Annotated in this window: 59 protein-coding genes and 1 pseudogene (2 of these 60 cut by a window edge); 36 read left to right on the top strand and 24 right to left on the bottom strand. The window is 46.9% G+C overall.

The features are described from left to right. The 7 genes from ACW5MY_RS18430 to licH form a co-directional block, all read left to right on the top strand. Positions 1–345 carry the 3' portion of a DNA-3-methyladenine glycosylase gene (locus ACW5MY_RS18430; protein ID WP_289394027.1) on the top strand. 195 nt of this gene lie to the left of the window's left edge, so only the last 345 of its 540 coding nucleotides appear in the window; its start codon lies beyond the left edge, outside the window; it ends in the stop codon at positions 343–345. 51 nt (positions 346–396) lie between these two features. Further along, on the top strand, positions 397–531 hold the full coding sequence (locus ACW5MY_RS18425; protein WP_369719122.1) for a hypothetical protein: 135 nt from the start codon (positions 397–399) through the stop codon (positions 529–531). Positions 532–678: 147 nt separating this feature from the next. Further along, complete coding sequence (gene licR, locus ACW5MY_RS18420) at positions 679–2634, top strand: transcriptional regulator LicR (RefSeq protein ID WP_013354069.1); 1956 nt, start codon at positions 679–681, stop codon at positions 2632–2634. 98 nt (positions 2635–2732) lie between these two features. Then, complete coding sequence (licB, locus tag ACW5MY_RS18415; protein ID WP_013354068.1) at positions 2733–3041, top strand: PTS lichenan transporter subunit IIB; 309 nt, start codon at positions 2733–2735, stop codon at positions 3039–3041. A 15-nt stretch (positions 3042–3056) separates the two neighbouring features. Further along, a complete protein-coding gene (gene licC / locus ACW5MY_RS18410) occupies positions 3057–4415 on the top strand; it encodes a PTS lichenan transporter subunit IIC (RefSeq protein WP_014471220.1) in 1359 nt (452 codons plus the stop codon). A gap of 18 nt (positions 4416–4433) precedes the next feature. Further along, positions 4434–4766, top strand: a complete 333-nt coding sequence (gene licA / locus ACW5MY_RS18405) for a PTS lichenan transporter subunit IIA (RefSeq protein ID WP_013354066.1) — start codon at positions 4434–4436, stop codon at positions 4764–4766. Further along, positions 4763–6091, top strand: a complete 1329-nt coding sequence (gene licH, locus ACW5MY_RS18400) for a 6-phospho-beta-glucosidase LicH (protein ID WP_462061638.1) — start codon at positions 4763–4765, stop codon at positions 6089–6091. Before licA ends, licH begins: the two co-directional genes overlap by 4 nt. Positions 6092–6131: 40 nt before the next feature. On the opposite strand, the gene ACW5MY_RS18395 is transcribed toward licH, so the two are convergent. The 6 genes from ACW5MY_RS18395 to ACW5MY_RS18370 form a co-directional block, all read right to left on the bottom strand. Next, entirely contained in the window at positions 6132–7223 is a 1092-nt protein-coding gene (locus ACW5MY_RS18395) for a branched-chain amino acid aminotransferase (protein ID WP_041481746.1), read from the bottom strand. A 183-nt stretch (positions 7224–7406) separates the two neighbouring features. After that, positions 7407–8591, bottom strand: a complete 1185-nt coding sequence (gene dltD / locus ACW5MY_RS18390) for a D-alanyl-lipoteichoic acid biosynthesis protein DltD (RefSeq protein ID WP_013354063.1) — start codon at positions 8589–8591, stop codon at positions 7407–7409. Beyond that, positions 8592–8828 (bottom strand): D-alanine--poly(phosphoribitol) ligase subunit 2, encoded by a 237-nt coding sequence (dltC, locus tag ACW5MY_RS18385; protein WP_013354062.1) that lies wholly within the window; start codon positions 8826–8828, stop codon positions 8592–8594. Positions 8829–8844: 16 nt separating this feature from the next. Continuing rightward, positions 8845–10029, bottom strand: coding sequence for a D-alanyl-lipoteichoic acid biosynthesis protein DltB (gene dltB, locus ACW5MY_RS18380; protein ID WP_013354061.1), 1185 nt, complete (start codon positions 10027–10029; stop codon positions 8845–8847). Next, entirely contained in the window at positions 10026–11537 is a 1512-nt protein-coding gene (dltA, locus tag ACW5MY_RS18375; RefSeq protein WP_014471218.1) for a D-alanine--poly(phosphoribitol) ligase subunit DltA, read from the bottom strand. The genes dltB and dltA overlap by 4 nt, the downstream gene beginning before the upstream one ends. A gap of 15 nt (positions 11538–11552) precedes the next feature. Continuing rightward, positions 11553–11702: a teichoic acid D-Ala incorporation-associated protein DltX gene (locus tag ACW5MY_RS18370; protein ID WP_013354059.1), complete on the bottom strand. Its 150-nt coding sequence runs from the start codon at positions 11700–11702 to the stop codon at positions 11553–11555. A gap of 440 nt (positions 11703–12142) precedes the next feature. Between ACW5MY_RS18370 and ACW5MY_RS18365 the strand changes: the two genes are divergently transcribed. The 3 genes from ACW5MY_RS18365 to ACW5MY_RS18355 all read left to right on the top strand — a co-directional run bounded on the left by ACW5MY_RS18365 (position 12143) and on the right by ACW5MY_RS18355 (position 15073). After that, positions 12143–13078 carry a 1,4-dihydroxy-2-naphthoate polyprenyltransferase gene (locus tag ACW5MY_RS18365; protein WP_013354058.1) on the top strand — a complete coding sequence of 312 codons (936 nt, stop codon included), beginning with the start codon at positions 12143–12145 and terminating at the stop codon, positions 13076–13078. A gap of 134 nt (positions 13079–13212) precedes the next feature. Further along, the gene (locus tag ACW5MY_RS18360) at positions 13213–13845 is read left to right on the top strand and encodes a GTP pyrophosphokinase (protein ID WP_013354057.1); all 633 of its coding nucleotides are present in this window, start codon (positions 13213–13215) and stop codon (positions 13843–13845) included. 367 nt (positions 13846–14212) lie between these two features. Then, the gene (locus ACW5MY_RS18355; protein ID WP_289394026.1) at positions 14213–15073 is read left to right on the top strand and encodes a glycosyltransferase family 8 protein; all 861 of its coding nucleotides are present in this window, start codon (positions 14213–14215) and stop codon (positions 15071–15073) included. A gap of 52 nt (positions 15074–15125) precedes the next feature. Here ACW5MY_RS18355 and ACW5MY_RS18350 read toward each other — a convergent pair whose 3' ends face one another. After that, a complete protein-coding gene (locus ACW5MY_RS18350; RefSeq protein WP_289394025.1) occupies positions 15126–16874 on the bottom strand; it encodes a S8 family serine peptidase in 1749 nt (582 codons plus the stop codon). A 163-nt stretch (positions 16875–17037) separates the two neighbouring features. Between ACW5MY_RS18350 and celB the strand changes: the two genes are divergently transcribed. After that, the gene (celB, locus tag ACW5MY_RS18345; protein WP_013354054.1) at positions 17038–18372 is read left to right on the top strand and encodes a PTS cellobiose transporter subunit IIC; all 1335 of its coding nucleotides are present in this window, start codon (positions 17038–17040) and stop codon (positions 18370–18372) included. A gap of 25 nt (positions 18373–18397) precedes the next feature. Here the strand turns inward: celB and ACW5MY_RS18340 are convergent, their stop codons facing one another. Beyond that, positions 18398–18781 (bottom strand): VOC family protein, encoded by a 384-nt coding sequence (locus ACW5MY_RS18340; protein ID WP_013354053.1) that lies wholly within the window; start codon positions 18779–18781, stop codon positions 18398–18400. Positions 18782–18865: 84 nt separating this feature from the next. Here ACW5MY_RS18340 and ACW5MY_RS18335 point away from each other — a divergent pair, with 84 nt between their 5' ends. Then, positions 18866–20053, top strand: coding sequence for a class I SAM-dependent rRNA methyltransferase (locus tag ACW5MY_RS18335; RefSeq protein ID WP_014471214.1), 1188 nt, complete (start codon positions 18866–18868; stop codon positions 20051–20053). Positions 20054–20152: 99 nt separating this feature from the next. Here the strand turns inward: ACW5MY_RS18335 and ACW5MY_RS18330 are convergent, their stop codons facing one another. The 5 genes from ACW5MY_RS18330 to ACW5MY_RS18310 form a co-directional block, all read right to left on the bottom strand. After that, positions 20153–21034 (bottom strand): DUF2268 domain-containing putative Zn-dependent protease, encoded by an 882-nt coding sequence (locus ACW5MY_RS18330; protein WP_013354051.1) that lies wholly within the window; start codon positions 21032–21034, stop codon positions 20153–20155. Positions 21035–21051: 17 nt separating this feature from the next. Next, positions 21052–21798: a MerR family transcriptional regulator gene (locus tag ACW5MY_RS18325; protein WP_038463304.1), complete on the bottom strand. Its 747-nt coding sequence runs from the start codon at positions 21796–21798 to the stop codon at positions 21052–21054. Between the two features lie 158 nt (positions 21799–21956). Next, a complete protein-coding gene (locus ACW5MY_RS18320; RefSeq protein WP_014471213.1) occupies positions 21957–22151 on the bottom strand; it encodes a YwbE family protein in 195 nt (64 codons plus the stop codon). Positions 22152–22277: 126 nt separating this feature from the next. Further along, the gene (locus ACW5MY_RS18315) at positions 22278–22958 is read right to left on the bottom strand and encodes a CidB/LrgB family autolysis modulator (protein WP_013354048.1); all 681 of its coding nucleotides are present in this window, start codon (positions 22956–22958) and stop codon (positions 22278–22280) included. After that, entirely contained in the window at positions 22940–23326 is a 387-nt protein-coding gene (locus ACW5MY_RS18310; RefSeq protein ID WP_007407725.1) for a CidA/LrgA family holin-like protein, read from the bottom strand. Before ACW5MY_RS18310 ends, ACW5MY_RS18315 begins: the two co-directional genes overlap by 19 nt. Positions 23327–23432: 106 nt before the next feature. On the opposite strand from ACW5MY_RS18310, the gene cidR reads away from it, so the two are divergent. The 7 genes and pseudogenes from cidR (at position 23433) to ACW5MY_RS18275 (ending at position 30527) form a co-directional block, all read left to right on the top strand. Next, a complete protein-coding gene (cidR, locus tag ACW5MY_RS18305) occupies positions 23433–24341 on the top strand; it encodes a cidABC operon transcriptional activator CidR (RefSeq protein WP_013354046.1) in 909 nt (302 codons plus the stop codon). Positions 24342–24344: 3 nt separating this feature from the next. Continuing rightward, positions 24345–25163, top strand: coding sequence for a hydroxyethylthiazole kinase (gene thiM, locus ACW5MY_RS18300; protein WP_462061637.1), 819 nt, complete (start codon positions 24345–24347; stop codon positions 25161–25163). Beyond that, on the top strand, positions 25160–25828 hold the full coding sequence (thiE, locus tag ACW5MY_RS18295; protein ID WP_013354044.1) for a thiamine phosphate synthase: 669 nt from the start codon (positions 25160–25162) through the stop codon (positions 25826–25828). Before thiM ends, thiE begins: the two co-directional genes overlap by 4 nt. Before the next feature lie 135 nt (positions 25829–25963). After that, complete coding sequence (locus tag ACW5MY_RS18290) at positions 25964–27412, top strand: FTR1 family protein (RefSeq protein ID WP_289394024.1); 1449 nt, start codon at positions 25964–25966, stop codon at positions 27410–27412. Next, on the top strand, positions 27409–28560 hold the full coding sequence (gene efeO, locus ACW5MY_RS18285; RefSeq protein ID WP_289394023.1) for an iron uptake system protein EfeO: 1152 nt from the start codon (positions 27409–27411) through the stop codon (positions 28558–28560). The genes ACW5MY_RS18290 and efeO overlap by 4 nt, the downstream gene beginning before the upstream one ends. A 19-nt stretch (positions 28561–28579) precedes the next feature. Next, complete coding sequence (gene efeB / locus ACW5MY_RS18280) at positions 28580–29836, top strand: iron uptake transporter deferrochelatase/peroxidase subunit (RefSeq protein WP_013354041.1); 1257 nt, start codon at positions 28580–28582, stop codon at positions 29834–29836. A gap of 87 nt (positions 29837–29923) precedes the next feature. Continuing rightward, positions 29924–30527, top strand: a pseudogene (locus ACW5MY_RS18275) (DsbA family oxidoreductase). A gap of 19 nt (positions 30528–30546) precedes the next feature. Here the strand turns inward: ACW5MY_RS18275 and ACW5MY_RS18270 are convergent. From ACW5MY_RS18270 to ACW5MY_RS18260, 3 genes are all read right to left on the bottom strand, one after another. After that, positions 30547–31221 carry a glycosyltransferase family protein gene (locus tag ACW5MY_RS18270; protein WP_013354039.1) on the bottom strand — a complete coding sequence of 225 codons (675 nt, stop codon included), beginning with the start codon at positions 31219–31221 and terminating at the stop codon, positions 30547–30549. Next, positions 31221–31901 carry a class I SAM-dependent methyltransferase gene (locus ACW5MY_RS18265; protein ID WP_013354038.1) on the bottom strand — a complete coding sequence of 227 codons (681 nt, stop codon included), beginning with the start codon at positions 31899–31901 and terminating at the stop codon, positions 31221–31223. The genes ACW5MY_RS18270 and ACW5MY_RS18265 overlap by 1 nt, the downstream gene beginning before the upstream one ends. A 217-nt stretch (positions 31902–32118) precedes the next feature. Further along, positions 32119–32280: an anti-repressor SinI family protein gene (locus tag ACW5MY_RS18260; RefSeq protein WP_013354037.1), complete on the bottom strand. Its 162-nt coding sequence runs from the start codon at positions 32278–32280 to the stop codon at positions 32119–32121. Between the two features lie 337 nt (positions 32281–32617). Here ACW5MY_RS18260 and ACW5MY_RS18255 point away from each other — a divergent pair, with 337 nt between their 5' ends. From ACW5MY_RS18255 to galT, 4 genes are all read left to right on the top strand, one after another. Then, the gene (locus tag ACW5MY_RS18255) at positions 32618–33220 is read left to right on the top strand and encodes a TetR/AcrR family transcriptional regulator (RefSeq protein WP_462061914.1); all 603 of its coding nucleotides are present in this window, start codon (positions 32618–32620) and stop codon (positions 33218–33220) included. A gap of 78 nt (positions 33221–33298) precedes the next feature. Next, positions 33299–33685 carry a GtrA family protein gene (locus ACW5MY_RS18250; protein ID WP_038463302.1) on the top strand — a complete coding sequence of 129 codons (387 nt, stop codon included), beginning with the start codon at positions 33299–33301 and terminating at the stop codon, positions 33683–33685. Between the two features lie 50 nt (positions 33686–33735). Further along, positions 33736–34920 carry a galactokinase gene (locus ACW5MY_RS18245; protein WP_013354034.1) on the top strand — a complete coding sequence of 395 codons (1185 nt, stop codon included), beginning with the start codon at positions 33736–33738 and terminating at the stop codon, positions 34918–34920. Beyond that, positions 34910–36451 (top strand): UDP-glucose--hexose-1-phosphate uridylyltransferase, encoded by a 1542-nt coding sequence (gene galT / locus ACW5MY_RS18240; RefSeq protein WP_013354033.1) that lies wholly within the window; start codon positions 34910–34912, stop codon positions 36449–36451. The genes ACW5MY_RS18245 and galT overlap by 11 nt, the downstream gene beginning before the upstream one ends. A gap of 15 nt (positions 36452–36466) precedes the next feature. On the opposite strand, the gene ACW5MY_RS18235 is transcribed toward galT, so the two are convergent. Next, entirely contained in the window at positions 36467–36712 is a 246-nt protein-coding gene (locus ACW5MY_RS18235; protein ID WP_003150926.1) for a GlsB/YeaQ/YmgE family stress response membrane protein, read from the bottom strand. A 502-nt stretch (positions 36713–37214) separates the two neighbouring features. Here ACW5MY_RS18235 and qoxA point away from each other — a divergent pair. From qoxA to qoxD, 4 genes are read left to right on the top strand one after another with little or no spacing between them, the layout of a single operon-like run. After that, positions 37215–38180 (top strand): cytochrome aa3 quinol oxidase subunit II, encoded by a 966-nt coding sequence (gene qoxA / locus ACW5MY_RS18230; protein WP_088030703.1) that lies wholly within the window; start codon positions 37215–37217, stop codon positions 38178–38180. Between the two features lie 27 nt (positions 38181–38207). Then, positions 38208–40157 carry a cytochrome aa3 quinol oxidase subunit I gene (gene qoxB / locus ACW5MY_RS18225; RefSeq protein WP_013354031.1) on the top strand — a complete coding sequence of 650 codons (1950 nt, stop codon included), beginning with the start codon at positions 38208–38210 and terminating at the stop codon, positions 40155–40157. Positions 40158–40171: 14 nt separating this feature from the next. Further along, on the top strand, positions 40172–40786 hold the full coding sequence (qoxC, locus tag ACW5MY_RS18220; RefSeq protein ID WP_013354030.1) for a cytochrome aa3 quinol oxidase subunit III: 615 nt from the start codon (positions 40172–40174) through the stop codon (positions 40784–40786). A gap of 1 nt (position 40787) precedes the next feature. Further along, complete coding sequence (qoxD, locus tag ACW5MY_RS18215) at positions 40788–41156, top strand: cytochrome aa3 quinol oxidase subunit IV (RefSeq protein WP_013354029.1); 369 nt, start codon at positions 40788–40790, stop codon at positions 41154–41156. Between the two features lie 43 nt (positions 41157–41199). Here the strand turns inward: qoxD and ywcE are convergent, their stop codons facing one another. After that, positions 41200–41460, bottom strand: a complete 261-nt coding sequence (ywcE, locus tag ACW5MY_RS18210; protein WP_003150937.1) for a spore morphogenesis/germination protein YwcE — start codon at positions 41458–41460, stop codon at positions 41200–41202. A gap of 294 nt (positions 41461–41754) precedes the next feature. On the opposite strand from ywcE, the gene ACW5MY_RS18205 reads away from it, so the two are divergent. The 3 genes from ACW5MY_RS18205 (at position 41755) to nfsA (ending at position 44488) form a co-directional block, all read left to right on the top strand. Beyond that, complete coding sequence (locus ACW5MY_RS18205; RefSeq protein ID WP_014471209.1) at positions 41755–42213, top strand: GNAT family N-acetyltransferase; 459 nt, start codon at positions 41755–41757, stop codon at positions 42211–42213. Between the two features lie 235 nt (positions 42214–42448). Further along, positions 42449–43636, top strand: coding sequence for an FtsW/RodA/SpoVE family cell cycle protein (locus ACW5MY_RS18200; RefSeq protein ID WP_013354027.1), 1188 nt, complete (start codon positions 42449–42451; stop codon positions 43634–43636). A 102-nt stretch (positions 43637–43738) separates the two neighbouring features. Further along, positions 43739–44488 carry an oxygen-insensitive NADPH nitroreductase gene (gene nfsA / locus ACW5MY_RS18195; protein ID WP_014471208.1) on the top strand — a complete coding sequence of 250 codons (750 nt, stop codon included), beginning with the start codon at positions 43739–43741 and terminating at the stop codon, positions 44486–44488. Positions 44489–44786: 298 nt separating this feature from the next. Here nfsA and ACW5MY_RS18190 read toward each other — a convergent pair whose 3' ends face one another. The 4 genes from ACW5MY_RS18190 to ACW5MY_RS18175 form a co-directional block, all read right to left on the bottom strand. Further along, a complete protein-coding gene (locus tag ACW5MY_RS18190; protein ID WP_013354025.1) occupies positions 44787–45074 on the bottom strand; it encodes a Dabb family protein in 288 nt (95 codons plus the stop codon). Then, a complete protein-coding gene (locus ACW5MY_RS18185) occupies positions 45061–45477 on the bottom strand; it encodes a YybH family protein (protein WP_013354024.1) in 417 nt (138 codons plus the stop codon). The genes ACW5MY_RS18190 and ACW5MY_RS18185 overlap by 14 nt, the downstream gene beginning before the upstream one ends. Before the next feature lie 24 nt (positions 45478–45501). Then, on the bottom strand, positions 45502–46302 hold the full coding sequence (locus ACW5MY_RS18180; protein WP_014471207.1) for an SDR family oxidoreductase: 801 nt from the start codon (positions 46300–46302) through the stop codon (positions 45502–45504). A 76-nt stretch (positions 46303–46378) separates the two neighbouring features. Then, a complete protein-coding gene (locus ACW5MY_RS18175) occupies positions 46379–47308 on the bottom strand; it encodes a helix-turn-helix transcriptional regulator (RefSeq protein ID WP_013354022.1) in 930 nt (309 codons plus the stop codon). A 350-nt stretch (positions 47309–47658) separates the two neighbouring features. Here ACW5MY_RS18175 and ACW5MY_RS18170 point away from each other — a divergent pair, with 350 nt between their 5' ends. Beyond that, entirely contained in the window at positions 47659–48660 is a 1002-nt protein-coding gene (locus ACW5MY_RS18170; protein ID WP_013354021.1) for an LLM class flavin-dependent oxidoreductase, read from the top strand. A gap of 41 nt (positions 48661–48701) precedes the next feature. Here the strand turns inward: ACW5MY_RS18170 and ACW5MY_RS18165 are convergent, their stop codons facing one another. Beyond that, entirely contained in the window at positions 48702–51113 is a 2412-nt protein-coding gene (locus ACW5MY_RS18165; RefSeq protein WP_013354020.1) for a S8 family peptidase, read from the bottom strand. 525 nt (positions 51114–51638) lie between these two features. Here ACW5MY_RS18165 and ACW5MY_RS18160 point away from each other — a divergent pair. The 5 genes from ACW5MY_RS18160 (at position 51639) to ACW5MY_RS18140 (ending at position 56183) form a co-directional block, all read left to right on the top strand. Further along, positions 51639–51953 (top strand): hypothetical protein, encoded by a 315-nt coding sequence (locus ACW5MY_RS18160; protein WP_013354019.1) that lies wholly within the window; start codon positions 51639–51641, stop codon positions 51951–51953. A 23-nt stretch (positions 51954–51976) separates the two neighbouring features. After that, complete coding sequence (locus ACW5MY_RS18155; RefSeq protein ID WP_013354018.1) at positions 51977–52807, top strand: PRD domain-containing protein; 831 nt, start codon at positions 51977–51979, stop codon at positions 52805–52807. 217 nt (positions 52808–53024) lie between these two features. After that, positions 53025–54407: a sucrose-specific PTS transporter subunit IIBC gene (locus ACW5MY_RS18150; RefSeq protein ID WP_013354017.1), complete on the top strand. Its 1383-nt coding sequence runs from the start codon at positions 53025–53027 to the stop codon at positions 54405–54407. Then, entirely contained in the window at positions 54404–55843 is a 1440-nt protein-coding gene (locus tag ACW5MY_RS18145) for a sucrose-6-phosphate hydrolase (RefSeq protein WP_013354016.1), read from the top strand. Before ACW5MY_RS18150 ends, ACW5MY_RS18145 begins: the two co-directional genes overlap by 4 nt. A 115-nt stretch (positions 55844–55958) precedes the next feature. Beyond that, positions 55959–56183, top strand: a complete 225-nt coding sequence (locus ACW5MY_RS18140; RefSeq protein ID WP_013354015.1) for a hypothetical protein — start codon at positions 55959–55961, stop codon at positions 56181–56183. A gap of 31 nt (positions 56184–56214) precedes the next feature. Here the strand turns inward: ACW5MY_RS18140 and ACW5MY_RS18135 are convergent, their stop codons facing one another. Continuing rightward, positions 56215–56851, bottom strand: the 3' portion of a protein-coding gene (locus tag ACW5MY_RS18135) for a bifunctional hydroxymethylpyrimidine kinase/phosphomethylpyrimidine kinase (protein WP_013354014.1). The gene runs 176 nt beyond the window's last position; only the last 637 of its 813 coding nucleotides appear in the window; its start codon lies off the right edge, out of view; its stop codon occupies positions 56215–56217.

Raw genomic sequence — 56851 nt, 5'->3', positions numbered from 1 at the left:
CACACCCATACATTAATGAATGTTGTCGCCGCTGACATCGGCATTCCGCAGGCCGTGTTAATCAGGGCGGCAGAACCTCATGAAGGACAGTTCCTGATGGAGCGCAGGAGACCGGGCAGACGCCCTAGAGAGTGGACAAACGGCCCGGGAAAACTCACAAAGGCGATGGGCATTTCAATGAGTGACTATGGCGGCATGATCACGGAACCGCCGCTGTTTATTACGGAAGGCTTTACGCCGGAGCATATATCAACAGGCCCGAGAATCGGGATTGAAAACAGCGGAGAAGCCCGGGATTATCCGTGGCGCTATTGGGTGACGGGAAATCGGTATGTCTCACGCTGACCATGTTTACAGCTGCTGATAACAGGGGAAAGACAAGGTAAAAGAAAGGGGATTCAGACATTGAAAAAATTTTTCAAAACAATTATCAAATGGGCGCCCGTCATCTATCCGATCATTAGAAAAATTATAAAAGAACGGAAGGCATCTAAGCGAAACCGCATGTCCGCATCCCGAACAGCCGGCTGATCCGGCTGTTTTTTTACGGGCTTTCTATCGGGCTGCCTCATTGACTTGAAATCCTCCCCATTATAGAATTTACATTACATTTACCCCTTCCTCATCCTTTTTGCCCATTTTTTACAACTGCATTTGATCTGATAGGAGGTTTTTCTCATGCTTCATGGGCGGCTTCGTGAACTTCTGCGCTTGCTTTTAGCTGCTGAAACACCGATTACAAGCTCAGTCATCGCTGCAAATGTAAAGGTAACGACGCGGACGGTCCGCAATGACATAAAGGAACTGCAAACCGTTGTAGAAAAAAACGGCGCTTCCATTCAATCTGTCAGAGGGAGCGGCTATAAGCTGCTGATCCGCAATGAGCAGCAATTTAAAAACTGGCTTCAGGACAATTTCCAGCAGAACAGCGCCGTGCCGATTTTTCCCGATGAACGGATTCATTATCTTATGAAAAGACTGCTTCTGACCGACGGCTGCCTCAAGCTGGATGACTTGGCAGAAGAACTGTTCATCAGTAAATCGACTCTTCAATCTGATCTGAAAGAAGTAAAAAAACGGCTCCGCCCTTATGACATCGTTTTGGAAACAAGGCCGAACTGCGGATTTAAGCTGCGCGGCGAAGAGCTCCGCCTCCGTTATTGTATGGCGGAATACTTAGTGGACGACCGCGAGCCTGAGCCTGATCTCCTGAATGAGAAGGCCGGTATTTTGCCGAAAGAAGACATTCATGTGATCCGCACAGCCATTATGAAGCAGGTTCGAAACCACAAGATCCCGCTTTCTTTCTTCGGCCTGAACAATCTCATCATCCATATCGCCATTGCCTGCAAACGAATCCGGACGGAAAACTATGTATCTCTCATCCCGGAGGATCTTCATGACATTAAGCTTGAAACAGAATATCAGTCAGCGGAAGCCATCGTAAATGAGCTTGAATCGGCGCTTTCCGTCACCTTTCCCGAACAGGAAACCGCCTATATCGCCATTCACCTGCTGGGGACAAAGCGCATGACCCAGTCACAAATTGAAGGAAAAGAGTTTACAAGGCTGATAGACGGGGAAACCAGCCGTTTAACGGAGGCCATGATTGAAGCCATTGAGAGGGAGCTGGAGCTCGGAATAACGGACGACAATGAGCTGAAAACGGGTCTTGCGCTCCATATCAAGCCGGCGATTAACCGAAACCGCTACGGAATGAACCTGAGAAACCCGATGCTTTCCGCTATAAAAGAAAATTATCCACTCGCATTTGAAGCGGGAGTGATTGCGGGAATCGTGATCAAGGAGCAAACCGGCATTGATATTCATGAAAATGAGATCGGATATTTGGCGCTGCATTTCGGAGCCGCCATCGAAAGGAGAAAGACGGAACGGCCGCCTAAACGCTGTTTGATTGTCTGTGCGTCCGGCGCCGGCAGTGCGCAGCTTTTAAGAGAAAAGCTGCGTTCCCGGTTCGGAAAGCGCCTTGAAATCGTCGGAACGGCTGATTACTACAGTCTTGACCAGCTTTCTTTTGAGTCGATTGATTTTGTGGTCAGCACCGTGCCGATCAAAATAGACTTGCCCGTTCCCGTATTAAAGGTTCATACGCTGTTGGGCGGCGGGGACTTTACCAAAATTGATGCCATGCTGGAAGAAAAGCGGGAACAATTGAACTTTCTGAAACCGGAGCTGATATTTTTGCAGCAGGATCTGGAGACGAAGGAGGACGTCATCCGTTTTCTCGGACAGAAGGTTGCAGAAGCCGGCCTCGCCTCTGATTCCCTGACCGATTCTATTTTTGAAAGGGAAGCGATTTCTCCTACGAGCTTCGGCAATCTCACGGCGATTCCGCATCCCCTCGTTCCCCAGACAGACACGACGTTTTGGGCGGTATGCACGCTGAAGAAGCCGATTGACTGGGCAAATAAGCGTGTCCAATTTGTCTGCCTGCTCTGCGTCGAGAAAGAAAACAAAGCCGACCTCCAGCATATGTACAAATGGCTCGGCGGCATGCTAGATGATCAGGCCGCGGTGAGCCGTCTTTTAAAATGCACAACCTATCAGGAGGTTTTACAAGTATTCAGAGACAAACGATCTGAGAAAGACCGGGATACACCTTTTTTCCGTTAGCAGCGGAAAAAGCCTGAGTAGTTATGAAAGCGATTTCATAATATGATGGTACTAACATCGAGACATACAAAATATCAAACTTTCAGGAGGTCTTTCACATGAATATATTACTCGTTTGTGCAGCAGGGATGTCTACAAGCTTACTCGTTACCAAGATGGAAAAAAGCGCGCAGGAACAAGGGAAAGAATATAAAATCTGGGCGGTGTCAGGCGATTCAGTCAAGCAGCATATTGATAAAGCGGACGTATTGCTGCTTGGGCCTCAAGTCCGTTATTTGCTTCCGCAGCTGAAAAAACTTGGTGAATCAAAAGGAGTGCCGGTTGAAGTCATCAATACCGTCCATTACGGCACATGCAACGGGGCGGAAGTTCTGAAATCAGCAGAACAGCTCGGAAACGCATCATAGAAAGGGGCGGGCCGTGTGAATAAGGTGAATCAGTTTTTAGAAGAGAAAGTCATGCCCATTGCCGGAAAAATTGCCTCTCAGCGGCATCTGCAAGCATTGCGGGACGGGATCATCCTCACCATGCCTCTTATTATCATCGGTTCATTTTTTCTGATCATCGGCAACCTGCCGATTCCGGGATATGCGGATTTCATGGCTAATACGTTCGGAAGCTCGTGGTCTCAAAAACTGCAATATCCGGTTGATGCGACCTTTGAAATCATGGGTCTTGTCGCCGCTTTCGGGATCGCCTATCGCCTGGCCGAAAAATATGGGGTAGACGCTTTATCGGCCGGTGCGATATCTCTGGCGGCGTTTCTTTTGGCAACGCCGTACAAAGTGCCGTTTCTGCCTGCAGGCGCTAAGGAGGAAATCATGGTGGGCGGCGGCATTCCGCTTTCTCTCATGGGAAGCAAAGGGCTGTTTGTCGCGATGATCATCGCCATGCTGTCAACGGAGATTTACCGCCTGATCATACAGCGGAATTTCGTATTTAAAATGCCGGACGGCGTGCCTCCGGCGGTCAGCAAATCGTTTGTCGCTTTAATTCCCGGCTTTGCCGTTATCTTTCTGATCTGGGGCGCGCGTTTAATTGTCGAAGCGACGCCATTTGAGAGTCTTCATAATATTGTAAGCGTTTTACTGGGGACGCCGCTCTCGATTCTCGGCGGAAGTCTCGGCGGAAGCCTGATAGCTGAAGCGGTTCAAATGCTCTTGTGGGCGTGCGGGTTACACGGAGCAAATATTGTCGGCGGCGTTATGGCGCCGATCTGGTACGGAGCGATGGATGCGAACCGGGTTGCTTTTCAGGCGGGCGATGCGCTTCCGAATATTTTTACCCAGCAGTTCTTTGAAATCTGGATTAACATCGGCGGAAGCGGCGCGACACTGGCGCTCGTGGTCACCATGTTTCTCCGCGCCCGAAGCAAACAGATGAAGCAGCTTGGGAAACTCGCCATCGGGCCGGCCATCTTTAATATTAATGAGCCGATTATTTTCGGAATGCCGATCGTCATGAACCCGATGCTTCTCATCCCGTTCATCATCACACCGCTCGTCACACTGACACTGACCTATATCGGCATGAGCACCGGCCTCGTCGCCAAACCTGCCGGCATTGCCGTCCCATGGACGATGCCGCCGATTTTTTCCGGATATCTTGCCACAGGCGGAAAAATATCAGGGGCTGTCATGCAGGCGATTAATATCATCACAGCCTTTATCGTGTACTACCCGTTCTTCAGAATGTGGGATTCACAAAAGCTGAAAGAAGAAAACGAACTTGAACAATCGCAGGCGTCAGCCGTACAGGGAGACGAAACAGCCGTGCTGTAGAGAAAGGGAGTGAAACACATGAATGAGAAAATGGAACAGACCATTTTTCAGATCATCCTGCATGGCGGAAACGGCAGAAGCGCCTCAATGGAAGCCATAGCCGCCGCAAAGCAGGGAGACAGAGCCCTGGCGGAAAAAAAGCTTCAGGAAGCCGCAAGGGAACTGACAGAAGCCCATCATTATCAGACAGAATTGATCCAAAACGAAGCCGGCGGAGAAAAAACAGACATGACGCTTTTGATGGTACATGCGCAAGATCACTTAATGAATGCCATGACCGTGAAAGATTTGGCCGCAGAGTTAGTCGCGATTTATGAAAAAGTGAGTCTGCAAGGGGGAGCAACAATATGACAAAAGGAATTAAAATCGTAACGATCGGCGGAGGTTCAAGTTATACGCCGGAGCTTGTAGAGGGCATAATCAAACGCTATGATGAACTGCCTGTCAGAGAATTATGGCTCGTCGACATTCCCGAAGGCGAGAAAAAACTCAATATCGTCGGCACGCTTGCAAAACGCATGGTCGAAAAAGCGGGGCTTCCGATAGAAATCCACCTGACGCTTGACCGCAGAGAAGCCTTGAAGGATGCAGACTTCGTGACGATTCAATTCCGCGTCGGCCTTCTTGAGGCCCGCGCCAAAGATGAACGGATTCCGTTAAAATACGGCGTAATCGGCCAGGAGACAAACGGTCCGGGCGGTTTATTCAAAGGGCTGCGCACCATTCCGGTCATTCTGGACATCGCGAAAGACATCGAAGAGCTTTGTCCGAATGCATGGCTTGTGAACTTTACAAACCCTGCCGGCATGGTCACCGAAGCTCTGCTCCGCTACTCGAATCTGACAAAAGTCGTCGGTCTCTGCAATGTGCCGATCGGCATTAAAATGGGCGTCGCAAAAGCATTGGATGTGGATGTCAGCCGGATTGAAGTGCAATTTGCCGGGCTGAATCACATGGTCTTCGGATTAGATGTTTTCTTAGACGGCATCAGCGTGAAGGATAAAGTCATTGAAGCCATGGGAGATCCGGAAAACGCCATGACGATGAAAAACATTTCCGGGGCGGAATGGGAGCCTGAGTTCCTGAAGGCGCTTGATCTGATTCCTTGCGGCTACCACCGCTATTATTTCAAAACGAAAGAAATGCTCGAGCACGAAATAGAAGCGTCTCAAACGGAGGGCACACGCGCCGAGGTCGTGCAGAAGGTTGAGAAAGAACTGTTCGAACTGTATAAAGACCCGAATCTCGCCATCAAACCGCCGCAGCTTGAAAAACGAGGCGGGGCGTACTACAGTGACGCGGCCTGCAACCTGATCAGCTCCATCTATAACGACAAACATGATATCCAGCCCGTCAATACAATAAACAGCGGCGCAATCGCCAGCATCCCGAGTGATTCAGCGGTCGAAGTGAACTGTGTCATAACGAAAGACGGTCCGAAACCGATCGCCGTCGGTGATCTGCCGGTGTCTGTCCGCGGCCTCGTCCAGCAAATCAAGTCCTTTGAGCGTGTCGCCGCTGAAGCAGCCGTCACGGGAGATTATCAAACGGCGCTTCTCGCGATGACGATCAACCCTCTCGTCCCGTCAGACACTGTGGCAAAGGCCATTCTGGATGAAATGATTGAGGCGCACAAAGAACATCTGCCTCATTTCTTTAAGTCGATTGAAGCATAAAAGCACCAAAAAAACCCGGATTCATTTCCGGGTTTTTTGTTTATTTTGATTTGCTTAATGAGGCGACTTCCGTCGTCCAGCCGAACACGTCGGCCTCCGCGCCTTTTTGAATGCCTGTAATGGTATCATACAATTTCTTCGAGATCTCTCCGGTTTCACCGCTGCCGATGACAAGACTTTCATCATTCCAGATCAATTCGCCGACCGGTGAAATGACTGCCGCCGTACCGGTTCCGAATGTTTCTTCCAAGCGGCCGTCACGATGCGCCTGAATGACTTCGTCGATAGAAATTTTCCGCTCAGACACAGTCAGTCCCCAATGTTTGAGAAGGGCGATGACGGAATTTCTCGTAATTCCTTCAAGAATGCTTCCGTTCAGCTCCGGCGTCACGATCTCGCCGCTGATTTTGAAAAAGATGTTCATGCTGCCGACTTCTTCAATGTATTTTTTTTCAATGCCGTCGAGCCATAACACCTGAGAAAAGCCTTTCTCTTCCGCAACCTGCTGCGCCTTCAGGCTTGATGCGTAGTTGCCGGCCGTTTTCGCGTTTCCCGTACCGCCTTTGACGGCGCGCACGAATTCATTTTCTACGGCGATTTTCACCGGTTTAATGCCTTCTTTGTAATAAGAGCCGACCGGCGAAAGAATGATAAAAAGCTTGTACGTATGGGATGCCGCTACACCGAGGAAAGGCTCGGTCGCAATGATAAACGGACGGATGTAAAGGGAAGTGCCTTCCGCTTTCGGAATCCAGTCTTTGTCGATGGCTACGAGCTGCTTCAGGCCTTCAAGAACAAGCTCTTCATCAATGAGCGGGATGCAAAGGCGGTCATTTGACTGATTCAGGCGCTCCATATTTTTCTCTGGTCTGAACAGAAGCACCTCCTGATCCTTCGTTACGTACGCTTTAAGCCCTTCGAAAACGGTTTGCCCGTAATGATAAACCATAGCCGCAGGATCCATTGAGACGGGCTGATAAGGGATAATTCTCGGATCGTACCAGCCTTGATCGGCGTCGTAATCCATGACAAACATATGGTCTGTGAAAATTCTGCCGAACGCGAGGTCATGGGGGTCCGGTTTCGGTTTTTTGGCTGAAGTCAATTCAACACGAATGTCTTGTTTCATAATGTTCTGTCTCCCTATTGGTGTTATTGTCAAACTTATTTGAAAATAATTTATATTCTATTGTATACCTTCAACAAATATTCGCAATAGTTTTCCTCAAATTTGTGAAAAAATCAAATCACATAAAAAGCAGGGGAGAAATGCCCCCTGCGTGTTCGTTTTTTCCGTATTCGATCATCACCATGCTCAGTGAACCGTCACCTTGCCGGTTTTGTAAAACTGCTCCATCGCTTTATCGACGTACACCCAGCCCTTCCAGGCGATATGGATGGTGTCTTTCATAAAGTACGGATCATATTCGTGACCGGATAAGTCGGCAACCTGAAAGCCCTTCGCTTTAATTTGCTTTGTGACTTTCTTGTAGTAATCAGTCCGGCCTTTTTTCGGGAAATCGGTGTAATCGTAAAACTTCCCATTTACGGGAATGACGACGAACATCGGCTTAGCCCCGGCATCCTTCAGAATATTAAGCATATCTTCAAAATCGCTGAACTCCAGTGACTTTTTATAGGCGTATGTTCTGCCTTTGTTTGAACCTTTGGCTTTAGGCACTTTGTTCTTGATCGTTTTATAAACAGAATCGTCTATGAAAAACGGATTAGAACGGGAGTGATCTTTACCATATTGAGCAGCAAGTTTTTCAAGCTGAGACCAGGATTTTCCCTTTAAATTGTTATTAATGTAACGCTTTGGTCCTTGCGGCTCTTCTATCGAATAATAAAGATCCTTCTTTTCTAAGATATTATAATAAAGCTTCGCAGCCGGTGTTAATGCGTTTACTTTCCAAGTCTGACCTTTGACAGATGCTTTATACAGTTCAGACAGGACTGCATCGTTCTTGACAACTTTGTAGTGCAGCATACGCTTCATCATTTGTTTTTTCAGTTTTGGCTCAATGCTGTGATTAAAAGCCAAGTCAAGAGCTTGTAATGATGAGAAATTAGGAGCAAAATGCTGCTCATTTGAACCGTGTTTTGTAAACCATTGCGGTGATACAATAAATACCATCTTTCTGCCTTTAAGCTGGTCAGCATGAGCGGCAAAATTTATGGCATGAATTAAAGATTGCGAACCGCCTTTTCCGACAAGATAAGGCGTAAAGCCTTGGTTGTTCACTTGAAAATAGTTGGACGGATGAAACTCATCCAGTCTTGAAAGCTCGGAAGAACCGAAAATCGGCAGATACTTCGAGTCTTCGAACATTTTGTTTTGCAGATAGAGCCCTTGGAACATATTCGGGTTTAGGGCCGCTGCCGACTCTTCGACACGTTTTTCAGGTATGAAGCGCGTAAGCCATGAAGCCGGAACTGCGATAGCTCCGACAAACAGGACAAACGCTAAAATAATAGGTCCAAAGAAACGCTTTTTCATTTACTTCAACTCAGTCAGTTTGTTTACAATGTTGTTTGGCGTGTTCCATTCGTCACGGTCAAATTCAGTGATGGGCACTGTAATGCCGAAACGGTTTTCAATGGCAACAAGCAGCTCTACAGTTCCGAAAGAATCAAGCAGTCCTTCTTCAAAGATTTCAATATCAGGATTTTCTTTAACAACGTCCTCCTGACAAACTTCCGCTAATACGTCCAATACTTCTTGTTTAAATTCCATGTGTTTTCAATCTCCTTTAGTGATGATGAAATGGTTTTCCTGAGAAAATATAAAATCCGAAACATACGAAATGGAATGTGATGACAATGGCTAAAAAGGCCGTAAAACGGTTGGCAGGCAGCCACTTGTATTTCTTATTCCACTTCTCAAAAAAGTTATACCCTGTCATTAACACGGCGTGGTACAGTCCGTACACAATATATTGCAGGGCAAGTCCATGCCAGACGCCCATCAGCATGAACAGCAGGAAATACCCGATGTTCGAGACGGCCATCCGGTTCTTTATCCATTTTTTCTTTGTCATCCAGAATACAAAGCGCATAAATACGTAGTCTCTGAACCAAAAGGATAAGGACATGTGCCAGCGGTTCCAGAAGTCTTTAATGTTTCTGCTGATAAACGGCTTATTAAAGTTTTCCGGAGATTTGATACCCATAATGTAGCTGACACCGACGGCAAACATCGTGTAACCCGCAAAATCAAAAAACAGGTACAAGCTGTATCCGTACATGTACAGCACATTACCCCACAGTTTGCTGTGGGTGATATGAGACAGATTCATAATGAAGTACGTGTTAATCGCATATCCGATAATGAATTTGTACAAGAAACCGATAAAAATTTTATGAATGCCGGTATACAATAAATCAGCGTATTCTTCCTTTGACCATACTTTCTGTTCGTCCTTGGCAAATCTGCGGTATCTGTCGATCGGACCGGAAGAAATGGTCGGGAAAAACATAATAAAGTACAAAAGACGGTGTATAGGCATTTTTTCTTTAATCAGCCCGTCTCTCGTTTCCATGATCAGCTGGACGCCTTTAAATGTCAAATAAGAAATCCCTAAGAAACTGATCAGGTTTTGAACCGGATGATGAGGCGCCGGCGGAAAGAAAAACGGCCATAATTTAGATAAAAACAGGGGTAAAATGGACGCGATCACGGCCATGCTGAAGACAAAGCCGCTGTTGGCTTTCAGTCTGTAAGCGAGATACCCCCTGATTAAAAGCACCTGCCAGAGCGTAAAGATACATAATGCGATTACGCCGTGCAGATCATGCGAGAAAATCAAAGCCAATACGATGATGGATATAAACATGTTGTATCCTTGGAATCTCTTGCCGTTCAGCCCTAAAATAATCGTCGGCAAGAGAAGGATTCCAAGTAAGATAAAGAAGAAAAACGAGCTGTAAGGCGTCATACAAGAACCTCTTCGCCAATGCGTTTACGGTCGATTTTTCCGTTCGCAGTCATTTGAATGTGATCCTGATAAATGAATTTTCTCGGAATCATGTAGGCCGGAAGCGAAGCGGCCAGTTCTTTCTTAATGGCGCTTGTCAGCTGGAATTCTTTTTCAAAATCATGTTTTTCAGGCACGATGGCGGCAATTAGATATTCCACAGTTCCGTTAGGCTGATACGGGATGACAACCGCTGAGCGTACATATTGAGACTGCCTTACATGGACTTCGATTTCTTCAAGTTCCATGCGGTAGCCGTGAAGCTTAATCTGGAAATCAAGGCGTCCTTGGCAGAAAATCTGACCTTCTTGAGCATAACCGGCATCACCCGTATGATATGCCCACTGTCCGTCAACAGAGAAAAACGCTTTTTCCGTCAGAGACGGCTCTCCGAGATAGCCTTTGCTCACGCTCGGGCCGGCGATGATGATTTCCCCTTTTTCTCCGTCCGGAAGCTTATTCCCGTTTTCATCCATGATGAAGATATTCATATCGGGTTTTGCAAAACCGACGGGCAGAGATTCGTTTTCATCGATGACCTGCTGCGTAATCTCAACAGAGGTGACGGCAACCGTTGTTTCAGTCGGGCCGTATGTATTGAATACGCGGGCCTTCGGAAAACGGTTTAACAGTTCCTGCGCCACGGCAGCCGGAAGGGCTTCTCCGCAAAACATAAATACTTCTGCGTCAGGCAGGAGCTCCTGCGTAAAGCCGGGGTCCATCAGGCACATTTGGACGAAAGACGGAGTCGATGTCCAGACGTTCAGTTTGGATTTCTCCAGCTCTTCGAATAATACTTTCGGCTTATTGATTTTGTCTTTCGTTACGCAGTGCAGCGTACCGCCCGTTTGAAGTGACGGGAAAATATCCATGACAGACAAATCAAAAGAAAACGGAGCTTGGTTTAAGAATGTCTTGCCTTCGCCCACAGGAAAATCCCTGCAGATCCAGTCAGTGAAGCTTTGCAGGTTATCAGCTGATATTTGCACGCCCTTCGGATTTCCCGTGCTGCCGGACGTGTAGATAATGTAAAAAGTGTCCAGCTCTTTTACCCAGTTCTCACGGCTGAGGTCTGCATCTCCGTCAGCTGCAAGTTCTTCGGGTGTAACGGTTTTAATCAGATTGCTTCCCGTATCGACTGCATCGCCCGATACGCTGATGAGCAGCTCTGCGCCTGAGCTTTCAATGATTTTGACGATCCGCTCCGCCGGAATGGATACATCGACAGGGATGTAAGGGCGGCCCGCTTTGACGCTTCCTAAGAAAGAAACGATCATATTCGGCTCCATATGTCCGTAAACCAGAACAGGCGTTTTCGAACCGTCAGCCGTATGTTTTTGAATGCCGGACGCGACCCGCTCCGACAAATCCCATAATTCCCCGTAAGTGAGGGAATGATCTAAGGAACGAAACGCTTCGGCCTGAGGCTTGACGTCTGCGTATGTTTTTATAGCATCAAGTAGTTTCATAGTTATCCTCCCCGATTAGAAATCGTTGTAAATATAAGTGCCGGTATTTGCTGTATGAAAACCATACATCCAAAAGAGCAATACTAATATCAGAAAATAAAATCCTGTATGAAACGTCCATTTGACCAATGTATTTTCATAAGCACGTTTTAATTTTTGCATCATGTTAAATTCCTTCCCGCGTATTCAATAATTACACCAGTATATGACGATTAGATTAACAAAAAGTTTCAAAATATGTCTAATATCCTAAGCTTAAAATTTCCTTAAAAATGAATGAGAAACAAAAGGCTGGAAAACACGCATGTAAAAATTGGCGAAAGATCATACTAAAAAAGCGCTGTGCAGGCGGGATTTTTAACTTATCGAAAATATAAATGAGGTAAAAAAAATTTGCCGGCTTTTTCTTGCGCCGGCTTGTGCCGAATCCCAATGGAGAAGGGCGAAAAGCCGTTTCCGGCAGGAAAGCTGATAAAGCGCCGCATCTTGTGAAATGAGGAAGAAATTATTATGATAGATAAGGTAGCAGAAAACATGAAAACCCCAATTCAACACTACTGTTATCGGCTGACTGTGAAAGCCTTTTAATAGAAAGGAAGAGGAAAATGAATCAAAACAATATGGGAGGCAGCCAAAAGACGCCTGAAAAAGAAAGCATGGGCCGTATTTTGTGGCAGTTAACCCGCCCTCATACATTGACGGCATCGTTTGTGCCCGTACTTCTCGGCACCGTATTGGCGATGTTTTACGTAAAGGTTGATTTCCTGCTGTTTTTGGCCATGCTGTTTTCCTGCCTTTGGATTCAGATCGCCACGAACTTATTCAATGAATATTACGATTTTAAACGCGGTTTAGATACGGAGGATTCCGTCGGTATCGGCGGAGCGATCGTCCGCCACGGCATGAAGCCGAAAACAATTCTGCAGCTGGCGCTCGGCTCTTATGCGATCGCCCTCGTGCTCGGTGTTTATATCTGCATGAGCAGCAGCTGGTGGCTTGCGGCAATCGGTCTTGCCGGCATGCTGATCGGCTACCTGTATACGGGCGGCCCGCTGCCGATTGCGTATACACCGTTCGGGGAACTGTTCTCCGGCATTTGCATGGGATCTGTATTTGTCCTTATTTCTTTCTTTATTCAGACAGGCGAAGTTAATGAACAGAGCATTTTGATTTCCATTCCGATCGCCATATTGGTCGGAGCGATTAACCTGTCCAACAATATCCGTGATATTGAAGAAGATAAAAAGGGCGGACGTAAAACGCTGGCGATTTTGATGGGGCATAGAGGAGCCGTCATAATACTGGCCGCATCCTTTGCCATTGCTTACATTTGGATCGTCGGTCTTGTCATCATGGGGTACACAAGTCCGTGGCTGTTCCTGGTCTTTTTGAGCGTGCCGAAACCGATTCAGGCCGTGAAAGGCTTTGTGAAAAACGAAATGCCGATGAACATGATTATTGCGATGAAATCAACAGCGCAAACCAATACATTCTTCGGATTCCTGCTTTCAATCGGACTCCTGATCAGTTATTTCCGCTGATCAATTAAAAAAGCAAGTGCCATAACCGGCATTTGCTTTTTTTTTTTATGAAATAATCTTCACGATTTTGTAAAGAACCTCACTGCGGACCGACCCGTCTAATACGTGGACAGCAAAGCAAGGAGATGAAAAAAATGGACTTGTCAACAGCCCATATGGATGATTTAAAAACAGTTATGGAAGATTGGAAAAATGAATTATTAGTTTATAAATTTGCTTTAGATGAGCTGGATACGAAGTTTTCTATCATCAGCCAGGAATATAATCTGATTCACGGGCATAACCCGATCGAGCATACAAAATCACGCGTGAAAAGTTTTGAGAGCATCGTCAACAAACTGATGCGCAAAGGCTGCGATGTGACGACGCAGGAAATGAAAGAGCATATTCATGATATCGCGGGTGTCAGGATTATCTGTTCCTTTATTTCCGATATTTATAATGTCGCTGAGGTTTTGAAGCAGCATAAGGACCTGAAAATTGTGAAGGTGAAGGATTATATCAAACATCCGAAGCCGAACGGCTACCGCAGCCTGCATTTGATTATTGAAATTCCCGTTTATTTGACGAATCGTGTGGAATATGTGAAGGCGGAAATCCAAATCCGCACCATCGCCATGGATTTTTGGGCGAGTCTTGAGCATAAAATTTATTATAAATTGAATAACGAAGTCCCGAAGCATCTGACCGACGAGCTGAAGGAAGCGGCGGAAATCGCCCATTATTTAGACGAAAAAATGCTTGGGATTAAGAAAGAAGTCGATTAGCATTACAAACAGCCGGACCGCTTTTATGAGCAGTCCGGCTGTTGTTTATCCGTTTACGTGCATCGCTTGCCTCCCCGGATTGTTACGCCGTTTCCTGCGGTAATAACGGTATGAAGGGCTCCCGTTTTCTCCCCGTTCGCTTTGACTCCGCCGCACCCGCCGATTTCCTGCCGTGGTACATTCTGACGATTGTTTTCGCTAAAATCATTTCCCCTTTCCTGATTTCAAATCAGAAATAAATTGTACAGAGAAAGCGAATATCAAATCGTAAACAGCACATTCCCGCGCAAAAAAATGTGTGAGATCAAGGTTTACTTTTTAAAAAAAGGGAAAGACATTTGTACAACAAAAAGGGAGATGAATATCAGTGGGAAAGAATGAAACAATGCATATCGTATCATGTGCCGATGATCATTATGCTCGTCATTTGGGTGGGATGTTCGCTTCTTTATTGATGAATATGGACAAAACAAGGGATGCGAAATTATATGTAATCGACGGCGGAATTACTGCCGAAAACAAGGACAAGCTTGAACAGACTGCGACGTCATTCGGAGCGCCGCTTGAATTTTTAGAAGTGGACGCTGATCAATACAAGCATGCCGTCGAAAGCAGCCACATTACAAAAGCGGCTTATTACCGCATTTCCATTCCTGATTTAATTAAAGATGAATCTGTGAAGCGGATGATCTACATTGATTGCGATGCAATTGTGATGGAAGATATTTCAGCTCTATGGGATTTGAATATTTCCCCGGCAATTGTTGCGGCGGTAGAGGACGCCGGACAGCATGACAGACTGAAAAAAATGAATATCAGCGATACTGCCAAATATTTTAATTCCGGCATTATGATTATAGATTTCGAACCTTGGAGAAAACAAAATATTTCCGAAAAGGTGATTGATTTTATCAATGAAAACAGTTCGGAGGATTTTCTCGTATTTCATGATCAGGACGCGCTTAACGCGATCTTATATGATCAATGGCATGAACTGCATCCGCGCTGGAATGCGCAGACGCATATTATCATGAATGAGAAAACGCCTCCTGAACTGATTGACCGTATACGATACAGAGAAACACGTGCCGAGCCGGCCATCGTCCATTTCTGCGGTGGAGACAAGCCTTGGAATACAGGTACCGCGCATCCGTACCGTGATCATTATTTCCGTTATATGTCCTTTACGAAATGGAACACGATCGACCGCTCGGCTATGAACCAATAGGCAGGTGTGATGAAAACGCTTGTGAAGCCGTTATCCGGCTCATAAGCGTTTTTTAATGTTTTACCCGGATCGCGCGCACGCGTTTTTGCAGACCGGTCTTTTCGGCAGACGGCTTCAGCCGGCTGACCGCCGTTTGTGCCGCTGATTTTGCCTTTTTCGTTTTGGTTTTTTCGGCCGTTTTCACTTTGTCTCTTGCTTGTTTCCGGTTGATTTTCTCTTTTATCCGCTCAAGCCGTTTTTCCAGGGCGGTTTTTTCTTTTCCCGGCTGGAGCTCGCTGACTGCTTTTTTGGCTTTGGCGGCGTTGGCCTCAGAGGTCTTTTTTTCCGCCTGCTTGACGCTGGCTTCGGCTGTTTTCAAAAGGCCTGAGTTGACAGTATCAAGCCGCTTTTGCAGCCCTTTTTTCTCTGAGCCGGCCGCTAATTTGCGGATGGCGCTTTGGGCGGCATTGACGGCGGTTTTTTTCTTTTGTTTTTCGGCAGTCCGGACTTTGTCTCTTGCATCCGTCACATTTCTTGCGGCTTGAACTTTATTGATTCGCGTCTCAAGTGCGGTTTTTCCCTTTGACTTGGGAAGTTTGCTGACCGACGTTTTTGCTTGATTGATATCTGCCTGCTTTTTCGTTTTTTCCGCTTTTATGACGGCCCGTTCGGCAAAACTCTTTTGGTTCGTATAATATTGCACCAGCCCGTAACCGAATTGGCTGTCACGTCCGGGAGCGCCCAGGTCTTTGACGTTTTGCTGCATCTGCTGTCGGAGCTGCGTATTTGTTTCCTCCGGATATTTCTGCTTGAGCAGCGCGAACATGCCGGTGACGTGCGGCGCGGCTTGAGATGTCCCGTCCGCCGTTGCATACATTTGATTCAGGTAAGTGCTTGTTATATTGGTGCCGGGTGCGGCGAATTCAATTTGTTTTCCGGTCGTGGAAAACGCCGCAAGCCCGTTTGTTTTGGTTGACGCTGAGACTGCCGTTACGCTGCTGTAAGCACCCGGATAATTGACGGGTTTTTTGTTGCCGTCATTTCCTGCGGCGGCTACGATCACGATTCCTTTTTTGTATGCTTTGTCGACGGCGTCGTGAAGAATTTTGCTGTCTGCGTTTGTTCCGAGGCTCATATTGATGATGTCCATTTTATTGGCGATTGACCAGTCGATCGCTTTAAGAAGGCTTTTAAGATCTCCCGCACCTTTTCGATCCAAAGCTTTAACCGCATATAACCGGACATCCGGCGCGATTCCGTCAATGCCGAATCCGTCATGCTTGGCCGCAATGATCCCGGCGACATGTGTACCGTGTCCGTTGTCATCTTTGTATGAGGATGTATAGCTGACTGCGGAATAGCCTCCCGCAATGGAAAGGTCATCATGAGGATAAATCCCGCTGTCAATGACAGCCACTTTCACCTTTTTTCCCGTCAAGCCTTCTTTCCAGGCCTGCTTGACCTGAGTCGGTTCTATATCCCATTGCGGCAGCACAAAATCGCCGCTTGGAGCCGCTGATAACAGGTGTACATCAGAGCCGCCTGCTGCCTGAAAGGATACATTGTCTTCTACATATAAGATGTCAGGATCTTGCTTCAGGTCTTTCACCGTTTGTGAATCGGCCGACACGGCGACTGCCGGGAGATGCTGATAGGTCTGTTCCACATCCGCTCCGCTGTCTATGGCGGATTCCTTGCCGTTTTGATTTTTGTACACTACGATAACGTCCCGGTCATGCGTCTCGGCGTGCGCTGGCGCCGCGGCGGAGAACAGGCTGACGCACAAGGCAGCGGCCGTTATCGGTTTTAGGATGTGATGCATTGTGGTTCCCCCTTTTTTCTTTATATATCGGCAGTGCGGAATTCTTTTTTTCCTAAGGGGAAAGGAAAATTTCTGTATGCAAATGTAAACGCTTTCAAAATATGATGAAGAAAATGCTTTAAGATAGCTGCGCAATGAACTCAAAAAGGGGGTTTTTTGATAAATGAGTACGTTCAATCGGGTAATGGAAGAAAAAATCATGCCTGTCGCCGGAAAAGTCGCCGGTCAAAGGCACTTAAGAGCTTTGCGTGACGGCATTATTCTGTCTATGCCGCTTATTATTATCGGATCGGTTTTTCTGATTCTGACGAGTCTCCCGATTCCCGGTTACGCCGATTTTATGGCGGGTCTTTTCGGTGAACATTGGGTTGAAAAGCTCGGGTATCCGGTGAATGCGTCCTTTGACATTATGGCGCTCGTCGCCGCCTTTGGAATAGCTTACCGGCTTGCGGAAAGCTATGAGGTGGATGCCCTGTCGTCGGGAGCCATTGCCCTTGCTGCCTTTTTATTGGCGACGCCGTATCAGATTCCGTTTATTCCTGACGGCTCGGCAACAGAGATTATGGTGGGAGGCGGCATCCCGATTTCGCTGCTCGGAAGCAAAGGTCTGTTTGTCGCGATGATCATTGCAATGCTGTCTACGGAAGTGTACCGATTTATCATCCAAAGAAATATCGTCATTAAGATGCCTGACGGAGTGCCGCCTGCGGTCAGCAAATCGTTCGTCGCGCTCATTCCCGGTTTCTTTATTATTACGCTTGTTTGGTTGGCCCGTCTGTTTATTGAAATGACTCCATTTAAAAGCCTCCACAATGTCGTAGGCGACCTGCTGGGCACCCCGCTGTCTATTTTAGGCGGGAGTCTCGGCGGAAGCCTCGTCGCCGAATTCGTGCAAATGCTGCTTTGGTCCTGCGGCATACACGGCGCATCCATTATCGGCGGGGTCATGTCACCGATCTGGTACGGGGCGATGGACGCCAACCGTTTGGCTTTTCAAGCGGGAGAAGCGCTGCCGAGCATTTTTACGACACAGTTCTTTCAAATATGGATTAATGTCGGCGGAAGCGGAGCGACGCTGGCCCTTGTGCTGACCATGCTTGTGCGCTCCAGAAGCAAACAGATGAAACAGCTCGGCCGTCTCGGTATCGGGCCTGCGATATTTAACATTAACGAACCGATTATTTTCGGAATGCCGCTCGTCATGAATCCGCTGTTAATCGTGCCTTTTATCATCGCGCCGCTCTTGACCATTACGGCGACGTACATTGGGATGAGCACGGGGATGGTGGCAAAACCGGCGGGAATCGCCGTGCCATGGACGATGCCGCCGCTGATTTCAGGTTATCTGGCGACAGGCGGGAAAATTTCCGGTTCGGTGATGCAGCTGATCAACCTCCTGATTACATTTATCATTTATTATCCGTTTTTCAGAATTTGGGATCTTCAAAAATGGAGAGAGGAACGGGAAGCGGCGCAAAACGGCACAGAAGAAACATAAAAAACGGGCGCTTCCGCCCGTTTTTTTAACGCTGGAAAAATTCAATCCATTCGCCGTCAGGTCCTTCAATGTAAAAGTAGCGGTATCCGTTGGGAAGCGTCGTGATTTCTTCATCAATAAATACGGCGCCCTGACGTTTCGCATGCGTGAATTCCGCTGCGATATCTTCAGTTAATAAAGCGATATGATGCACTTTTCCTTCTGCGGGAAGCTCGCTGCTGTAACCTTGGATCAATTCAATCTCTGTCTCGGGCCCTTCCTGAAATCCGAGAAAGGCGAGTTCAATAATGCCGTTTGTATGGGTGATCCGGTCCTTTAACGTCATACCGAGAACGTCTTGATAAAAGGCGATGGATGTTTCAATATCTTTGACCATAATGCCTGTATGGTCGATTCTTTTGGCTGTCATGGTTTTCCCCCTGTTTTGAATTTTTCGGGACAATGCATGTTTTATGGTACGATAAGAGAAAGCAAAACGAAAGAGGAATGCACAATGAAGCTACTTACAGTGAAAGATACATTTGCCGGAAAGCTGAAAAAAGGATTCCCCCTGATTGAAAAAGACGCTCTGTCCGGAAGCTCGGCTCACTTAACAGAGGGCGATCTTTTTGATGTGACATCCGAGAAGGGCGAATTTATCGGGAAAGGCTATTACGGTTTGCAGAATAAAGGAGTCGGCTGGGTGCTGTCCCGTGCGAGAGATGAACGGATCGACGGACGTTTCTTTCTGGACAAGCTGAAAAAAGCGGCTGAAGCAAGGGCCCATCTGTTTAAGGCGTCTGATACAACGGCGTTCCGTCTTTTCAACGGTGAGGGCGACGGCATCGGCGGCGTCACGATTGACTTCTATGACGGTTATCTGCTGATTCAATGGTACAGCAAAGGCATTTACGCATATAAGGACAGTTTGATTGAGGCGATTGACGGGCTGGAGCTGTCTTATAAGGCGATCTACGAAAAGAAACGGTTTGATACCGCCGGACAATATGTGGAAGACGACGATTTTGTCAAAGGCGAAAGAGGAGATTTTCCGGTCATTGTTCAAGAAAACGGGATACAGTACGCTGTGGATTTAAACGACGGGGCGATGACGGGCATTTTCTTAGACCAGCGTCATGTGCGCAAAGCGATTCGGGACAAGTATGCAAACGGCAGACGGGTGCTGAATACGTTCTCTTATACGGGAGCATTTTCCGTTGCGGCGGCGCTTGGAGGAGCAGAGAAAACGACAAGCGTCGATGTCGCCAACCGCAGCCTGGCAAAAACGATTGAACAGTTCAGCGCCAACGGAATTGATTATGAGGCGCATGACATTAAGGTTATGGATGTATTCAAATACTTCGGCTATGCGGAGAAAAAAGGGCTGGCATTTGACCTCATCATCCTTGATCCGCCTTCTTTCGCCCGCACAAAAAAACGGACGTTCAGCGCGGCGAAAGATTATAAAAACCTGCTGAAGGAAACGATCGCCATCACCGCGAAAAACGGCATCATCGTTGCATCGACAAACAGCAGCGCCTTCAACATGAAGAAATTTAAAGGCTTTATAGAGGCTGCCTTTAAAGAAACAAACGAGAGTTACGACATTTTGGAAGAATATACGCTTCCGGAGGATTTTAAAACGATACCCGCGTTTAAAGAAGGGAACTATTTGAAGGTCGTTTTCTTGCGGAAAAAATAGGATTATCGTTTATAGCGTGGAGAGAGGGAAAAGAAACCCCTCCTCCGTCGCTTTAAATTGGGCCAAAATAATAATGACTTTCTTACTGTCCAAACGTTATTAAAGAAACAGTCCGCTATTACTTAGTATCTCATCCGTATCAAGTAAGGTGGCCTCTCTTATCCCCACATTGTTGGCTTTCATGAAGGATTGCACAGCCTGGTAGCCTACCGCATAGCCTGCAAATGGTGATAAGCCAACAGGCTGATAACCTTGTTGAGCTGCAAAAGTGTCACCAAACATGTAACTGCTGACCTCATCAAATCCTTTAATATGTAATGAGTCTTTGAAGATTTCTTTTGAGTATTCTAGGTCTTCTTTTTCAAAGGAAGTAACCCAAGGACCTAAAAGCGTTTCTCCGTAAAGTTCTTTGGCAAATGATTCTGCTAACCCCTCTATAATTAAGTAATCACCGACCGTTACGTTCCCATAATCCCAATTGAAATATGAAAAACGAATATTATGATGAAATTCATGAGCAATGACAGCGGGCAGTCTTGGTATATTATATGAATTGGGAAATATACAAATTTGAATAAACCCTGGAATTCCTCCAAATCCACAATATCCTTTATGTAATTCAAGCTTTTTTTGATTAGCTAGATACATCCCAAATCTTATTTCATCAGCATTTATTTTTAAGTTGTTTTGTTCGATAAATTCAACACAATGAGTTAAAGTGTCAAATGCAATCTGATGAGCTTGAATTTCTTTTAGGTTCTCTAATGCTTTTCTGCCGGTTTCCGTTTCCGTTACGCTCAGATAGCCCATCATATTTGTCGCTACTATTACATCATATCCGTTAGGGTGCTTTGCCTTTAAGGGAACATTAATCTGTTTCCACATGTCTTCAAAAGGTTTCATCATTGAATATCGATAGTAATCTTCTCTATTTTCAGTCATTGAAAATAACTTTTCGTATTGCCTAATTGTATCCTCCATAATGATTTTAATTGGTATCACCCTTTTTTTTGACTGTCTATAAAAAATTTAATGGCATCACTCATAAGCTTCGCCAACCCTTCACCATACTGATCGATGTTTTTAGTGAAGCGTGTATCTTCAATATAGAGTTGACCTAATCCATAAAAGGCATCAAAAGAATATTCACCAAAATTCTCATTTAGAAAATCAAACCATTCTTTGATAGCTGTTTGTACTTCTGGAGACTTCGGGGATTGATTAATAAGAAGTGCAAATGTATTGAACATTGCAGTCCACTTATCAGATAAATCTTTTTGCTCGTCATCAGTCATATTTTTCAATCTTATATTTACCTCATCGACGGGTTGATCGCCCCACCGTTTGCGAGCTTCTTGTTCATAAAGATTATGCTTAAAGTGAATACCTTCAAACCTCTCTTTGTTTGTCATGGAGATTTCTCCCTTGATATGTTTGATTGATTTATCTATGGTTTCAATCATCTTGTCTACTCTATTTCGTTTCTCAATCAACATTTTCTTTTGTAATAGTAATGCCTCCCTTCGGTTAAATGAAGGACTATTAATGATTTCTTTAATCTCTTTTAAGGAAAAATCGAGCTCCTTGAAAAATAATATCTGTTGCAGCTGTTCAAGATTCTCATCAGAATAAAGCCGATAACCGGAATCAGTGGTTTCTTTAGGAGTCAATAATCCAATTTGATCGTAATGATGGAGAGTACGGATGCTTACTCCAATCAGTTCAGCTACTTCTTTTACTTTCATACCCGTCACTTTTTCCACCTCCTCAATTGCTACTCTAAAGTATTACGCAACGTAAGAGTCAATAGTTAGCTGTACATTTTTTGTAAAAGGGGAGAATAATTATTGATTTTAGTTATGAAAACAAAAAAAAAAGCCGGGCGTGAACCCCGGCCTTTTTTCTATTCAATAATTTGCTGCACCCGGCCGATTCGTCCGTCTTCTAGGCGAACCTTAATGCCGCGCGGGTGGAAGCTTGAGTTTGTCAAAATATCTTTCACGATTCCTCTCGTCAGCTTCCCTGAACGCTGGTCGGCTTTCAGGACGATATCGACTTCAAGTCCTTTTCTGATGCTGCTTCGCTGCTGGCCGTTCATATGACACATCCGTTCTTCAGTCTTTTCACTTCATGTCTTATCATATCGTGTTTTCGTCTTTTTATGAAGGACGGACAAAACAATTCTTACGGCCAAAAAAAAGACCGCTCTGTAAGGAGCAGTCTTTTATGACATAAACGAAAGCAAAATCGGGGCCGCGCACAGCGTCATAATCGCGGCGAGAATCATGGACACGCTTGAGATCGTTCCTGATACGGAGCTGAGCTCAAATGCTTTAGATGTTCCCGCTCCGTGCGCGCTTGTTCCGAGCAGCACGCCCCGGGCAATTTCGTTATCAATGCGGAAATAGCGGATGACCATCGGCCCGATGATCGTTCCCAGTAAAGCCGTTAAAATGACAAAAACCGCTGTAACGGCCGGCATGCCGCCGATCATTTCTGATACGTTCATGGCAATCGGCGTCGTCACGGATCTCGGTACGAGACTGTCGACTAAGCTGCTGCCGAGATGGAACCATTTCGCGATAAAGGCCGTTGACAGAATGGCGATACATGAACCGACCGCCACGTTCAAAATAATTTCCACGGCGTATTTCTTTAAAATCGGGAAATATTTATAAAGCGGGATCGCGAACGCCACTGTGGCCGGCTGAAGCATATCGGTCAGCACTCCGCCGCCGAGATTGTATGTCTGATACGGGACATTGACAAGCAGCAGCAGTCCGACCAAAACGGCGGGCGTAACCAGAAGCGGCGAGGTATACACCCGCGGAAATCGAATGTAGAGTTTTTTCGCTCCTAAATACACCAAAACAGTTAAGAATAAACTTAAGATTCCGATGAACACGTTTGTTTTTTCTCCTTTCTTTTTGCTATAAGCTGTGTAAGCGTACCTGTTGAAACCATCACAACAAATGTGCTGATGACGACGACAAGTAAAATGCTTACGCCGAATTTAGACATAATATCTCCGTATTCAATCACTCCGACGGCAGACGGGATGAAAAACAACAGCAGCTCGCCAAGGAGCCATGCTGCGCCAAGCTCAATCCATTCAAGCTTGATAATCTTGAAATGCAATAATGTGAAAAGAATCACAATCCCGATTATACTGCCGGGAATATTTATATGAAGAGCCGCCGTGACCCAATTGATCAGACGCGCAAATATAAACAGCAGAGCGATTTGAATAACGGTAAGCAGCAATTTTTTCATCATGATGCCTCCCTTATATTTATATTGTACATAAGGTTTTGCTATAGGTAAAATATATATAAAGAATAATATCTATTCCTTTTGTCTATAGAAAGGATGAAATGAAATGGACATCCGGCACTTAACGTATTTCTTAGAGGTGGCCCGTTTGAAAAGCTTTACGAAGGCTTCGCAGTCGCTGTATGTTTCGCAGCCGACCATCTCAAAAATGATTAAAAACCTGGAGACGGAGCTCGGCATCAAGCTCTTTTACCGCAATGGCCGGCAGGTTGAACTGACGGACGCCGGACAGAGCATGTATGTGCAGGCGCAGGAAATCACAAAGTCATTCCAAAACCTGACGTCAGAGCTGAATGATATTATGGAAGTGAAGAAAGGGCATGTCCGCATCGGACTTCCGCCGATGATCGGGTCCGGCTTTTTCCCGAGGGTGCTCGGTGACTTCCGCGTCACATATCCCGATGTGACGTTTCAGCTTGTAGAAGACGGCTCTATTAAAGTGCAGCAAGGGGTGGAGGACGGCTCGCTTGATATCGGCGTTGTCGTGCTTCCCGCGAATGAAGAGATTTTTCATACATTTACAATTGTAAAGGAAACCCTTATGCTCGTCGTCCATCCGTCACATCGGCTTGCTGACGAGAAAGAATGCAGTCTGCACGAATTGAAAGACGAGCCTTTCATATTTTTCAGGGAGGATTTTGTCCTTCATAATCGAATTATGACGGAATGTGTGAAAGCCGGATTCAGACCGCACGTCATTTATGAAACGTCACAGTGGGACTTTATCAGTGAAATGGTATCGGCCAATCTTGGCATCGGCCTGCTGCCGGAAAGAATCTGCCGCGGTCTTGATCCTGAGAAAGTCAGCACCATTCCGCTCGTACATCCGGTCATTCCGTGGCATTTAGCCATTATTTGGCGGAAGGACCGCTATATGTCCTTTGCCGCCAGAGCCTGGCTGGAACATACGAAATCGTATTTATGGAATCCGAAAAAGAGAAAAAAGGATGATTAAACCATGGACGCACAAACCGCAGCTCAAAACTTGAGTAAAGTGCGGGAGCAAAGCCCGCTCGTTCACAGTATCACGAATAATGTCGTCACGAACTTCACCGCTAACGGCCTGCTCGCGCTCGGCGCATCGCCCGTCATGGCATATGCAATCGAGGAAGCAGCCGACATGGCGAAAATCGCCGGAGCGCTCGTCCTGAATATAGGCACTCTCAGTGCGGCTTCGGTTGAAGCGATGACCGCAGCCGGAAAATCGGCTAACGAAAACGGCGTTCCGGTCATTTTTGATCCGGTCGGCGCCGGCGCCACACCGTTTCGGACAGCATCAGCCCGCAAGATCATACAGGAGGTGCGCTTGTCCGTCATTCGCGGAAATGCCGCGGAAATCGCCAATATTGCCGGCGCCGCCGATTGGAAGATAAAAGGCGTGGATGCAGGGGAAGCCGGAGGAGATCTGATTCAGCTCGCCAAGACCGCTGCAAGCAGGCTGAAAACGGTCGTTGCGATTACCGGAAAAACCGACGTGATCTCCGACGGCACCGACATATACGCCGTACATAACGGCGATAAACTGCTGACGAAGGTAACGGGGGCGGGGTGTCTGCTGACATCTGTGATCGGAGCCTTCTGCGCAGCGGAGCAGGACGTTCTGCAAGCAACCGTTTCAGCCGTTTCTGTATACGGAAGCGCAGCTCAGCTTGCCGCTCAGAATTCGTCTCATAAGGGACCGGGCAGCTTCCAGATTGAGCTTTTAAACAAGCTGTCGGGCATCTCGGAACAAGAAGCGGCCGAGCTTGCTGCAATTGAAAGGGTGACAGAAAAATGACTCGTATTTCTCGGGAAATGATGAAGGATATTTTATCGGTTTATTTTATCATGGGATCAAATAATACAAGCGCAGACCCCGTTTCTGTGGTGAAAAAAGCCATAGAGGGCGGCGCTACGCTCTTTCAATTTCGGGAAAAGGGGAGCGGTTCTTTAACAGGAGAGGATCTTGTTTTATTTGCAAAGCAGGTGCAGGATGTCTGCAGGCGGGCCGGCATTCCTTTCATTATTAATGATGATGTTGAATTGGCCTTGCGCCTTGAGGCCGACGGAGTGCACATCGGCCAGGATGACGCGGACGCCGAAGAAACGAGAGCGGCAATCGGTGATATGATTCTCGGTGTATCGGCACATAACGTCTCCGAGGTGAAGCTGGCGGAAGCGGCCGGAGCCGATTACGTCGGAATGGGTCCGGTTTATCCGACCGAAACGAAAAAAGATGCTGAAGCTGTGCAGGGCGTTACATTGATTGAAGAGGTGCGACGTCAGGGCATCACCATTCCGATTGTAGGAATCGGCGGCATCACAGCTGACAATGCGGCGCCCGTCATTGAAGCGGGAGCTGACGGCGTCAGCATGATCAGCGCCATCAGCCAAGCCGAAGATCCAAAGGCGGCGGCGCGCAGGTTTTTTGAAGAAGTTCGGCGCTCCAAAGCAAAAAGCTGACATGTTTCTGTCAGAAGGGCCGTCCCGTGAGGACGGCCCTTTTTCTGTATGCGCAACTTTTTATTGACAAAGGCTGATATCGGACTATGATTATGATATATAATGATAATCATTTTCAACTACAGGAGGTGCATGATGGCACGGAAGATTGCTTTCATGTTATTCAGCCTGCTCGTCATTTTCAGTTCTTCTGCCGTGGCGAAAGGCGCTGATCCCATCGATTCACTTATCAGCCTGAATCAGCAAATGATTCAATCTGCAAGAGACGGAAACCTGCAATCCGTCGAAAAAACATTTTTACAATTCAAAACTGTATGGAAAAAGGAAGAGCCTGCTATCAAAAAAGCAAATATATCTTCCTACTCAAAAATGAACTCCAATATCGCAATGATTTCACTTTCTCTGATTAATAAAGATACAAAAAAAGTACAGGCGGCGCTTTCTGAGCTTGGGTCCCACTTGGAAACCTACCGGCAGGCCGTCACATTAAAAGACGCAGCCGGAGGGAGCTCAAGACTTACACTCTCTGCCTATATTCAAAGCTTAAAAGAGACGAAACAGCTGATAAAAAGCAGCCAAACCGCTGAAGCCCAAACAAAAATCGATCAGCTTGTCACGAATTGGCTGGCAGTCGAAGGAGACGTCGTGTCCCAATCAAAAGCGGCCTACACGACTTCAGAAGAGAACCTGGCGCTTATGAAGGCGGAAGCTGAAAACCGCCCGGATCAGGCCATTAAGCATATTGACGAAATGATTCAGCTCCTTGAGCCGATTGCGTCGAGCAGCTACAGCTGGCTGGACGCCGCTCTTATCCCGGTAAGGGAAGGAATGGAAGCGCTTCTTGTGATCGGCGCGCTTTTGACGATGACGAAAAAAGCCCGGGTCACCCGTTCATCAGCTTGGATTTGGGGCGGAGCGTCACTCGGCATGCTCGTCTCTCTCGGTGCGGGAGTCGGCGTCACACTGCTGTTTTCCTCGAACATTTTTGGCGAAAACAATTTTCTGCTCGGCGGCGTGACCGGCATTCTGTCTGCCGTGATGCTCCTGTATGTCGGCGTCTGGCTCCACCGGAACGCTTCAATGGATAAATGGCGGGAAAAAATCAATACGCAAAAATCGCAGGCGCTTAAAAAAGGCAGTCTGCTGTCCTTCGCGCTGATCGCCTTTTTGGCGGTCGTCAGAGAAGGGCTTGAAACAGTGATCTTTTTTATCGGCCTCGTCGGCAAGCTGCGGCTTACAGAATTAATAGGAGGAACCGCGGCGGGATTGTTGATCCTTGCGGCAGCGGGTTTTCTCATGATTAAGCTCGGAATGCGGATTCCGTTAAAGCCGTTCTTTCTGCTGTCCATGGCTGTCGTGCTGTATATGTGCGTGAAATTTCTCGGTACGGGCGTCCACAGCCTGCAGCTGGCGGATATTCTGCCGTCTGACGCCGAAAGCTGGCTTCCGCCGGTATCATTTCTCGGCATCTATCCGTCGATTTACAGCACAATTCCGCAGCTGGTCATCATCGGATTTTTAGCCGTCGCACTCGTTATGGAAATCTTAAAAATAAAATCGAATAGAAGGGAAGTTGCAAAATGAAACCTATCCAGAAAGCGGCTTTGTCAGCCGGCCTGCTCCTCGCTTTGTGCTCGGGCTGCGGCGCTCAGCAGTCAGCGTCTGACAAAGGAGCCGAAAAAAACAGTGTAAACCAGGAAATCAAAACATCAGTTGACAAAATGGAGGATATTCTCACCAAACTGAATGAATCCGTTAAAAAACAAGACCGGAAAGGCATTCAGCAAAAAGGGAAAGAACTGAACAGCTACTGGCTCTCATTTGAAAATAAAATCCGCGGCGATTATCCGTTTGAATACACAGATATCGAAAAGCACCTGCAGCCGATTTATACAGAAGCACAAAAAGATAAGCCTGATACAGAGAAGATTAAATCGGAATCCGTATCGCTGACAGCCTCGCTGGAAGAGCTGACGGGCGCTGAAAAAAGCAGCAAAAAGGCGAGTGACCAGCTCAAGAAAGCGGCTGATGACTATAAAACATATGTGAAAAAACAGAGCGATCAGCTTGTAAAGTCGGCTGAAGCGTTTACAGACGCCGTCAAGGCCGGGGACATCGATAAAGCAAAATCACTTTATCCGCAGGCGCGCGTCTATTACGAGCGAATTGAACCGATTGCCGAAAGCCTCGGCACGCTTGACCCGAGAATCGATGCCAGAGAAAATGATGTGGAAGAAGGCGACAAATGGACGGGCTTCCACAAGCTTGAAAAAGCCCTCTGGAAGGACAATAAGATTACTGGCGAAAAAGAAACGGCCGCCGTCCTGTTAAAGGATGTGAAGGAGCTTGACGGCTCTATCGCTTCTCTCAAACTGACGCCGGAACAAATCGTCGCCGGCGCCATGGAGCTTCTCAATGAAGCGGGCATCTCAAAGATCACGGGTGAAGAAGAACGTTACTCCCGAATTGATTTAACAGATCTGGCCGCTAATGTCGAAGGCTCAAAAGCCGTATATGAAACTGTGAAAAGCGCGCTTGTGAAAGACCATTCCGACGTCACGGAAAAGCTGGATACGGAATTCAGCGAATTTGAAGTTTTGATGTCGAAATACAAAACGGGTGATCACTCGTATACGTCTTATGATAAATTAAGTAAAGATCAAATCAGAGAGATAAGCACAAAGCTGACGGCCCTTTCTGAAACCATGTCGAAGATTGCCGATGTGCTTTAAAAAGGAGTTATAACACAGCATGAGCGATGAACAAAACAAGGAAAAACAGATTCACAGACGGGATGTTCTGAAGTGGGGCGCCGTAGCGGGCGCCGCCGTCGCTGTCGGAGCGAGCGGCCTCGGAGGACTCGCGCCGCTTTTCAAACCGGCGGCCACCGCTTCAAAGAAGAGTCAAGGGAAAAGTGAAAGTGATCAAATCGTTCCTTTTTACGGAAAGCACCAAGCGGGAATCACAACGGCGCACCAGACGTATGTGTATTTTGCGGCGCTTGATGTCATGTCAAGCGACAAAGCTGATGTCATCTCCCTTTTCAGAAATTGGACCAGTCTGACGCAGCTGCTGACCTCAGGCGCCGCCCTGTCAGGCGAACAGAAAAATAAATATATGCCTCCGCAGGATACCGGGGAGTCGCAGGATCTGGCACCGGCGAATTTAACCGTTACCTTCGGCTTCGGCCCCGGTTTTTTCGAGAAAGACGGGAAGGACCGCTTCGGACTGAAGGATAAAAAACCGAAGCACCTCGCCGATATTCCGCCGATGCCTAACGACAAACTCGATAAGAAACAAGGCGGCGGTGATATCGTCATACAAGTCTGCGCGGATAATGAACAGAGTGCGTTCCACGCGGTGCGCAATCTGATTAAACAGGCCGTCGGCGTGTGTGAAGTCCGCTTTCTCAATAAAGGTTTCTTAAGCGGCGGAAAAAACGGCGAAACCCCGCGCAACCTTTTCGGATTCAAAGACGGCACCGGCAACCAAAGCACGAAGGATGAAAACCTGATGAATTCAATCGTTTGGGTTCAATCAGGGGAGCCGGACTGGATGACGGGCGGCACGTACATGGCGTTTAGAAAAATTAAAATGTTTTTAGAAATATGGGACCGTTCATCCTTGAAAGATCAGGAAGACACGTTCGGACGAATGAAAAGCTCGGGCGCGCCTTTCGGACAAAAAAAGGAAACCGATCCCGTCAAGCTGAATCAAATTCCCGCCGACTCACATGTCAGCGTGGCGAAATCAACCGGCAGACAGATTCTGCGGCGGGCATTTTCCTATACGGACGGAATTGATCCGAAGACGGGCTATGTTGACGCAGGCCTGCTGTTTATCAGCTTTCAAAAAGACCCGGACCGCCAATTTGTCCCGATGCTGAAAGCTTTGGCGGCAAAGGATGCGCTGAATGAATACACACAAACGATCGGCTCCTCCTTATTCGCCTGTCCCGGCGGCTGTAAAAAAGGAGAATATATCGCCCAGAGGCTGCTGGAATCGTGACACCTTCCATAGGGAGGGTGTTTTTTTAAAAAAATACTTGTAACTATTTATGTTACAACTTAAAATGAAAAAGAAAGGAGATTTACAATGACACTGCAGATTAAAGTATATTCTGATTATGTATGTCCGTTTTGCTTTGTCGGCAAAGCGGCGTTTGAAGAAGCAATTAAGGACAAGGACGTACAGGTGGAATGGATGCCGTTTGAATTGCGTCCGAGCCCCTCACCGAAACTTGATCCGGTGAATGACCCCGCCAAGCGGCAGATGTGGGAAAACTCAATTGAACCGATGGCGCGGTCTTTAGGCGTTGATATAACGTTCCCCCGCGTATCACCGCATCCTTACACGGATTTGGCGTTTGAAGGCTTCCATTTTGCGAAGGAACATGGGAAAGAAAGCGAATACCATACACGCGTTTTTCGGGCGTTCTTTCAGGAAGAACAAAATATCGGTGACATTAACGTCCTGACAAAGCTTGCGGAAGAAGCCGGACTTGACGGGCGGCGCGTTCAAAGAGGCGCTTGAGACAAGGGCGTACAGACACATGCAGCGGGAAGCGCTCCGCCATGCCTATGAGGAAGCCGGCATTACCGCAGTGCCGACGTTTATCATCGGCGATGAAAGAATCCCGGGCGCAGCGGGAAAGGAAACCTTTGAACAAATCATTGAGCGGGAATTGAATAAACGGTAACTGTAAAAAGCCCTCTGCATCAGCAAGAGGGCTTTCCCATATAGTGTTTGACAAATGTTTGTCTGTCCGCTTCATATGCCGCGGCGTCAAATGAATCACCGCAAAAATGAAGGCACCAAGGCTCTTTCTGGCAGGCGACGCCGACTTGATAGCCGTGTTTTTGAAATTCAAGCGACTGTGATGTGTCGTAAAAATGAAAGCCGCGAAACAAATCCTCCCGCCACTCTACGTCATATTGAGCGGCCATTAACAATCCGTCAATGGCGTCAGCATGCGTAAACAGGCCGTTTTCTTCGCTGTTTTCAAATTCCAGAGGGCGGTAACCATTCACCCGGTATTCAATCACTTTTCCCAGCCGATGCCCGCTTTCCCACCAAATACCGTTCGGCGGCAGAGTTTTGCAGCCGGCGACACCGAGAAGGCCGAGCTCCCGATGAGATTGAAAGATATGAAGCATGTCTCGCAGGAAATGCTGATGAATGATAAATGTATCCTGATGCAGATAAATTTTATATTTGGCAGGGTGTTTCAGCGCTTTGTTGTAGGAGGAGGTCATGCTCTCTGAATCGTATACCGGCATGATATCAACGGAGTGTGAGGGGGGAACGGTAAGCTGCAGGATATGGTTTTTGCATTGGGAGTAAAGCGATTCATCATTCACACAGACGACAAACAGAAACGAATGCGCATCCATTACATGCTCCTCTCAGCCTCAATCACATATTGATAGGCCGATGCCTCTGTCAGAAAATCATGTCTTATGCCAAGCTGTACGCAGACTTCGTGCAAAGATGCGATGGCCTTGTGATAAGAGGGATGATCAACACGGATCGCCTCAATGCTTTTCACCTCATAACCGGAGGCTTTAAATAAGGAAAGAGTCTCTTCACGCGTAAAAAAACGCAGGTGGGTCTGATCCATTAATCCGGCATCTCTGTAAGTCCATTTGCCGGCTAAAAGCTCAAGCACCACCGAGATATGGCCGACATTCGGTATGCATGCAAGCACTGTGCCGTCTTTTTTTAAATAAGGGCGAAGTTTTTTCAGCACTGACCACGGGTCGACAAGATGCTCCAGTACGTCTCCGAACAGCATACAGTCGAATTGCTCTGATTTGTACGGAAGAATGGCGGATTCAATGTCGCCGCAAAGCACGTGGCTCAATTTGTTTTCCGCCTTTTCAGCTGCTTCGGGATACGCTTCAATACCGTAAACCGTTATTCCGCGGTCTTCAATTGCCGCGCCTAAATTACCGGTGCCGCAGCCGACATCAAGCACTGTACGCCAGTTTTTGTCTATTTTTTTTAATAAATAAGGATTCAGGCCTTCGTAGTAGTTCTGTTGTTTTTCATCATAATAGGGATTCGTATCCATCTGTGTATCACCTCGTAAATCGGCATAATACACAAGATATGCAGCGGGGGGATCTCATATCACCATGTTTGGCTGTTCAGGTAGCGGAATGCGGGCGGGAATGGTTGTCCGGTATACGGTTTTATTCTCTGATTCCCCTCATAAGATTGCGGGTGTTCCTTTGAAAACTCGGGTGCGGGCGGACTGTGTTAAATAGTAAAAGGATCCGCCTGTAATCTTACCGCTGGCGGATGGTGTTTTTCATTGGTGTTTTTTTCTTCACCGCTTTTTCAGCATTTAAGAATCGCCTTACATCGTCAATGTGCAAACCCATGATTCTAGCCTCTTGAATTAACAAATGCCAATCTTGATCTATCTCTTTCATTACATGAGTTTTCATAAGAACCTCCAATTGAAAAATTGATTTGCCCAGCTACAGCAGCCAATGTATAACAAATATCACACATAGTTGGCCGGTAATCCCAAATTGAAGATGAATTCACCTACCTATTCCCTAAGAAAATGACTGAAATACCCAAAATCCTTCAAGAAATCTTACATATAATAATAAACAATTAAATACTGACTGGATAGTATGTAAATGAAAATAAACCATCTGACCTATTAACATTTACCCTTTGAACGTCGAACTAACATATTCTTTTTACATAAAAAATACCGCAAAAGAATGATTCGGTGTAAGATAAAGTGAAGATCAAACAGCTGGGGTATTTAAAATTAAGAGAGAAGAAACATTTGAAAGTTTTATTGACGCAGGCCTTCATTTGTTAATTGACCGAGCTTACGATACAGTATCGATAGATGAAATCAGCAAAGCCGCGGGTTACAGCAAAGGCGCGTTTTACGTTCATTTTGAAAGCAAAGAAGATTTCCTGAAGCATTTGTTAGACAGGCATCAGATCAAAAAAAGGATCATTACCGGCTATCTCGACGAAATAGAACGGCAATCAGCCAGGCCGCTGACACTTTATGAAGCGGCAAGAAGCGCGGCTGACTTGCTGATGCATCTTATTAACAGCAAACCGGCATGGAACATCGTGTCCTTTGCCCTTCACATGCCCAATTACAAGGTGGTACAGGAATATGAAGCCTACATCCGTCTTTACGAGCTATGGATTGAAGAAAGCTGCTTGTACATAAATTGGCTCAAATCGAGAAATTTAATAGAAGAACAAATTGATACGGAATACACCGCCAGAATGATGTGCGCGCTCATTGACGGCATGATTAAGCAATCAAACGTGCTGGGGCGCTCCGTCACCTTCCGCAGCCTTTTTGACGCGCTCTCTGTTTTTTTCAGTAACAGAAAATCAGGGTAAGTTCGTCTTTATTTGACAAAAGTTTTAGAAAAGTTTTTCAGAAAGCGAGGAATTGCCATGCGCTACAGAGAAATTATGATGTATATCATTATGGGTGTTTTCACGACGATCGTGAACATCGTCAGTTTTTACATTCTGACGTCGGTGTTTCAGATGGATTACAAGATGGCGACCGTCGCTGCGTGGATTCTGTCCGTTCTATTTGCTTATGTCACGAATAAACTGTATGTATTTCAGCAAAAAACCGCGGGGATGCGGAGTCTGATGAAAGAACTGACAGCCTTTTTCAGCGTGCGGGTATTGTCTCTCGGCATAGATCTCGCCATGATGATTCTTCTGGTCAGTCAATTTCATATGAACGAAACTTTGGCGAAAATCGCCGACAACGTCATTATCGTAGTCGTCAACTATGCGGCCAGCAAGTGGATTGTCTTCAGAAAAGCGAAAGAAGAGGGCGTGTCATAACGGTTTCTTTCCGAGCCTTGGGGGAAAGAGTAACGGGAAAGGGGATACGTATGAAACACAAAATAAAGAAAGCGTTTGCTGATGTATTCGGGGAATCGGAGGACCTGCGTATTTTCTTTGCGCCCGGCAGAGTGAATCTCATCGGAGAGCATACGGATTATAACGGAGGCCACGTCTTTCCGTGCGCGCTTACGATCGGTACATATGCAGCCGTCCGGGAGAGAGGGGACAGGCTCGTCAGAATGTACTCTGATAATTTTAAGGAAGCAGGCATAAAGGAATGCAGTCTCGATGAGATCCGCTACCAAAAAGAGGACGGGTGGGCCAATTATCCGAAAGGCGTCATGGCGGAATATCTCGGCAGCGGTTTTTCTCTTCCGCACGGCTTCGATATTGTATTCTTAGGAAATATCCCGAATGGCGCAGGGCTGTCATCATCAGCTTCCATTGAACTTGTCACGGCGGTCATTCTCAAGGAATGCCATGGGCTTGATGCGGATATGATCGACTTGGTGAAACTCGCTCAGGCGGCGGAAAATTCCTTTATCGGCGTCAGCTGCGGCATTATGGATCAATTCGCCATCGGGATGGGAAAGAAAGATCACGCGATCCTGCTGAATTGCGGGACGCTCGCCTTTGAATATACGAAACTCGGGATGTCTGGACTGTCGATCGTTATTGCGAATACCAATAAAAAACGAACGCTTGCAGACTCAAGCTATAATACGAGGCTCAAGGAGTGCCGGGAAGCGCTTTTTGATCTGCAGAAGCACCTTTCCATTCAGTCACTCGGGGAGCTGTCGCCTTCCGCTTTTGACGCTCATGCGGAGCTGATTCAGAATGAAGTGAACAGGCGCCGGGCAAAACACGCCGTCTATGAAAACCACCGCACCCAAAAGGCGGCCGCGATGTTCAGCAGCAATCAGCTTCATCACATCGGCGAATTAATGAGGGATTCGCATCTTTCTTTACGCGATGACTACGAGGTGACAAGTCTTGAGCTGGATACACTGGCAGAAGCGGCATGGCGCCATGCCGGGGTTGTCGGGTCAAGGATGACGGGAGCCGGTTTCGGCGGCTGTACGGTCAGTATCGTCAAGGACGAGGCCGTTTCAGATTTTATTGAAACGGCAGGGGCCCATTATGAGGAACAGACCGGGAGAAAGGCTGACTTTTATACGGCGGATATCGGGGCCGGAGCGAGAGAACTAAAGGGGGATGACAATGGCGATTGAGCGGCACGTAGAACGTTTAATCCGGTACGGACTGCAAAAAGAGCTGATTTCATTTCTTGATATTGAATATACAAGAAACCGTTTATATGAAACGCTGCACATAACCCATCCGGAGCCTTCAGAACAGATAGAAATTGACTCGGCGGCGCCTCTGCCGGACATATTAGCCCCGATTTATGAATGGGCCGCAGAGACGGGCCGGATTGCAGCCGATACAGACACATATCGCGATCTGCTAAGCGCGAAGATCATGGGCTGTTTTGCCCCGCAGCCGTCAGAGATTGTCCGGCGTTTTGAAGAAACAAAGGCAGTGCACGGTCCGGAGCAGGCGACAAAGGCGTTTTACCGATTTTCAGAGGATGTGTATTATATCCGTTCGGACAGAATTCAGCGGAATATCGGGTGGACGGCTGAGACGGCTTACGGAAAGCTGGACATCACGATCAACCTTTCAAAACCGGAAAAAGATCCGAAAGCAATTGCCGCTGCCAAAGAGCAGCCGCAATCCGATTACCCGAGATGTGTTCTCTGTAAAGAAAATGTCGGATATGAAGGAAGGCCGGATCATCCCGCGCGTCAAAATCTTCGCGTCATCCCGGTGATTCTCGGTGATGAGCAGTGGTTTCTGCAATTTTCTCCGTATGTGTATTACCGGGAGCATTGCATCGTTTTGAAAGACCGGCACGAACCGATGAAGATCAGCAAAAAAACGTTTGACAGGCTGCTGTCGTTCGTCAGCCAGTATCCTCATTATTTTCTCGGTTCCAATGCTGATCTGCCGATTGTCGGCGGCAGTATTTTAAGCCACGATCATTTTCAAGGTGGCGATCACGAGTTCCCGATGGCGCAGGCGGAGACAGAAAGCCGTTACAGGCTGCCTGATTATCCGAATACGGCTTTGGGTGTCGTGAAGTGGCCGATGTCGGTCATCCGTCTGCAAAGCGAGAGCGCGTCTGAGCTTTCTGACGCGGCGGACTCCATCTTACGGGCATGGCGCGGCTATTCCGATGAGGCGGCGGATATCCTCGCCTATTCAGGGGAGACACCGCACAATACAATTACACCGATTGCCCGGCGGAGAAACGGTTTATTCGAATTAGATCTCGTCCTCAGAAATAACCGCACCTCAGATGAGCATCCGCTGGGAATTTTTCATCCTCATCAGGAAGTTCATCATCTGAAAAAAGAAAATATCGGACTGATTGAGGTGATGGGGCTTGCGATTCTGCCGGGGCGTCTTGAAGAAGAGATGATCCGCACGGCTGAAGCGCTGTGTTCACCGGACCCGGAGGCGGCTTTAACGGCCGATCCTTCTGCGGCCAAGCATAAGGAGTGGGCGCTCAGCGTGCTGCACAAGCGGAAGGTAACGAAAGAAAACGCGGAACAGATTCTAAAAGAAGAAATCGGACATGTTTTTGCCCGGATACTGGAGCATGCCGGCGTCTTTAAACAGACAGAAGAAGGCAGAGCGGCTTTCCGGCGTTTTATCAGCCATTTGGACGCTCTACCGGAAAAAAGCCTCATCCCATAAGGGACGAGGCTTTTTTTATCCTCTGCTTCTGGCGATGAGGCTGAACAGAAATACCACGATCGCCGCTCCGATGATTGCCGGAATGATGGCAAAGCCGGCAAGGTGCGGACCCCATGTGCCGAGCAGGCCGTGCCCGATCCATGCGCCGATCAGACCGGCGATCATTGACCCGATAATTCCCCCGGGCATACTTCCTTTTACAAATAAACTTCCGATCCAGCCGATAATAATAGCTACAATCAGAGATACGATAAAACCCATAAATATCACTTCCTATTTTTTATTATTTATGCCTATATGTTTCCTTCGTTTTGTCCATATTAAACATATGAATGTGTTTTTTATAATGAACATATCAACGCGCGTTCATCTCTTTTTTTTCACCATGCGTTGCGTTAAAATGGAAAACGTGTGAAAAGGTGTGAGCAAAGGAAAAAATATTTTCTTTGTGGAATGGTTAACAAAATGAAACTTTTTGTTGACCAGCGTATTTTATTATGGTAAACCTTTATTTGGTATTATTCGTTCTCACTATCTTTTTTCTCTATATATGCTAAATGATCTAAAACTTTTTAACTTTGATTTATGCAAGTGGAAAAAGTTCATGCATTTTTTGTCGATTTTGTGACATCAGGGCGAAAAAAAGATGAACTTTAGAAAAAAATAAAGCTAATAAGGGCAGATTTTGATAGCATAACAAGGTAGATAGAGAAAAGATTTTGAGAAAGTACATTTCAGATTCACTACATCAATAGGAAGGATGGTGATCTTCTTGTTCAGAGCATTTAAACCGTTACTTTTATTAGCGATGTTGGCTGTTGTTTTCGTACTGGGCGGATGCAGCGACATTTCCGTGTTAGATCCGAAAGGACCTGTTGCAGACCAGCAAAAAGATCTGATTCTCTTGTCAATCGGATTTATGCTGTTCATTGTCGGCGTCGTATTCGTACTATTTACAATCATTTTAGTGAAATACCGCGACCGCAAAGGCAAAGACAGCGGAAATTACAAGCCAGACATGCACGGCAACACGTTCTTAGAAGTAGTCTGGACAGTGATCCCAATTTTAATTGTCATTGCACTTTCTGTGCCTACCGTACAGACGATATATTCGTTAGAAAAAGCGCCTGAAGCGACTAAGGATAAAGAACCTCTTGTCGTTTATGCTACTTCGGTAGACTGGAAATGGGTATTCAGTTACCCAGAGCAGGATATTGAGACGGTTAACTACCTGAACATTCCTGTAGACCGTCCGGTTTTATTTAAAATTTCTTCAGCCGATTCAATGGCGTCGCTATGGATTCCTCAGCTCGGGGGACAAAAATACGCGATGGCAGGAATGCTGATGGATCAATACTTACAGGCTGACAAAGTGGGAACATATGAAGGCCGCAACGCGAACTTCACCGGCGAACACTTTGCCGACCAGAAATTCAACGTAAAAGCAGTTACGCAAAAAGACTTTAACAACTGGGTGAAAAAAGCCCAAAGCGATTCTCCAAAGCTGACGAAAGAGAAGTATGACGAACTGATGCTTCCGGAGAATGTCGGTAAATTAACGTTCTCTTCTACACACTTAAAATACGTTGACCACGGCCAAGATGCCGAATATGCGATGGAGGCGCGCAAACGCCTTGGCTACAAAGCCGTATCACCGCACTCTAAAACAGATCCGTGGGAAGATGTTAAGAAAAACGAATTTAAAGTATCCGACGATAAACAAGATTGAAATTGAACAAGAAAGGAGGAAGCCCGAATGAAATTGAGATGGGATGAATTTTTTGTAACAGGTGACCCATTAATTCTGGGCGCACAAGTTTCCATTGCGCTTTCCACTATTGCTATCATCGTAGTACTCACATACTTCAAAAAGTGGAAGTGGCTCTGGTCTGAATGGCTGACGTCTGTAGACCATAAGAAACTTGGAATCATGTACATTATCTCTGCTGTTATCATGCTGTTCCGCGGCGGGGTCGACGGCTTGATGATGCGTGCCCAGTTAGCGCTTCCTAATAACAATTTTTTAGACTCAAACCACTATAATGAGATCTTTACGACTCACGGTACGATCATGATTATCTTCATGGCGATGCCGTTTTTAATCGGTCTGATCAACGTTGTCGTACCTTTGCAGATCGGTGCGCGCGACGTAGCATTCCCGTACTTGAACAACCTGAGTTTCTGGACGTTCTTCGTAGGTGCGATGCTTTTCAATATTTCTTTCGTTATCGGAGGTTCTCCGAACGCAGGCTGGACGAGTTACATGCCGCTGGCAAGTAACGACATGAGCCCTGGGCCTGGTGAGAACTTCTACTTGCTCGGTCTTCAGATTGCCGGTATCGGTACGCTGATGACGGGTATCAACTTTATGGTGACGATCCTGAAAATGCGTACAAAAGGCATGACGCTGATGCGTATGCCGATGTTCACATGGACGACGCTGATTACAATGGTTATTATCGTATTCGCCTTCCCTGTTCTGACAGTGGCATTGGCGCTGCTATCATTTGACCGTTTGTTCGGCGCTCACTTTTTCACGCTGGAAGCCGGCGGTATGCCGATGCTTTGGGCTAACTTATTCTGGATTTGGGGACACCCTGAAGTTTATATCGTTATCTTACCGGCTTTCGGTATTTTCTCTGAAATTATTTCAGCGTTTGCAAGAAAGCAGTTATTCGGTTACAAAGCGATGGTCGGCTCTATTATCGCCATTTCCGTCCTGAGTTTCCTTGTATGGACTCACCACTTCTTCACAATGGGGAACAGTGCGTCTGTTAACTCTTTCTTCTCGATCACAACGATGGCGATTTCGGTTCCGACCGGGGTTAAAATCTTTAACTGGCTCTTTACAATGTATAAAGGCCGAATCAGCTTTACAACACCGATGCTGTGGGCGCTTGCGTTCATCCCGAACTTCGTTATCGGCGGGGTAACAGGGGTTATGCTCGCGATGGCTGCAGCGGATTATCAATACCATAATACGTACTTCCTCGTATCTCACTTCCACTATGTGCTGATCGCGGGTACGGTATTTGCATGTTTCGCAGGATTTATTTTCTGGTATCCGAAAATGTTCGGCCACAAGCTGAACGAGAGAATCGGAAAATGGTTCTTCTGGATCTTTATGATCGGATTTAATGTATGTTTCTTCCCTCAATACTTCTTGGGGCTGCAAGGTATGCCTCGCCGTATTTACACATACGGACCGAATGACGGATGGACTACATTGAACTTTATTTCAACTGTCGGAGCCTTCATGATGGGTGTCGGATTCTTAATCCTTTGCTACAACATCTACTACAGCTTCCGCTACTCTACTCGCGAGATCAGCGGAGATTCATGGGGCGTGGGACGTACGCTTGAGTGGGCGACTTCATCTGCGATTCCGCCGCACTACAACTTTGCGGTGCTTCCTGAAGTGAAATCTCAAGATGCGTACCTGCAATTGAAAGAAGACAAAGTGGATATTCATCCGGAAAGCAAGTTCAAGAAAATCCATATGCCGCACAACTCCGGCAGACCGCTTATTATGTCAGTGGCGTTCGGTATTGCAGGCTTCGGACTTGTCTTTGAATGGTTCTGGATGGGCATTGTCGGCTTGATCGGCATTCTGCTTTGCATGGTGCTTCGTTCATTTGAATATGACAATGGATACTATATACCTGTTGAAGAAATAAAAGAGACGGAAAGAAAGATTTCCGAATAAAGGAGGCGTGATTTATGGAACATGCAGAACACGGCAATTCTAACGCGCCTATGGAATATCAATCTGAAACCGGCAGACTCAATATTCTCGGGTTTTGGATCTTTTTAGGGGCAGAGATTGTGTTGTTCTCAACACTATTTGCAACCTTCTTCGTTCTTCAAAGAAGAACAGCAGGAGGAGTCTTACCGGCTGAATTATTTGAAGTGAAGCTTGTCATGATCATGACATTCCTGCTTCTGATCAGCAGTTTTACCTGCGGGATCGCTGTTCATGAAATGCGTCGCGGAAGTTTAAAAGGCGTCGTCATATGGACGATCATTACGCTTCTTCTCGGCGCAGGCTTCGTAGGATGTGAGCTTAACGAGTTCATTCACTATGTACATGAAGGAGCATCTCTCGGTACAAGTGCTTTCTGGTCTGGATTCTTCGTCCTTCTGGGAACGCACGGAACGCACGTAACGATCGGTATCTTCTGGATTACCGGCATCTTGCTGCAATTGAAGAAACGCGGATTAACGCCGCAGACGTCTTCAAAAATCTTTATCTCAAGTTTATACTGGCACTTCTTAGACGTTGTCTGGATCTTCATCTTTACAGGCGTCTATCTCATCGGATTGGGGGGACTATAATATGGCAAACAAATCTGCTGAACACAGCCACTTTCCGTGGAAGCATATCGTAGGTTTTGCGTTGTCTATTATTCTGACCCTGCTGGCCCTTTGGGTTGCGGTATATACAGATTTAAGCTCATCAGCAAAACTCTGGATCATTTTCGGATTCGCATTTATTCAGGCCGGCCTGCAGCTTCTCATGTTCATGCACATGACAGAAAGCGAAAACGGCGGAATCCAAGTCGGAAACACGCTCTTCGGATTTTTCGGAGCGATTGTTATCATCCTTGGTTCTATCTGGATCTTTGCGGCGCACTACCATCACGGTGACCATATGGATGGAAACCCTCCGGGCGGTGCGAAGCAGCATTCCGAACATCACGAATAAAAAGAAACCCTCTTCGTTTAGGCGAAGAGGGTTTTTTGTGCCTTTATTGGCTTCTTCTCCGGCGCAGGCGCGGAAGGCCGTAAATGATAAAGGCGGCGATATGGGCAACGATGACGTTGACGGCAAACAGGATAATCATGAGTGTGTGGCCGAGGGGGGATAGGCTGCTGGTTGCGTAAAAGTAGAAGAAAACCCACATTAAAATGATTGGCGGTATGGCCGAAAGAGCCACTTTTTTGTTATCAAGCCAGATAAAGAGGGGTGTTGCGCTTGCGACCAGTAAATAAGCAAAAAACATGTCCATCTTACGTGTCTCCTTTCATTTTATGGGAGCGTTTCCAAAATGAAATACAGAGAATAAAATGTGTCTGTTTTGTGGTCGTTTTTTGAACATTTTGTTACAATTATTATACCATGTTTTCCAATTTTTGATACCGCTTTTTCGAGAAATGTATTGCAACTATTGCCCCATTTTTGGATAGGTAATAGAAATCAGAAAGGTCAAATACCCTGTCACATTTTCAGACAGTGCGATGGCGCAGCCTTGTGAACCTTTGTTATGTTTAAAGAAAACATGCACACTAAGGTAGGTTTTGAAATGAACATAAATAAAGACGATGTTACAGCGCCGGATGTTATTGCGCTTTTGCAGGATCATCTGAAGAGCATGACCCTCTGCTCTCCCCCGGAAAGTATACACGCGCTCAATACGGACCGCCTGCGTCAGCCTGACGTTACGCTTTGGAGTGCGAGGGAAGACGGCGTCCTGCTCGGCTGCGGTGCCTTAAAGGAGCTTAACAGCCGGCACGGTGAGCTGAAATCAATGAAAACCTCCCCGCAGCATGTCAGAAAAGGCGTGGCCAAACGAATTCTTCACCATATAATTGAAGAAGCAAAGCGGCGGGGCTATCAGCGTCTCAGCCTAGAAACCGGTTCTGTGGAGGCTTTCCTTCCCGCCAGACTGCTGTATGAAAAAGCCGGGTTTCAATATTGTGAACCGTTTGGGGACTACAATGAGGACCCGAACAGCTTGTTTATGACATTAAACATGAGGTAAAGTCATTTGAATTCATTGGTTTCTATATTCCCGCTGCCCCTTTTCTGGTGAGAAGGGGTTTTTTATCGGAAAAGTTTCATCATGACCGAAACATTTCCTTTTCTGACACGTCATATGTCGTGTAGTCTCCAAACCGTAAAAAATAAAAAGGAAACAACCTCATCATGTTTTCTTGAACGGTGTTCATGTATAATAAACAATAGTGACTTCCGATGAAAATGTAAGGCGGGATAGAATGAGTCGATATAAGAAACAGCAAAATCCCTATTATCAGGGGGATTTGATTTTTATATTTGGTGTGTTTTTAATAATTAGTGTCGCTGCGATTTATGCGGCCGGACAGTTCGGGCAGTATGGAGGCAGCGCCTGGATGAAACAGATTGTCTTCTATGTTATAGGGGCGGGATTCATCGGATTATTGCTGTACTTTGATTTAGAGCAGCTTGAGAAACTGAGTCTGTACGTATTAATTGCCGGCGTGCTGTCGCTGCTCCTTTTGCGTGTTGCGCCGGAATCTATCGCGCCGATTAAAAACGGGGCGAAAAGCTGGTTTCAAATCGGAACCTTTACCCTTCAACCCTCTGAGTTTACGAAAATAGGAATTATGATGATGGTCGCGTCCATTATATCGAAGGCGGGACCGAAAGATCAAAGATCACTTCGGGAAGATGTGAATCTGCTCTTGAAAATTGCGGCATGGACGGTTATTCCGATCGGACTGATCGTTTTGCAGGATGCCGGAACGGGTGCGATCTGTCTGTTTATCGTGATGGTGATGGTGTTTATGTCAGGTGTAAACTGGAAGCTGATCACCATTATCGGCGGTTCGGCCGCCCTTGTTATCGGGCTTTTCTTAGTGCTCGTGATTGAATTTCCCCATGTGGCGAATTCAATCGGCATTGCGGATTATCAAATCAACCGGATTACATCGTGGATGTCTGACTCCAGTGCGGCAACGACTCAGGCAGAGAGTGATAAAAGCTGGCAGGTGGATCAGGCCGTTATGGCGATCGGATCAGGCGGCATTACCGGAAACGGCGTTCATAATCTGAAGGTGTACGTACCTGAGGGGCAGACCGACTTTATCTTTGCGATTTTGGGTGAAAGTTTTGGGTTTTTAGGCTGCGCGATTGCCGTTGTTATGTTTTTCTTTTTAATTTACAGGCTTGTGGTGCTGATTGACCGCTTGCATGCCTTTAACCGATTCGGCGCGTTTTTTTGCGTAGGATTTACTGCACTTATCGTGATTCACACCTTCCAGAACATCGGGATGAATATCGGCATTATGCCGGTTACCGGAATTCCGCTGCTGTTTGTCAGCTATGGAGGGAGCTCGGTGCTGTCTACATTAATCAGCTTCGGGATCGTATACAACGCAAGTGTGCAGCTGACGAAATATAAAAGCTATTTGTTTAATTCTTAATGTCAGACGGCTCGTTTTTCGGGCTGTCTTTTTTTGGTTAGAGCATTTCGCTTTTGGCATGATTCTCTTTCGGATATGATATATAGAGAAGGAGGCTTTTATATGAACAATACCATTGAAACCATACTTAATCATCGGTCGATCCGATCATTTACTGACGAGCTTCTGACAGCGGAAGAGATAGATACATTAGTGAAAAGCGCCCAGGCGGCGTCAACGTCCAGTTACGTGCAGGCGTACTCCATCATCGGGGTAACCGATCCGGAGAAAAAAAGAAAGCTGGCGGCGCTGGCCGGAAATCAGCCTTACGTCGAGAATAACGGGCACTTGTTTGTGTTTTGTGCTGATTTGTACCGCCATAAAAAACTTGCGGAAGAAAAAGGCGAAAACATTACAGAGCTTCTTGAGAATACGGAAATGTTTATGGTCAGCGTCATTGATGCCGCACTTGCCGCACAAAACGTAAGTGTTGCCGCAGAATCAATGGGCCTTGGCATTTGTTATATCGGAGGCATTCGGAATGAACTTGATCAGGTGACGGAAGTGCTCGGTACGCCTGACCATGTGCTGCCGCTGTTCGGTCTGGTAGTCGGCCATCCCGCGCATCCGTCCGGCCAAAAGCCGCGTCTGCCGAAACAAGCCGTATATCATGAAAACACGTACGATACGAATGAAGAAAACTTCCGCAGTTATATGAAGGAATATGATGAAACCATCTCCGCTTATTATGATAAACGGACAAACGGCAAGCGGGTTGAAACGTGGTCTGATCAAATTCTGCAGTTCATGAAACAAAAACCGAGAACCTATTTAAATCAATATGTTAAAGATAAAGGTTTTCAAAAAAATTAAGAAATAAAACCTCTCCTGACGGGAGAGGTTTTTTTATGTTTCACGTGTAACATATTTCGACAAAATGGAACATCTGCGATGATGTACAGTTCTAAAATTTGATGAGCTGCTGTTCCGGGTTTTGAACTTTCACATATCGTCTTTTTTTCATTAATAATCGAGACTGCATTCAATACACAACAGAGCAGCTCTGTTTGCCTTACCGAAGTTCTAAAACAGTGAATAACGTGTATATGGCTGATTTCTGTATATAAGTGAAGTTAATTGACTTAGCTGGCAGTCATTCCTCATCGTCTTATTATAATTCATAGCAAACGGACGCCTGCGTTTCCAGAACCGTGCCAATAAACTTGGCGATGTCCTGATGAACCGGGTGTGTAAGGTACTTTTCCATATCCCCCAAGGATGCAAACTTAGTGATCAGAATCAAATCATATCCTGAAGGGGCAGGGCGAATGTTAGCTTCAGCCTGAACATCGAGAAGAACGTCTATTTTTCCCTTCATGCCCAGCAGAACGGTTTGAACTTGCTTGATATGCTCTGGGCTCATGTCCTTCAGCTTCAGCAGCACGTTATTTACTATCATTTTTATGTTCCTCCTGGTTTCTTATCTGGGTTACCGTTTCTGTTTGTTCAGGTCCTGTAGAAAGCTGGATCGCCAGCTGCTTAATCTTGTGATTATGAATCTGAAAATAAAAATCTAAATAGAGAGGGTTCGGCAGGCTGGTTTTGTCAAAATCGCCGTCAACCTTAAAAACCGCCGTGATTTCCCCCTGATCCTGTCTATGCCTTTGTAAGTCAAGCGTTACGTTTGCATCAAAATGATGTTCGGCACTCCATTTTCTTATAGCGGATTTGCCTGCCCACACTTTGCCCTCATCAAAGATCAAAGCATCCTCCGAAAAACAGTCGATATAGGCATCCGGATCGGGTTTATTGGAAGCGGCTATAAACTCTTGTATAACTTGCGGAAGCGCATTAGGCTCCATAAGATCAACTCCTTTGTCATTTCGTTAAACGGTGCGGATGGTTCCGCCGTCAATAACATATTCACAACCCGTTACATAAGAGGCTCTGCTTGACGCAAGGAATGCGGCAAGCTCGGCAACCTCCTCAGGTTGAGCCGGACGGCCGAGGGGAATGCCGCCAAGCTCGTCCATTAACTGCTCACGGGCGGCTAGATAGTCGGTTCCGGCTTGTTTAGCCATTCTCTCAATTAACTGTTCAGCTGCTTCTGTTTCGGTAAACCCCGGTGCTAGTGCGTTGATTCTTATCCCCTCAGGGCCGAATTGGGTCGCCAGGTTTTTACTGTAGTTAACTAGTGCAGCTTTGGCAGCCGAATAAGGCATGGTCATGTTGCCCGGCAGCTTTCGTTGAATAGATGATATATGGACAATCACTCCGCTTTGCTGCTTGACCATGTAAGGCAGAAATCCGCGATCGAGGCGGACGGAAGAAAACAGGTTTGCGTTAAACGCTGTCTGCCAATCCTCGTCTGTTAAAGCTAAAGCCCCTGCCGTGCTACTTGAGTAACCTCCCACATTATTAATCAAAATATCCAGACCGCCGAATGTATGAATTGTTTCCTTAATGATATGATCTGCGCCTTCTGGAAGGCAGACATCGGCTTGAATAAACCCTGCGCCTTCAGGCAATGCCTCGGGTAATGATCTTGCCGTAGCTATAACTTCAGCTCCTGCCGCATGCAGCCGTTTGACGATGGCTCTGCCGATTCCCCGTGTTCCGCCGGTCACTAGGACCCGTTTACCTGCAAATTCTTTGCTCATATTTAATAAGTACGGACTGTTTTCCATCGTTCTGCTGAATCCTCCTTCAAATGTTGAGTACAAGGCTAGTTTAATCAACAGAACCTGACAGCATCGTGTCCAGTTACCTCAAATATTTTTCGGCCATTCTGGCAGTGCGGTTTTTCATTTCAAGTCTGACAGACGCCGGCTCAATGACTTCCAGTAAATCTCCAAAGGAAAGCAGATAGTGATAAAGCCATTCACCGGGAGGAATCTCTGAAGTGACCCGGAAAGACCCGTCTTCCAGTTTTAAAATGTCCTCTTCTTTAAACTCATCCACGATTCGATAGGCTCCCGCTTGGTCTATTTTTAATACCAGAGGGATTCTCTGCGGTTTTTTAACCGATTCTTCTGCAGAAGAAGTCACGGAAGGCTCCGACCAGCCATGCTGAAGGTGAAGTCCCATCTCCTCTCCGTTTAAAAGTCGGACATTCGACATTCTGTTAATCTTAAAGGTTCTTAAAGCGTTTTTTTCGAAACTGAAGGCTTCAATGTACCACGCTCTATCTTTAAAGAGCAGTTTCATTGGCGCGGCTCTCCGGCTTTTTTGTTCTCCGGCAGCACTCAAGTAGGTAAATGAAATCACTTTCTGCTCCAAGATTGCCTGTTTCAGAAGTACAAACAGCTCTTTTTGTTTTTGCCCGCTTCCCCATGAGGAAAAATCCACTTCAATCCAGTTGATGTTGTTTTTCCTGAAAAGGCTGCTCAATTTCTCAAAAATCGCATTAGAATCAGGGTATTGGGCGGCGGCTAAGCTTTGGAGAGCAAAAAGGATCTCATCCTGCTCCTTGTCGGTAAGCATAGATTTGTTCAGAACAAACCTGTCGGAAAGGGAAATGCCGCCCCCTTTCCCTTGTATGGTATAAATCGGAATTCCAGCCTGGCTTAAAGCCTCAACATCCCTATAGATCGTTCTGACAGACACCTCAAACCGCTCAGCCAGCTCGGGTGCCGTAACGGTTCCATTTTCCAATAAAATATAAATCACTTGAAATAATCTGCTGATTTGCATCCGCTCACCTCTGGGTTTTTAGTATATCCGTTAAAACTTGACAACAAGATGTCAGGTTAAGATCATTTCTTAACATCTCCCTCTTTGTAAATATTAACATGGCTGTAGTTCCGAGCCGCTCGTCTACGGACACACAGCCAGCGTGCCGATATCGCTTGCGATGGAAACAAAAGAAGCAATCAGGTGGTATTGCAGTATTCCTTGAGGTTAAAGATAAAGGCAGCCCGTTTGGCATTTGTGAGGTCGCGAGGAAGCTAAATCATCGTAATAACAAACCAAGATGACGAAGAAAGTCGCCAGACTTCATATGATCGGCTTAGCAGTGGTACGATGTTGAGGAGGTGACAGTGATGATTTCATTAAGTATATTAGATCAATCTCCTGTATCAGAAGGGAGTTCTGCGGAAAGCGCGCTGCGGGATACGGTGAGGCTCGCGCAGGAGGCAGAGAAGCTCGGATATAAGAGGTTTTGGGTGTCAGAGCATCATTTTTCAGAGCGGCTGGCGGGTTCAAGCCCTGAAGTGCTGATCAGCCATATTGCGGCGAAAACGAACGACATTCGTGTAGGCTCAGGCGGTGTCATGCTTCCGCATTACAGCGCTTATAAAGTAGCGGAGAACTTCCGCATGCTTGAAGGGTTGACGCCGGGCAGAATCGATCTCGGATTGGGGAGGGCGCCGGGCGGAATGCCGATTGCATCATGGGCGCTGAATGACGGCGGGAAGCGCAATGCTGATCAATACCCGCAGCAGATTCGTGAGCTGGCGATGTATTTGCATGATGAAGCCGATGACAATCACCGTTTTCCGAATCTGACGGCATCCCCGCTTATTAAGACGGCGCCGGAAGTCTGGCTGCTCGGTTCATCGGGGGAAAGCGCGCTTCTGAGCGCAGAAACGGGAGCAGGCTATATGTTTGCCCATTTTATTAATGGAGAAGGCGGAGAAAGCGCGACGGCACAATATAAGCGCCGATTTAAACCTTCTGTATTAGGAAAAGAACCAAAAACGGCCGTGGCGGTGTTTGTGCTGTGCGCGGACACTGAGGAGAAAGCGGAGGAACTCGCTGCCGTCATGGATTATACGCTGCTTGCGGGGGAACAGGGGATTCCGCTTCATGGCGTACCGTCTTACGAAACCGTCCGCGGCAATACGTATACACCATATGAACAAAGGCGAATTGCCGATAATCGGAATCGAATGATCATCGGAACAAAGCAGCAAGTGAAAGAACAGATTCTGGCTCTCAGTAAAGCATACGGTACGGAGGAAGTGATGGCTGTGACCATTACTCATCATTTTGAAGATAAACTTCAGTCATACCGGCTGCTTCGCGAAGCCTTTGCCGAATGATCAGAAAGAAACCCTGCTGATGCTCCAGCAGGGTTGTTTGGTTATTCAATGATAAATGGTTTTTCAGTCAGCACCTGGCTTGATTTCCCTTTGTTCGCGGCATAGGCCAGCATATAATATTCTCCTGCCGGCAGTGCGGTGTCACCATTGACTTTGCCGTTCCAGTCGAAATATTGATAGCCTTTATCTTGTTTTTTATAAATGCCGGCTTGGCCGACAAAGTCAAGATTGCTGTTATACACAAGGAAGGCTAGCTCTTCGGCGCCCGCCGGCAGATAGGTTTCAATTTGATAGGAACCTTGCGCTGTGCCGTCCTGTACGTCGATCGAAGTCACGCGCGGATAGTCCGGTTCTTTTACAATCAGAAGCGTCGGCACTTTTGCGACTGTTTTTCCGCCTTCACGCACTGTGACTGTTCCCTCAAATGTGCCTGCTTTTACTTTTTTGGCATTGACCTTTACCTTCGCATTGACTTTTCCTGTTTGATGAGCGGGAATCACGACCCGGTCTGTGCCTGAAACGGTAATGCCTGTGCCGTTGAAAGAGTATTCCAGCTGATATGACTTTCTGATGGACGATTGGTTTTCAATCGTAAATGTTTCTTTTTTCGTTTCATTGCCTTTGTCTTTCATAAACGTTCCGTAAGAATAACTTCCCGGGGCGACGAGAGAATCTGCTTTGATCGCCTTCATGATTCTGATGCTTCCGGCGCCCTGCGCATTATGCGGGTATACGTCACCGTCCGCATCCGTTAAGGTTTCCGCCGTGTTCATGAGTGCGGCTTTTATTTGCTCCGGGCTCCATTTCGGTTTAGCCTGCTTGATGACAGCAGCTGCGCCGGCTACATGCGGTGAAGCCATGCTTGTTCCCTGCTTCGATCCGTAGCCGTACGGGTTGGCCGGATCATGGGTCGGAATGGTGCTGACGATGTTTACGCCGGGAGCGGAGACGTCAGGTTTTATCATCCACGTGTCCATAACCGGACCGCGTGAAGAGAAGTCTGCCATTTGTTCAGTGAGCGATTTAGCCACGGATAAATTGAATGTCGCTTTTGTGCCGCCCGCTTTTATTTGGCTGACGAGCTTTTCGCCGTCTTCTGATGACAGCTTAATGGTCGGCACGGACATGCCCGGTACGTTGGCTTCAATTTCTCCTGCGGCGTTGTTATACACAACCATACCGATCGCGCCCGCTTTTTTGGCATTGTCGGCTTTATCCACAAAGGCGATGCTGCCGCGTTTGACAACCGCGATTTTTCCTTTCAGATCTTTGCCTTCAAAGTCTTTTTGCTCGCCGATACCCGCTTCTGCGAGTTCTACTTCTTTTTTATTCAGCGCTTTTATGTCATCTTCTTTGTTGTAGCCCATCACTTTCGCTGAGGAATAAGAACCGAAGGAGACGGCATATTCGTTCAGCGGCAGCTGTGTCGCTCCGACGGAGATGGCTTCTCTGGATGTTCCCGGAGAGCCGACGGTCCAATTGTTCGGCCCGCTGTTTCCGTTTGACGTAACGGCCGTAACGCCTTCTGACATTGCCCAGTCAAGCGCAGTGCTTGTCGCCCAGTCCGGATTATTCACAGAATTGCCGAGCGAAAGGTTCATGACATTCGCTCCGTCCTGTACGGCGCGTTCGATGCCGGCGATGACGTTCTCCGTTGTCCCGCTTCCGCCCGGACCAAGCACACGGTAGGCCAGAAGCGTTGCATCAGGCGCGACGCCTTTAATCGTTCCGTTTGCAGCAACCGTGCCCGCGACATGGGTTCCATGGTCAGTCGCAGCGCCTCTCGGATCACCGGCCGGCGTTTCTTCAGGATCGTAATCGTTATCCACAAAATCGTATCCTTTATATTGCCCGAAATTTTTCTTTAAGTCAGGGTGTTTGTATTCGACGCCTGTATCAATAATGGCAACTTTGACGCCTTTGCCCGTATAGCCGAGCTTCCACGCGTCATTTGCCCCTATATAAGGCGCGCTGTCATCCATCTGCGGAGACACGGCATCCTTGGAAAGGGTGATGTCTTTATCTTTCAGCTGATCGGTATGATAGGTGACATTCGGATAAACCGCTTTGACATCCTGATCACTCAGCAGTTTCGGGATTTCATTTGCCGGGAGTTTCATGGAGAAACCAGAAAACACTTGCTCATATTCCCTGTTGATCTTTCCGTGTTTAATCGTTTTGAGCGCTTTATTTTTCACTTTTGCGCGTTCGCTTTTCAGCTTGTTTTTTGTTTGTGTTTTGCCGAGTTCCTTTGCTTCGGCCAGTGATTTTTCTTTCAGCTCCACGATGACCGTCGTTTGTTTGCCGGTGGTCATATCAATGTCACCGAACACCTCAGCCTTCTCGAGATCAGGAGCTTGCGGTTTTGAAGCCGGCGCAGCCTGTGAACTTGTGGATAAGGTAAAGGATAAGACAAAAGCCGGAAGCAGATAACGGATGATTCCTTTTTTCAATCGTGTTTCCCCCTTTTTCTTTATCTAAAATTAGAAATCTAGTATATATTTCTCGAAAATTCAAAATATTCCTTGTGACATAGGACTCATTTATGGAAATTGATCTGTGAATAAGGAGGAAGTTATACACAGAATCATGTGTATAAGTGAATAAATCTGTGTATATATATTGTTGGGAACGAATGTTCCTATACAAAATATAGATTTGTTTTGTGGATATGTGGATATGTCCTGTGTTTAAGCTGTGCTTAACCAAGGGATAAGATGTGCATAACTTTTTTTAACCGCTTCTCCATTTTTCAGGTCATTTCCATCAGCTTTCAACAAAACTTCTTAAAACTAGTTTGTTTTTTCACTCATATTGTGACAAACAATTCGTCCGGCCGCGTCTATCATAGAGTCATAGGGTTGCTAGACCCGCTAGTTTTTAGCGGAGAAGGATCGGCCGCCTTTTCCGTTAAAGCGGAGAGAAAACAGGCCTGCGAACAAGCTGTCTGTCAAAAAGAAGCGGAGGGATGATTTGCAATGAAACGTGTGCTAGTATCTTTACGGGTGTGGATGGTCTTTCTGATGAACTGGATGGCGCCGGGTGACGGAAGATTTCAATTAGCCGCCGTGTACGGAAACCAAGTTGTCTATCATAAGAAAGCGAAGCTGACGGCTGAGGCGTTTTCGTTTGTGAGCCGGGTACGATCGGCGGATCTGACCGATGAAACGAAATCGGCCTGCGGCAGGCTGGATAAAAATCGATGGATACCTGTCCGCAAAGAATTGCCGAAACGGGAGCGGGCTGGTCCGGTATCTTTACATCATATGAAAAAGAGGGTACAATCCCACTAAACATATGAACGGGAGCGAACCTCTTGAGAATAGACAAAGTATTAAATAACAATGCGGCGTTAATAAAAGAAGACGGACGGGAAAAGATCGTAATGGGTCCCGGAATCGCTTTTCAAAAGAGAAAGAATGATTTGATTCAAAAACATAAAATTGAAAAAATATTTGTCGTGCACGACGAAAATGAAAAGTTCAAACAAGTGTTAGAAACGCTTCCCGAAGAGCATATAGAAGCGGCTGAAGATATCATCAGCCATGCGGAGGGAGAGCTTGCGGCACCTTTGAGCGATCATATTCATATTGCGCTGGCGGACCATTTATCCTTTGCGATCGAAAGGATTCAAAACGGCCTTCATGTGCATAACCGATTGCTTCATGAAATTAAGGCGCTCTATAAAAAAGAATATGAGATCGGCCTTTGGGCGGTCGAACATGTGAAACAGACCCTCGGTATATCATTGCCTGATGATGAGGCGGGGTATATCGCGCTTCATATCCACACTGCCAAGGCGGATGCCAAAAGCATGTATTCGGCGATGAAGCATACAACCATGATCAAAGAAATGATCGAAAAGATCGAATCCTTTTTTGAACAGAAGGTGGATGAAGACAGTATTTCATATCAGCGCCTCGTCACGCACTTGCGGTATGCGGTCAGCCGGTTGGACTCAAATGAAGCCCTCCATTCCATGGACGAGGAGATGCTTTATTTCATCCAAAAAAAGTATCCGTTTGCTTATCGGTGTGCGCTTGAACTGGCGGCGTTTTTAAAAAATGAATATGATTTGGAACTGCCGGAATCCGAGGCCGGCTATATTACGCTGCATGTCCAGCGTCTGCAAAAAAACCCGGAATAACGCGTCTGTTTGGAGAAACAGACTTTTTTTTGATAACATATTGACGAAAGCGCTGTCATGAAATAAAATGAAAGCGCATCAAAAAACTGAATCCGGCGGGATTGTGACTGGTTATGCAGGCAAGACCTAAAATTTGCGTACATGAAAAAGGGATCATGTTGTCCTTTTTCGTTGGCGAATTTTAGGTCTTTTTTGATTTTAGAAAGGGGGATACATAATGGATTATCAAGAAATTGCAAAAGAGCTTGTCAAACATATCGGAGGGAAATCAAACATCATCAGTGCGACACATTGCGCGACCAGGCTCAGGCTCGTCATTCAAGATGAGCAGAAGATCAGCCAGGCCGGCATTGAAGAAATAGAAGGAGTAAAAGGGGCTTTCAGCAGCTCGGGACAATACCAGATTATATTCGGTACCGGCCTCGTGAATAAAGTGTATGACGCGTTTTCAAAAGAAGCCGATCTGGGGCGGGAGGATCGTGAGACACATCAGGACGCAGCGAAAAAAAAGCTGAACCCGGCAGCAAGATTTGCGAAAACACTGTCTAACATATTCGTTCCCATCATTCCGGCTATCGTAGCAAGCGGCCTTTTAATGGGATTGCTCGGCATGATGAAGGCCTTTCACTGGGTGTCTGAACAATCATCGCTGTTTCGGCTTCTCGACATGTTTTCAAGCGCGGCTTTTATCTTCCTGCCCGTATTCATCGGATTCAGCGCGGCGAAGGAATTTGGCGGAAATGCATATCTCGGTGCGGTGCTCGGGGGAATTATGATCCATCCGGCGCTTTTGAATCCGTGGGGGCTTGCGGATGCATCGCCTGATTTTATGGAACTCTTCGGCTTCAACATTGCGCTTCTCGGCTACCAAGGGACGGTCATCCCCGTACTGTTGGCCGTTTACATTATGAGCAGGGTGGAAAAAGGCACGAGAAAAATTGTGCCTCACGCATTCGATTTATTGGTCACGCCGTTTGTCACGGTGATTGTGACCGGATTTATTACCTTTGTCGCAATCGGTCCGCTTGGCAGAGCGATCGGATCAGGCATTACCGTCTCGCTGACATATGTGTATGATCACGCGGGCATTGCTGCCGGACTTCTTTTCGGAGGGCTTTACCCGCTTATTGTGCTTACCGGTGTGCATCACAGCTTTCATGCGATTGAGGCCGGCCTCATCGCTGATTTGGGCAGAAACTATATCCTTCCTATCTGGTCGATGGCGAATGTCGCTCAGGGCGCGGCGGGACTGGCTGTATTTTTCCTGACGAAAAAAGCGAAAATGAAAGAAATCGCTCTGCCTGCCGCGTTTTCCGCTTTTCTCGGCGTAACAGAACCTGTTATTTTCGGTGTGAACCTCAGATACCGCAAGCCGTTTATCGCGGGAATGATCGGCGGAGCGCTGGGGGGCGCCTATGTCGTGGTGACCGGTGTCGCCGCCAATGCCTACGGACTGACCGGAATTCCGATGATTGCCATCACGGCTCCGCTCGGTTTAGGAAATCTCATAAACTATCTGATCGGAATGGGCATCGCCTCTGTGTCGGCGTTTATTGCCGCTTACATTATGGGAGCTAAAGAAAAGGAGGCCGCCAAATGAGTACACTTGATCAAGAGCTGCGGCTGCAGGCTGAGGAAGCGAAAAAGAAGCGGGGGGAAACCGCTGCATCAGATCCGTATCGTCAGAACTATCATATTATGCCGCCGGTCGGGCTTTTAAATGATCCGAACGGCGTGATCCAATGGAACGGTGTATATCATTTGTTTTTTCAATGGCAGCCATTTCATACGGGACATGGCGCGAAATTTTGGGCTCACGTGACGACGAAGGATTTTGTTGATTGGAAAGAGGAAGAAATCGCGCTTGCGCCGGGGGAATGGTATGACAAAAACGGCTGTTATTCCGGAAGCGCCATCGAAAAAGACGGCCGGCTCTGCCTGATATACACAGGCAATGTCCGTGACGAAGAAGGCAATCGGGAAACGTATCAATGCCTCGCCGTATCCGAAGATGGGAAAGTATTTGAAAAAAAAGGAGTCGTCGCGCGTCTCCCGGCAGGCTATACCGCTCATTTCCGTGATCCGAAGGTTTGGAAGAAAGACGGGACGTATTACATGGTGCTCGGGGCGCAGACAGAAAAGCTCACCGGGAGCGCTGTGTTATTCACATCAGAGAATGTAACGGATTGGACATTTGTCGGTGCGATTGCGGGGGCAGATTCCGGCGGTCTCGGGTCATTCGGCTATATGTGGGAATGCCCGGACTTGTTTTCTCTTGACGGAACCGACGTGCTGCTCGTATGTCCGCAGGGGCTTGACGCCGACGGGATGAAATATCATAACAGCCACCAGGCGGGCTATTTCCTCGGCAGGCTGGATATAGAGCCGCTTGAGTTTAAGCATGGTGAATTCACGGAGCTTGACAGAGGGTTTGATTTTTACGCGGCTCAGACGCTGGAAGATGATAAGGGGCGGAGGATTCTGTTCGCGTGGATGGGCGTCCCTGATCAGGAGGAGGACAAACATCCGACACATGCGTATCATTGGGTTCACTGTTTGACGATGCCGAGACAGCTGTCACTGTCAAACGGCAGAATCATACAGCGTCCGCTCCCGGAAATGAAATCGCGCCGTACGGATGAACAAAAGCGCCGTCTCCAATTGGAATGCTCGTCTGCAGCCCTTCCGGTGAAAGATGCGTCCCGGGCTGAAGTGCTGCTGGATGACATCACTTATAAATCTGGTTTTGAAATCTCTATTCGGGGCGCGGCCCGGTTTATATTTCATCAGGAAAAGGGACTCGCCGTGCTGGAGCGCACCGCTTTTAGCGGAGAGGAAAAAGAAACGAGAAGCTGCGCCATAAGTGAGGTGCATTCCGTGCAGCTATTTCTGGATGCATCCTCCATCGAATTGTTTTTGAATGATGGAGAAGAGGTATTCAGCGCCAGATATTTTCCTTTCCCGGGAAATGATGAGGTAACGGTTACATCGACAGGGAGCACGGAAATAAATGCCTCAATTTGGACACTTTTGTAGAAAATCGTCCTTTTTTCTTATGTGAAACCTATGCCATCTGTGCTATTCTTCAAACAAAAGACTACTATTCTCAGGAATAAAAGGAGTTGTTTTCTCAGTTTTGAAGAATCAGAAGATGACGCCGAAATGTTTACTTGTCAAAGCCGCAGAGCAAGTGGAAGATAAGCGGGAAGAATATAAAGAAGTATTGCTTCAGCTGAAACGCATGCTCAAGAGAGCCGAGCCGCACAACGAATGGAGTGATCGGCTTAGCCATACATATGAACAGATGAAGGAATATGCGCTCTTTGTGCAATCGATTGAAATGTTTTTACGGTCATCCGCGAAAAAAATGAAATAATCCCCCTCAGGCGATGAGGGGGATATTTATTTTATTTTCCGCTAAGACGCATCGCCGAATGTTTAGTCGGTCCGATGTATTGGTTCAGCGGAAAGGATTCTTTGATCGCGGCGGTGATAAATTCTTTTGCCGCATAGATGGCTTCTTTCACTTCAGCGCCTTTGGCCAGTTCCGCAGTAACGGCTGCGGAGAATGTGCATCCGGCTCCGTGTGTGTAAGGCGTATCAATCATTTCGCTTTCTAATACTTCCGCGGTTTTCCCGTCATACAGCACGTCAACCGCTTTTTCGTGTTTGAGTTTGCCTCCGCCTGTAATTAATACATATTTCGCGCCGAGTTCGTGAATTTTCTTGGCCGCTTCTATCATGTCTTCCACCGTTTTTAATTCATCCATACCGCTCAGCTGGCTTGCTTCAAACAGGTTTGGGGTGATGACGGTTGCCAGCGGGGCCAATTGGGTGCGCAGCGCTTCGGCATGCTCCGGATACAGCACTTCGTTCGCTCCTTTGCAGACCATGACCGGGTCGATCACGACATTTTTCAGTTGTTTTTCTTTAATCGTTTTCGCCGCAAGCTCAATGATCTCCACGGTAGGGAGCATTCCCGTTTTCATGGCGTCTACGCCGATCCCGTCAACGATCGTCGCAAGCTGTGCGCGAATCGTATCG

Source organism: Bacillus sp. Bwzl_19 (genome assembly GCF_054900515.1).
This window is presented reverse-complemented; position numbering and strand designations above follow the sequence as displayed.

Excerpts from the sequence above, each read along its gene's own strand:
- licR (WP_013354069.1), top strand. The coding sequence starts at position 679 with ATGCTTCATGGGCGGCTTCGTGAACTTCTGCGCTTGCTTTTAGCTGCT.
- licB (WP_013354068.1), top strand. The coding sequence starts at position 2,733 with ATGAATATATTACTCGTTTGTGCAGCAGGGATGTCTACAAGCTTACTC.
- licA (WP_013354066.1), top strand. The coding sequence starts at position 4,434 with ATGAATGAGAAAATGGAACAGACCATTTTTCAGATCATCCTGCATGGC.
- licH (WP_462061638.1), top strand. The coding sequence starts at position 4,763 with ATGACAAAAGGAATTAAAATCGTAACGATCGGCGGAGGTTCAAGTTAT.
- dltD (WP_013354063.1), bottom strand. The coding sequence starts at position 8,591 with ATGAAAAAGCGTTTCTTTGGACCTATTATTTTAGCGTTTGTCCTGTTT.
- dltC (WP_013354062.1), bottom strand. The coding sequence starts at position 8,828 with ATGGAATTTAAACAAGAAGTATTGGACGTATTAGCGGAAGTTTGTCAG.
- dltB (WP_013354061.1), bottom strand. The coding sequence starts at position 10,029 with ATGACGCCTTACAGCTCGTTTTTCTTCTTTATCTTACTTGGAATCCTT.
- dltA (WP_014471218.1), bottom strand. The coding sequence starts at position 11,537 with ATGAAACTACTTGATGCTATAAAAACATACGCAGACGTCAAGCCTCAG.
- ACW5MY_RS18370 (WP_013354059.1), bottom strand. The coding sequence starts at position 11,702 with ATGATGCAAAAATTAAAACGTGCTTATGAAAATACATTGGTCAAATGG.
- ACW5MY_RS18365 (WP_013354058.1), top strand. The coding sequence starts at position 12,143 with ATGAATCAAAACAATATGGGAGGCAGCCAAAAGACGCCTGAAAAAGAA.
- ACW5MY_RS18360 (WP_013354057.1), top strand. The coding sequence starts at position 13,213 with ATGGACTTGTCAACAGCCCATATGGATGATTTAAAAACAGTTATGGAA.
- ACW5MY_RS18350 (WP_289394025.1), bottom strand. The coding sequence starts at position 16,874 with ATGCATCACATCCTAAAACCGATAACGGCCGCTGCCTTGTGCGTCAGC.
- celB (WP_013354054.1), top strand. The coding sequence starts at position 17,038 with ATGAGTACGTTCAATCGGGTAATGGAAGAAAAAATCATGCCTGTCGCC.
- ACW5MY_RS18340 (WP_013354053.1), bottom strand. The coding sequence starts at position 18,781 with ATGACAGCCAAAAGAATCGACCATACAGGCATTATGGTCAAAGATATT.
- ACW5MY_RS18335 (WP_014471214.1), top strand. The coding sequence starts at position 18,866 with ATGAAGCTACTTACAGTGAAAGATACATTTGCCGGAAAGCTGAAAAAA.
- ACW5MY_RS18330 (WP_013354051.1), bottom strand. The coding sequence starts at position 21,034 with ATGGAGGATACAATTAGGCAATACGAAAAGTTATTTTCAATGACTGAA.
- ACW5MY_RS18325 (WP_038463304.1), bottom strand. The coding sequence starts at position 21,798 with ATGAAAGTAAAAGAAGTAGCTGAACTGATTGGAGTAAGCATCCGTACT.
- ACW5MY_RS18320 (WP_014471213.1), bottom strand. The coding sequence starts at position 22,151 with ATGAACGGCCAGCAGCGAAGCAGCATCAGAAAAGGACTTGAAGTCGAT.
- ACW5MY_RS18310 (WP_007407725.1), bottom strand. The coding sequence starts at position 23,326 with ATGAAAAAATTGCTGCTTACCGTTATTCAAATCGCTCTGCTGTTTATA.
- cidR (WP_013354046.1), top strand. The coding sequence starts at position 23,433 with ATGGACATCCGGCACTTAACGTATTTCTTAGAGGTGGCCCGTTTGAAA.
- thiM (WP_462061637.1), top strand. The coding sequence starts at position 24,345 with ATGGACGCACAAACCGCAGCTCAAAACTTGAGTAAAGTGCGGGAGCAA.
- thiE (WP_013354044.1), top strand. The coding sequence starts at position 25,160 with ATGACTCGTATTTCTCGGGAAATGATGAAGGATATTTTATCGGTTTAT.
- ACW5MY_RS18290 (WP_289394024.1), top strand. The coding sequence starts at position 25,964 with ATGGCACGGAAGATTGCTTTCATGTTATTCAGCCTGCTCGTCATTTTC.
- efeO (WP_289394023.1), top strand. The coding sequence starts at position 27,409 with ATGAAACCTATCCAGAAAGCGGCTTTGTCAGCCGGCCTGCTCCTCGCT.
- efeB (WP_013354041.1), top strand. The coding sequence starts at position 28,580 with ATGAGCGATGAACAAAACAAGGAAAAACAGATTCACAGACGGGATGTT.
- ACW5MY_RS18270 (WP_013354039.1), bottom strand. The coding sequence starts at position 31,221 with ATGGATGCGCATTCGTTTCTGTTTGTCGTCTGTGTGAATGATGAATCG.
- ACW5MY_RS18265 (WP_013354038.1), bottom strand. The coding sequence starts at position 31,901 with ATGGATACGAATCCCTATTATGATGAAAAACAACAGAACTACTACGAA.
- ACW5MY_RS18260 (WP_013354037.1), bottom strand. The coding sequence starts at position 32,280 with ATGAAAACTCATGTAATGAAAGAGATAGATCAAGATTGGCATTTGTTA.
- ACW5MY_RS18250 (WP_038463302.1), top strand. The coding sequence starts at position 33,299 with ATGTATATCATTATGGGTGTTTTCACGACGATCGTGAACATCGTCAGT.
- ACW5MY_RS18245 (WP_013354034.1), top strand. The coding sequence starts at position 33,736 with ATGAAACACAAAATAAAGAAAGCGTTTGCTGATGTATTCGGGGAATCG.
- galT (WP_013354033.1), top strand. The coding sequence starts at position 34,910 with ATGGCGATTGAGCGGCACGTAGAACGTTTAATCCGGTACGGACTGCAA.
- ACW5MY_RS18235 (WP_003150926.1), bottom strand. The coding sequence starts at position 36,712 with ATGGGTTTTATCGTATCTCTGATTGTAGCTATTATTATCGGCTGGATC.
- qoxB (WP_013354031.1), top strand. The coding sequence starts at position 38,208 with ATGAAATTGAGATGGGATGAATTTTTTGTAACAGGTGACCCATTAATT.
- qoxC (WP_013354030.1), top strand. The coding sequence starts at position 40,172 with ATGGAACATGCAGAACACGGCAATTCTAACGCGCCTATGGAATATCAA.
- qoxD (WP_013354029.1), top strand. The coding sequence starts at position 40,788 with ATGGCAAACAAATCTGCTGAACACAGCCACTTTCCGTGGAAGCATATC.
- ywcE (WP_003150937.1), bottom strand. The coding sequence starts at position 41,460 with ATGGACATGTTTTTTGCTTATTTACTGGTCGCAAGCGCAACACCCCTC.
- ACW5MY_RS18205 (WP_014471209.1), top strand. The coding sequence starts at position 41,755 with ATGAACATAAATAAAGACGATGTTACAGCGCCGGATGTTATTGCGCTT.
- ACW5MY_RS18200 (WP_013354027.1), top strand. The coding sequence starts at position 42,449 with ATGAGTCGATATAAGAAACAGCAAAATCCCTATTATCAGGGGGATTTG.
- nfsA (WP_014471208.1), top strand. The coding sequence starts at position 43,739 with ATGAACAATACCATTGAAACCATACTTAATCATCGGTCGATCCGATCA.
- ACW5MY_RS18190 (WP_013354025.1), bottom strand. The coding sequence starts at position 45,074 with ATGATAGTAAATAACGTGCTGCTGAAGCTGAAGGACATGAGCCCAGAG.
- ACW5MY_RS18185 (WP_013354024.1), bottom strand. The coding sequence starts at position 45,477 with ATGGAGCCTAATGCGCTTCCGCAAGTTATACAAGAGTTTATAGCCGCT.
- ACW5MY_RS18180 (WP_014471207.1), bottom strand. The coding sequence starts at position 46,302 with ATGGAAAACAGTCCGTACTTATTAAATATGAGCAAAGAATTTGCAGGT.
- ACW5MY_RS18175 (WP_013354022.1), bottom strand. The coding sequence starts at position 47,308 with ATGCAAATCAGCAGATTATTTCAAGTGATTTATATTTTATTGGAAAAT.
- ACW5MY_RS18170 (WP_013354021.1), top strand. The coding sequence starts at position 47,659 with ATGATTTCATTAAGTATATTAGATCAATCTCCTGTATCAGAAGGGAGT.
- ACW5MY_RS18160 (WP_013354019.1), top strand. The coding sequence starts at position 51,639 with ATGAAACGTGTGCTAGTATCTTTACGGGTGTGGATGGTCTTTCTGATG.
- ACW5MY_RS18150 (WP_013354017.1), top strand. The coding sequence starts at position 53,025 with ATGGATTATCAAGAAATTGCAAAAGAGCTTGTCAAACATATCGGAGGG.
- ACW5MY_RS18145 (WP_013354016.1), top strand. The coding sequence starts at position 54,404 with ATGAGTACACTTGATCAAGAGCTGCGGCTGCAGGCTGAGGAAGCGAAA.
- ACW5MY_RS18140 (WP_013354015.1), top strand. The coding sequence starts at position 55,959 with ATGACGCCGAAATGTTTACTTGTCAAAGCCGCAGAGCAAGTGGAAGAT.